General features: G+C 66.0%; 49 protein-coding genes and 9 tRNA genes (2 of these 58 only partly in view). 49 read left to right on the top strand and 9 right to left on the bottom strand.

Annotation, left to right across the window (positions count from 1 at the left end; translation table 11 throughout):
* Nucleotides 1-334 carry the start of an endonuclease III gene (nth, locus tag CZ375_RS07050; protein WP_077598524.1) on the bottom strand. Its footprint begins 368 nt before the window's first position, so the window shows 334 of its 702 coding nt (coding positions 1-334); the start codon lies at nt 332-334; its stop codon lies beyond the left edge, outside the window.
* Nucleotides 335-552: 218 nt separating this feature from the next.
* On the opposite strand from nth, the gene glgB reads away from it, so the two are divergent.
* From glgB to CZ375_RS06995, 11 genes are all read left to right on the top strand, one after another.
* Complete coding sequence (glgB, locus tag CZ375_RS07045) at nt 553-2,571, top strand: 1,4-alpha-glucan branching protein GlgB (protein WP_077598523.1); 2,019 nt, start codon at nt 553-555, stop codon at nt 2,569-2,571.
* Nucleotides 2,572-2,631: 60 nt separating this feature from the next.
* Nucleotides 2,632-5,067: a glycogen/starch/alpha-glucan phosphorylase gene (locus CZ375_RS07040; RefSeq protein ID WP_077598522.1), complete on the top strand. Its 2,436-nt coding sequence runs from the start codon at nt 2,632-2,634 to the stop codon at nt 5,065-5,067.
* A 30-nt stretch (nt 5,068-5,097) separates the two neighbouring features.
* The gene (locus CZ375_RS07035) at nt 5,098-6,246 is read left to right on the top strand and encodes a glucose-1-phosphate adenylyltransferase (protein WP_077598521.1); all 1,149 of its coding nucleotides are present in this window, start codon (nt 5,098-5,100) and stop codon (nt 6,244-6,246) included.
* Nucleotides 6,247-6,248: 2 nt separating this feature from the next.
* Complete coding sequence (gene glgD / locus CZ375_RS07030) at nt 6,249-7,343, top strand: glucose-1-phosphate adenylyltransferase subunit GlgD (protein ID WP_077598520.1); 1,095 nt, start codon at nt 6,249-6,251, stop codon at nt 7,341-7,343.
* 9 nt (nt 7,344-7,352) lie between these two features.
* Nucleotides 7,353-8,843, top strand: a complete 1,491-nt coding sequence (glgA, locus tag CZ375_RS07025; protein ID WP_077598519.1) for a glycogen synthase GlgA — start codon at nt 7,353-7,355, stop codon at nt 8,841-8,843.
* Between the two features lie 65 nt (nt 8,844-8,908).
* A complete protein-coding gene (locus tag CZ375_RS07020) occupies nt 8,909-12,136 on the top strand; it encodes a 4-alpha-glucanotransferase (protein ID WP_234966914.1) in 3,228 nt (1,075 codons plus the stop codon).
* A gap of 106 nt (nt 12,137-12,242) precedes the next feature.
* Nucleotides 12,243-15,707: a transcription-repair coupling factor gene (gene mfd / locus CZ375_RS07015; protein WP_077598517.1), complete on the top strand. Its 3,465-nt coding sequence runs from the start codon at nt 12,243-12,245 to the stop codon at nt 15,705-15,707.
* Between the two features lies 1 nt (nt 15,708).
* Nucleotides 15,709-16,620, top strand: a complete 912-nt coding sequence (gene mazG, locus CZ375_RS07010; protein ID WP_077598516.1) for a nucleoside triphosphate pyrophosphohydrolase — start codon at nt 15,709-15,711, stop codon at nt 16,618-16,620.
* 65 nt (nt 16,621-16,685) lie between these two features.
* Nucleotides 16,686-17,219 (top strand): FtsB family cell division protein, encoded by a 534-nt coding sequence (locus CZ375_RS07005; protein WP_234966913.1) that lies wholly within the window; start codon nt 16,686-16,688, stop codon nt 17,217-17,219.
* Nucleotides 17,207-18,202, top strand: coding sequence for a Ppx/GppA phosphatase family protein (locus CZ375_RS07000; RefSeq protein WP_077598514.1), 996 nt, complete (start codon nt 17,207-17,209; stop codon nt 18,200-18,202). Before CZ375_RS07005 ends, CZ375_RS07000 begins: the two co-directional genes overlap by 13 nt.
* A 39-nt stretch (nt 18,203-18,241) precedes the next feature.
* Nucleotides 18,242-18,326 (top strand) — tRNA-Leu (locus tag CZ375_RS06995).
* Between the two features lie 68 nt (nt 18,327-18,394).
* On the opposite strand, the gene CZ375_RS06990 is transcribed toward CZ375_RS06995, so the two are convergent.
* A tRNA-Glu gene (locus tag CZ375_RS06990) sits at nt 18,395-18,469 on the bottom strand.
* Nucleotides 18,470-18,618: 149 nt separating this feature from the next.
* Between CZ375_RS06990 and CZ375_RS06985 the strand changes: the two genes are divergently transcribed.
* Together CZ375_RS06985 and CZ375_RS06980 are read left to right on the top strand one after the other, a co-directional pair.
* Nucleotides 18,619-20,325 carry a UTRA domain-containing protein gene (locus CZ375_RS06985; protein WP_327196226.1) on the top strand — a complete coding sequence of 569 codons (1,707 nt, stop codon included), beginning with the start codon at nt 18,619-18,621 and terminating at the stop codon, nt 20,323-20,325.
* Nucleotides 20,315-21,304 (top strand): transketolase family protein, encoded by a 990-nt coding sequence (locus CZ375_RS06980; RefSeq protein ID WP_077598512.1) that lies wholly within the window; start codon nt 20,315-20,317, stop codon nt 21,302-21,304. The genes CZ375_RS06985 and CZ375_RS06980 overlap by 11 nt, the downstream gene beginning before the upstream one ends.
* 15 nt (nt 21,305-21,319) lie before the next feature.
* Here CZ375_RS06980 and CZ375_RS06975 read toward each other — a convergent pair whose 3' ends face one another.
* Together CZ375_RS06975 and CZ375_RS06970 are read right to left on the bottom strand one after the other, a co-directional pair.
* Nucleotides 21,320-22,291 (bottom strand): hypothetical protein, encoded by a 972-nt coding sequence (locus CZ375_RS06975; protein WP_077598511.1) that lies wholly within the window; start codon nt 22,289-22,291, stop codon nt 21,320-21,322.
* Nucleotides 22,291-23,367, bottom strand: coding sequence for a response regulator receiver protein (locus CZ375_RS06970; protein WP_077598510.1), 1,077 nt, complete (start codon nt 23,365-23,367; stop codon nt 22,291-22,293). The genes CZ375_RS06975 and CZ375_RS06970 overlap by 1 nt, the downstream gene beginning before the upstream one ends.
* A gap of 419 nt (nt 23,368-23,786) precedes the next feature.
* Here CZ375_RS06970 and CZ375_RS06965 point away from each other — a divergent pair, with 419 nt between their 5' ends.
* Nucleotides 23,787-25,001, top strand: a complete 1,215-nt coding sequence (locus tag CZ375_RS06965) for an iron-containing alcohol dehydrogenase (RefSeq protein WP_077598509.1) — start codon at nt 23,787-23,789, stop codon at nt 24,999-25,001.
* Between the two features lie 265 nt (nt 25,002-25,266).
* On the opposite strand, the gene CZ375_RS06960 is transcribed toward CZ375_RS06965, so the two are convergent.
* A complete protein-coding gene (locus CZ375_RS06960; RefSeq protein ID WP_159438391.1) occupies nt 25,267-26,052 on the bottom strand; it encodes a GntR family transcriptional regulator in 786 nt (261 codons plus the stop codon).
* A 139-nt stretch (nt 26,053-26,191) separates the two neighbouring features.
* Between CZ375_RS06960 and deoC the strand changes: the two genes are divergently transcribed.
* The 4 genes from deoC to CZ375_RS08480 all read left to right on the top strand — a co-directional run bounded on the left by deoC (nt 26,192) and on the right by CZ375_RS08480 (nt 29,151).
* On the top strand, nt 26,192-26,923 hold the full coding sequence (deoC, locus tag CZ375_RS06955) for a deoxyribose-phosphate aldolase (RefSeq protein WP_077598507.1): 732 nt from the start codon (nt 26,192-26,194) through the stop codon (nt 26,921-26,923).
* Nucleotides 26,924-27,021: 98 nt separating this feature from the next.
* Nucleotides 27,022-27,474: a kinase/pyrophosphorylase gene (locus tag CZ375_RS06950; protein ID WP_077598506.1), complete on the top strand. Its 453-nt coding sequence runs from the start codon at nt 27,022-27,024 to the stop codon at nt 27,472-27,474.
* Nucleotides 27,475-27,577: 103 nt separating this feature from the next.
* Nucleotides 27,578-28,285: a transaldolase gene (locus CZ375_RS06945; RefSeq protein ID WP_077598505.1), complete on the top strand. Its 708-nt coding sequence runs from the start codon at nt 27,578-27,580 to the stop codon at nt 28,283-28,285.
* A gap of 32 nt (nt 28,286-28,317) precedes the next feature.
* Nucleotides 28,318-29,151, top strand: coding sequence for a YdcF family protein (locus tag CZ375_RS08480; protein WP_077598504.1), 834 nt, complete (start codon nt 28,318-28,320; stop codon nt 29,149-29,151).
* Between the two features lie 111 nt (nt 29,152-29,262).
* Here CZ375_RS08480 and CZ375_RS06935 read toward each other — a convergent pair whose 3' ends face one another.
* Both CZ375_RS06935 and CZ375_RS06930 read right to left on the bottom strand, forming a co-directional pair.
* Nucleotides 29,263-30,201: an HAD family hydrolase gene (locus CZ375_RS06935; RefSeq protein WP_077598503.1), complete on the bottom strand. Its 939-nt coding sequence runs from the start codon at nt 30,199-30,201 to the stop codon at nt 29,263-29,265.
* Nucleotides 30,202-30,235: 34 nt separating this feature from the next.
* Entirely contained in the window at nt 30,236-31,798 is a 1,563-nt protein-coding gene (locus CZ375_RS06930) for a Mur ligase family protein (RefSeq protein WP_077598502.1), read from the bottom strand.
* Nucleotides 31,799-31,859: 61 nt separating this feature from the next.
* On the opposite strand from CZ375_RS06930, the gene CZ375_RS06925 reads away from it, so the two are divergent.
* The 4 genes from CZ375_RS06925 (at nt 31,860) to nagB (ending at nt 34,225) form a co-directional block, all read left to right on the top strand.
* A tRNA-Val gene (locus tag CZ375_RS06925) sits at nt 31,860-31,935 on the top strand.
* Nucleotides 31,936-31,986: 51 nt separating this feature from the next.
* Entirely contained in the window at nt 31,987-32,736 is a 750-nt protein-coding gene (rph, locus tag CZ375_RS06920; RefSeq protein ID WP_077598501.1) for a ribonuclease PH, read from the top strand.
* A gap of 34 nt (nt 32,737-32,770) precedes the next feature.
* On the top strand, nt 32,771-33,406 hold the full coding sequence (gene rdgB, locus CZ375_RS06915) for an RdgB/HAM1 family non-canonical purine NTP pyrophosphatase (RefSeq protein ID WP_077598500.1): 636 nt from the start codon (nt 32,771-32,773) through the stop codon (nt 33,404-33,406).
* An 81-nt stretch (nt 33,407-33,487) separates the two neighbouring features.
* Nucleotides 33,488-34,225 (top strand): glucosamine-6-phosphate deaminase, encoded by a 738-nt coding sequence (gene nagB / locus CZ375_RS06910; protein ID WP_077598499.1) that lies wholly within the window; start codon nt 33,488-33,490, stop codon nt 34,223-34,225.
* A gap of 94 nt (nt 34,226-34,319) precedes the next feature.
* On the opposite strand, the gene CZ375_RS06905 is transcribed toward nagB, so the two are convergent.
* Nucleotides 34,320-35,408 carry a M24 family metallopeptidase gene (locus CZ375_RS06905; RefSeq protein ID WP_077598498.1) on the bottom strand — a complete coding sequence of 363 codons (1,089 nt, stop codon included), beginning with the start codon at nt 35,406-35,408 and terminating at the stop codon, nt 34,320-34,322.
* 163 nt (nt 35,409-35,571) lie between these two features.
* Here CZ375_RS06905 and CZ375_RS06900 point away from each other — a divergent pair, with 163 nt between their 5' ends.
* The 4 genes from CZ375_RS06900 (at nt 35,572) to CZ375_RS06885 (ending at nt 37,729) form a co-directional block, all read left to right on the top strand.
* On the top strand, nt 35,572-35,862 hold the full coding sequence (locus CZ375_RS06900) for a Veg family protein (RefSeq protein ID WP_077598497.1): 291 nt from the start codon (nt 35,572-35,574) through the stop codon (nt 35,860-35,862).
* 8 nt (nt 35,863-35,870) lie between these two features.
* On the top strand, nt 35,871-36,755 hold the full coding sequence (locus tag CZ375_RS06895) for a 4-(cytidine 5'-diphospho)-2-C-methyl-D-erythritol kinase (protein WP_077598496.1): 885 nt from the start codon (nt 35,871-35,873) through the stop codon (nt 36,753-36,755).
* 13 nt (nt 36,756-36,768) lie between these two features.
* A tRNA-Pro gene (locus CZ375_RS06890) sits at nt 36,769-36,845 on the top strand.
* Between the two features lie 194 nt (nt 36,846-37,039).
* Nucleotides 37,040-37,729: a GntR family transcriptional regulator gene (locus CZ375_RS06885; RefSeq protein ID WP_159438390.1), complete on the top strand. Its 690-nt coding sequence runs from the start codon at nt 37,040-37,042 to the stop codon at nt 37,727-37,729.
* A 144-nt stretch (nt 37,730-37,873) separates the two neighbouring features.
* Here CZ375_RS06885 and CZ375_RS06880 read toward each other — a convergent pair whose 3' ends face one another.
* Nucleotides 37,874-38,749, bottom strand: a complete 876-nt coding sequence (locus tag CZ375_RS06880) for a spermidine synthase (RefSeq protein ID WP_077598494.1) — start codon at nt 38,747-38,749, stop codon at nt 37,874-37,876.
* Nucleotides 38,750-38,911: 162 nt separating this feature from the next.
* On the opposite strand from CZ375_RS06880, the gene tatA reads away from it, so the two are divergent.
* The 23 genes from tatA to rplL form a co-directional block, all read left to right on the top strand.
* Nucleotides 38,912-39,220 carry a Sec-independent protein translocase subunit TatA/TatB gene (tatA, locus tag CZ375_RS06875; protein ID WP_077598493.1) on the top strand — a complete coding sequence of 103 codons (309 nt, stop codon included), beginning with the start codon at nt 38,912-38,914 and terminating at the stop codon, nt 39,218-39,220.
* Between the two features lie 36 nt (nt 39,221-39,256).
* Nucleotides 39,257-39,754, top strand: coding sequence for a GreA/GreB family elongation factor (locus tag CZ375_RS06870; RefSeq protein ID WP_077598492.1), 498 nt, complete (start codon nt 39,257-39,259; stop codon nt 39,752-39,754).
* 134 nt (nt 39,755-39,888) lie between these two features.
* Complete coding sequence (gene lysS, locus CZ375_RS06865) at nt 39,889-42,138, top strand: lysine--tRNA ligase (protein WP_077598491.1); 2,250 nt, start codon at nt 39,889-39,891, stop codon at nt 42,136-42,138.
* 185 nt (nt 42,139-42,323) lie between these two features.
* Complete coding sequence (locus CZ375_RS06860; protein WP_077598490.1) at nt 42,324-44,915, top strand: ATP-dependent Clp protease ATP-binding subunit; 2,592 nt, start codon at nt 42,324-42,326, stop codon at nt 44,913-44,915.
* Between the two features lie 100 nt (nt 44,916-45,015).
* Nucleotides 45,016-46,092: a DNA integrity scanning diadenylate cyclase DisA gene (gene disA, locus CZ375_RS06855; RefSeq protein ID WP_077598797.1), complete on the top strand. Its 1,077-nt coding sequence runs from the start codon at nt 45,016-45,018 to the stop codon at nt 46,090-46,092.
* Nucleotides 46,089-46,892, top strand: a complete 804-nt coding sequence (ispD, locus tag CZ375_RS06850) for a 2-C-methyl-D-erythritol 4-phosphate cytidylyltransferase (protein WP_077598489.1) — start codon at nt 46,089-46,091, stop codon at nt 46,890-46,892. The genes disA and ispD overlap by 4 nt, the downstream gene beginning before the upstream one ends.
* A 1-nt stretch (nt 46,893) precedes the next feature.
* A complete protein-coding gene (gene ispF / locus CZ375_RS06845; RefSeq protein WP_077598488.1) occupies nt 46,894-47,370 on the top strand; it encodes a 2-C-methyl-D-erythritol 2,4-cyclodiphosphate synthase in 477 nt (158 codons plus the stop codon).
* 446 nt (nt 47,371-47,816) lie between these two features.
* Complete coding sequence (cysS, locus tag CZ375_RS06840; protein ID WP_077598487.1) at nt 47,817-49,298, top strand: cysteine--tRNA ligase; 1,482 nt, start codon at nt 47,817-47,819, stop codon at nt 49,296-49,298.
* A 9-nt stretch (nt 49,299-49,307) separates the two neighbouring features.
* The gene (gene rlmB / locus CZ375_RS06835) at nt 49,308-50,252 is read left to right on the top strand and encodes a 23S rRNA (guanosine(2251)-2'-O)-methyltransferase RlmB (protein ID WP_077598796.1); all 945 of its coding nucleotides are present in this window, start codon (nt 49,308-49,310) and stop codon (nt 50,250-50,252) included.
* Nucleotides 50,245-50,787, top strand: a complete 543-nt coding sequence (locus CZ375_RS06830; protein ID WP_077598486.1) for an NYN domain-containing protein — start codon at nt 50,245-50,247, stop codon at nt 50,785-50,787. The genes rlmB and CZ375_RS06830 overlap by 8 nt, the downstream gene beginning before the upstream one ends.
* Before the next feature lie 46 nt (nt 50,788-50,833).
* Nucleotides 50,834-50,909: transfer RNA gene (locus CZ375_RS06825), tRNA-Thr, on the top strand.
* Between the two features lie 234 nt (nt 50,910-51,143).
* A tRNA-Tyr gene (locus CZ375_RS06820) sits at nt 51,144-51,227 on the top strand.
* Between the two features lie 3 nt (nt 51,228-51,230).
* Nucleotides 51,231-51,306, top strand: a tRNA-Thr gene (locus tag CZ375_RS06815).
* Between the two features lie 20 nt (nt 51,307-51,326).
* Nucleotides 51,327-51,403, top strand: a tRNA-Met gene (locus CZ375_RS06810).
* Nucleotides 51,404-51,485: 82 nt separating this feature from the next.
* Entirely contained in the window at nt 51,486-52,691 is a 1,206-nt protein-coding gene (gene tuf / locus CZ375_RS06805) for an elongation factor Tu (RefSeq protein ID WP_077598485.1), read from the top strand.
* Between the two features lie 222 nt (nt 52,692-52,913).
* Complete coding sequence (rpmG, locus tag CZ375_RS06800) at nt 52,914-53,063, top strand: 50S ribosomal protein L33 (protein WP_077598484.1); 150 nt, start codon at nt 52,914-52,916, stop codon at nt 53,061-53,063.
* A 14-nt stretch (nt 53,064-53,077) separates the two neighbouring features.
* Nucleotides 53,078-53,153, top strand: a tRNA-Trp gene (locus tag CZ375_RS06795).
* A gap of 78 nt (nt 53,154-53,231) precedes the next feature.
* Nucleotides 53,232-53,573, top strand: coding sequence for a preprotein translocase subunit SecE (gene secE, locus CZ375_RS06790; protein WP_077598483.1), 342 nt, complete (start codon nt 53,232-53,234; stop codon nt 53,571-53,573).
* A 6-nt stretch (nt 53,574-53,579) separates the two neighbouring features.
* A complete protein-coding gene (gene nusG, locus CZ375_RS06785) occupies nt 53,580-54,122 on the top strand; it encodes a transcription termination/antitermination protein NusG (protein ID WP_077598482.1) in 543 nt (180 codons plus the stop codon).
* 88 nt (nt 54,123-54,210) lie between these two features.
* Entirely contained in the window at nt 54,211-54,639 is a 429-nt protein-coding gene (rplK, locus tag CZ375_RS06780; RefSeq protein ID WP_077598481.1) for a 50S ribosomal protein L11, read from the top strand.
* Nucleotides 54,640-54,739: 100 nt separating this feature from the next.
* The gene (gene rplA, locus CZ375_RS06775; RefSeq protein WP_077598480.1) at nt 54,740-55,447 is read left to right on the top strand and encodes a 50S ribosomal protein L1; all 708 of its coding nucleotides are present in this window, start codon (nt 54,740-54,742) and stop codon (nt 55,445-55,447) included.
* A gap of 361 nt (nt 55,448-55,808) precedes the next feature.
* Complete coding sequence (gene rplJ, locus CZ375_RS06770; RefSeq protein ID WP_077598479.1) at nt 55,809-56,327, top strand: 50S ribosomal protein L10; 519 nt, start codon at nt 55,809-55,811, stop codon at nt 56,325-56,327.
* A gap of 80 nt (nt 56,328-56,407) precedes the next feature.
* Nucleotides 56,408-56,544: the beginning of a 50S ribosomal protein L7/L12 gene (gene rplL / locus CZ375_RS06765; RefSeq protein ID WP_077598478.1), read on the top strand. The gene runs 238 nt beyond the window's last position; 137 of the gene's 375 nt are visible here — the first part of the coding sequence; its start codon is at nt 56,408-56,410; its stop codon lies off the right edge, out of view.

The raw sequence follows: 56,544 nt of genomic DNA, 5'->3' as shown, positions 1-56,544 counted from the left end.
GGACCTGGCCGCCATGCTCGGAGACGATCATCTGCGCGGACTCCACGCAGTGCTGCGCCTTTGACCTCCAAAAACCAATGGAGCGAATCACCTCGCCCAGCTCTGCCGGGTTTGCGCCGGCCATCGCCTCTGGCGTGGGCCAGCGGGAGAACAGCTCCGGCGTCACCTTGTTGACGGCAGCGTCGGTGGTCTGTGCCGAGAGAAGCACGCAGATCACGAGCTCGAACGTGTTGTCAAAATCCAGGGCGCTCTGGACGTCGGCGTATATCTCTCCCATGCGCCGACAGAACTCGACGGCCCGCTCTCGCCTGGCCCTCTTCGACTCCCGAGGCATGCGTCCCCCTTTCCCTTGCACGCTCGGCATATGATACCAGCGCAAAGCCACGCAAGTGCCTTGCACGCCCGCCCATCCATCCACCTCGCCCGCGCCCATTCGCGAGATGTCCTCCCGCTCGGCCCCATATGAAATAGAATGTGTGGGAGTTGTGATGTGTCGCGGAGACCCTTCGCGGCCGCGAGACAGCCAATGACCTCACGTCTGGGAGGGTGCGCATGGGCGTTCTGGCTTCTGACCTTGCCATCACCAACGATGATCTCTACATGATGGCGGAAGGCAACTGGTACCGCAGCTACGAGAAGATGGGTGCCCACCTCTGCGTGCAGGGGGGGACCAAGGGCTGCCACTTTGCCGTTTGGGCCCCCGGCGTGCTGAGCGTGCGCGTCGCCGGAGAGTTCAACGGCTGGGACCAGGAGGCGAACCCCCTCGAGCCCACCGCCACGGGCGGCGTCTGGTGCGGCTTTGTGGCAGGGGCCAAGGAGGGCCAGCTCTACAAGTACGTCATCGAGACCGCACGTGGTGACCTGCTCTACAAGGCGGACCCCTACGCAAGCTACGCGGAGTGCCCCCCGGGCACGGCCTCGCGCATCGCAGGCATCACGGGCTACAGGTGGGGGGATGCCCCTTACCTCAAGTCCCGTGCCAAGCGAGACATGATGAAGTCCCCGCTCAACATCTTCGAGCTGCACCTGGGCAGCTGGAAGCGTCATGATGACGGCCTGGCCGGAAACGGCGATCCGGACGGGGACGACCATAGCGGCAGCTACCTCAGCTACGACGAGCTCTCCGAGGAGCTTGTGGACTACGTCAAGAGCATGGGCTACTCGCACATCGAGGTCCTGCCCGTGATGGAGCATCCCTTCGATGGCTCCTGGGGCTACCAGATCACCGGATACTTTGCCCCCACCAGCCGCTATGGCACTCCCAAGCAGTTCAAGCACTTCGTGGACAGCTGCCACCGGGCGGGCATCGGCATCATCCTGGACTGGGTTCCTGGAGGCTTCTGCAGGGACGAGCACGGCCTCGTCCACTTCAACGGCGAAAAGCTCTACGAGAAGGAGGAGCACCCCAACTGGGGCACCTTCAAGTTCGACCTCTCACGCGGGGAGGTGCGCAGCTTCCTCGTCTCCAACCTGCTCTACTGGGTGGGGGAGTACCACGCGGACGGCATTCGCATGGATGGCGTCACCTCCATGCTCTACCTCAACTTTGGCGTGGACGACCCCGGCCAGAAGAGGTTCAACGAGAGGGGCGGCGAGGAGGACCTGGATTCCATCTCCTTCATCCGCCAGTGCAACGAGAGCATCGGCCGCTACTACCCCGACGTCATGATGATTGCCGAGGAGTCCACGGCCTGGCCCCTGGTCACCTATCCCGCCTCCGACGGCGGCCTGGGCTTCCACTTCAAGTGGGACATGGGCTGGATGAACGACACCCTGCACTACTGCCAGACCGACTTCCCCTTCCGCCCGGGCAACCACCGCCTGCTGACCTTCTCCACCATGTACCAATTCAACGAGAACTTCGTGCTCCCGCTGAGCCATGACGAGGTGGTGCATGGCAAGTGCTCGCTCATCACCCGCCAGCCAGGCGACTACTGGCGCCAGTTCGCCGGCATGCGCGCGCTGGACTTCTACCAGATGACGCACGCGGGCGGAAAGCTCAACTTCATGGGCAACGAGATCGCCCAGTTCATCGAGTGGCGCTACTACGAGGGCATCCAGTACTTCCTGGCCGAACAGTACGAGAGCCATGCGGCCCACCGGCTCTTCGTTGCGGAGATGAACCGCTTCTACGCAAGCCACCCCGCCCTCTGGCAGCGTGGCTACGCAAGCGAGGGGTTCGAGTGGGTGGACGCAGACAACAGCGACCAGTCCGTCATCTCCTTCGTGCGCCATGGGGACGACCCCAAGGATGACCTGCTCGTTCTCATCAACTTCGACGTCAACACCCGCGAGCGCTTTCGTGTTGGCGTCCCCAGGGCCGGATACTGGGTCGAGGCCCTCAACTCTGACGAGGTGCGCTTCGGGGGCTCGGGGGTGACCAACGAGGGCGTTCGCTTTGCCTCCGAGGAGGAGCCCTGGAACATGCGCGAGCAGTCCATCGAGCTGCGCTTGCCCCCCCTGGCAGGTGTGGTGCTGAGCTTCGACGGCGAGCTGCCCAGGAGGCCCGCAGCAAGGAAGCGGCCGGCCCCCAAGAAGGCTGGCCCCAAGGGCAAGGGGACGGCCAGGTAGCACACATCATTGACCGAGGCGCCCCCCTGCGGCGTCTCATGTGAACGGAGGGGCGAGAACATGGCAAAGGAAGCACCCAGCAGCGAGCTGTTCAAGGACAAGGACGACTTCGTCGCCCAGTACCGCGAGGCGTGCGAGATGTCCTTGGGCAAGAAGTACGAGGGACTCACGAAGCAGGAGCGCTTCTACGTTCTTGCGGGCCTCATCGCGCGCAAGGCCAACAACCTCAAGGTAGGCCTCAGGCGTGGTGACAAGGAGGTCTACTACTTCTCGCTGGAGTTCCTTCTGGGGCCGCTGCTGGAGAACTACGTCCTCAACCTGGGCGTCGATGACATGGTGCGCGCCGGCTGCGAGGAGCTGGGGGACTCCCTGGACGAGCTCTCCCGGCATGAGGCAGACCCCGGCCTGGGCAACGGCGGCCTGGGCCGCCTTGCCGCCTGCTTTCTGGACTCCATGGCAGCCCTCGGCATAAACGGCAACGGCAATGGCATGCGCTACCGCTACGGCCTCTTCCGCCAGGAGATCGAGGGGGGTCGCCAGGTCGAGAAGATGGACAACTGGCTCGAGCACGGGTTTCCCTGGGAGACCCGCAAGAACGAGTCGGCCGTCATCGTCCAGTTTGGCGGCCAGGTGGTGCGCCACGAGGAGAACGGCCGGTTCTGGTTCACCCAGGAGGGCGGCGACCTCGTCAAGGCCGTTCCCTATGACGTGCCCATCGTGGGGTACGGCGGCAAGACGGTGAACACCCTGCGCCTGTGGAGCGCCGAGCCCGCCGCCGAGGACTTCGACCTCGACGCCTTCAATGCCGGCGACTACGCGAAGGCCATGAAGTTCCGCTCGGACGTCGAGGCCATCTCGCAGATCCTCTACCCCAACGACTCGGGCGAGCACGGGCGCCTCCTGCGCCTCAAGCAGGAGTACCTCTTCGTGAGCGCCGGCCTGCAGACGGTGCTGCGCAGCTACGAGAAGGACCACGGGCCCGACTGGGAGCACCTGGCAGACCACGTCTCCATCCACACCAACGACACCCACCCCGCCATGTGCGGCCCCGAGCTCATGCGCATCCTGGTGGACGAGCGCGGCGTCGACTTCGACCTCGCCTACAAGATCGCCTTCGACACCATCTCCTACACCAACCACACCGTCATGCCCGAGGCCCTGGAGAAGTGGCCCATCAGTACCTTCCGCGCGCTGCTTCCGCGCACCTACATGTTCATCGAGGAGATCGACCGCCGCTACCGCGAGGGCTTCTCGCACGATGCGCCCAACTGGCAGGAGCTCCTGCAGCAGACCGCCATCCTCTGGGACGGCCAGGTACGCATGGCCAACCTCTCGGTCATCTTCGCCCATTCCGTCAACGGCGTATCGGCGCTGCATACGGACATCCTCAAGGCCACCACGCTGCGCAGCTTCTTTGAGCTGAGTCCCGAGAAGTTCAACAACAAGACCAACGGCATCTCTCACCGCCGCTTCCTGGGCAACGCCAACCCGTCCTACGCAAGGCTGGTCAACGAGGCCATCGGGACGGGCTGGCTCAAGGACGCCCGTGAGCTGGCAAAGCTCGAGGCCTTCGAGGACGACCCCTCCTTCCTCGACGAGTTCGAGAAGGCGAAGGCCTGGGACAAGAGGCGCCTGGCGGACTACGTCAAGCGCACCACGGGCATAGAGCTCGACTGCTCCATGGTCTTTGACGTGCAGGTCAAGCGCTTCCACGCCTACAAACGCCAGCTGCTCAACGTCATGAAGATCATGGACGTCTACAACAGGATTCTCTCGGACCCCAGCTTCGACCCCCGTCCCACCGCCTTCATCTTCTCGGGCAAGGCGGCCCAGAGTTACACCTTTGCCAAGGAGGTCATCCGCCTCATCAACTCCGTGGCCGAGGCCGTCAACGGGGACGCGCGCGTGAACGACAAGATCCGCGTCGCCTTCGTGCCCAACTTCGCGGTCTCAAGCGCCCAGCTCATCTACCCTGCGGCAGAGATCTCGGAGCAGATCTCGTGGGCGGGGTCTGAGGCCTCGGGTACCTCGAACATGAAGCTCATGATGAACGGCGCCATCACGCTGGGCACCTACGACGGCGCCAACGTCGAGATCTGCAAGCTGGTGGGCGAGGAGAACATCAAGGTCTTCGGCCTGCGCACCGAGGAGGTGGACCAGCTCAGGGCATCCGGTGGCTGCTGGGCCTGGGACCTCTACAACCGCGACCGCGAGCGCATGGGCCGCGTCATCGACGAGCTCACGGACGGCACGCTCGCGCACCTCTCGGGCAACTTCGAGAGCATCCGGGACGAGCTCATGGTCAACAACGACCACGACCTCGTGCTTGCGGACTTCTACTCCTACGTGAAGGCGTGGGAGGAGCTCACCCAGGCCTACGGGGACAGGCGCTCCTGGAACCGTTCGGCGATTCACAACACGGCGCGCTCGGGGTATTTCTCCAGCGACCGAACCATAGGCGAGTACGCTGCGGATATTTGGCATATTGGGAAATAGCTGGGGTCAAAGTCGAGAGGGGAGAAGGTCATGAGCAAGAAGGAGTGCATCGCAATGCTTCTTGCCGGCGGTCAGGGAAGCCGTCTCGGTGTCCTGACGAAGGACGTCGCCAAGCCGGCGGTCTCGTTCGGCGGCAAGTACCGCATCATTGATTTTGCGCTTTCCAACTGCGCAAACTCTGGAATCGACACGGTGGGCGTGCTCACCCAGTACAGGCCTTACCTTCTGCACTCCTACTTGGGCACGGGAGGGGCGTGGAACCTCAACGAGAGCGATGGGGGCGTCTCCATCCTTCCCCCCTACGCCACCCAGACCGGCGGCGCCTGGTACGAGGGCACGGCAGACGCCGTCACCCAGAACATCGGCTTCATCGAGCAGAACGACCCCGAGTACGTGCTGATCCTCTCGGGAGACCAGCTCTACAGCATGGACTACCAGGCCATGCTCGAGAGCCACAAGCGCCATGGGGCAGACCTCACCGTGGCCGTCATGCCCGTGCCCTGGGAGGAGGCCTCGCGCTTCGGCATCATCACCCAGGACGAGGACGAGCGCATCGTCAAGTTCACCGAGAAGCCAAACAAGCCGGACAGCAACCTCGCCTCCATGGGCATCTACATCTTCAACGCCCAGCTCCTGGTGGACACCCTCAACGAGGACGCCATCGACCAGACCTCCGAGCACGACTTCGGCAACAACATCATCCCGAAGCTGCTGGCGGACGGCAGGCGCCTCTACACCTACGAGTACAACGGCTTCTGGCGTGACGTGGGCACCATATCGTCCTACCACGAGACGAGCATGGACCTCCTGGGCGCCAAGCCGGCGTTCGACCTGTTTGACATCCAGGCGCCCATCATGAGCAACTCCTCCACCAAGCCGCCCGCGTACATCGGCCCCAACGGGGCCGTGGACGACTGCCTGGTGGGCAACGGCAGCCGCATCTTCGGGCGCGTGGCCCACTCCATCATCTCCACCGACTCCTACGTGGGAGAGCGCGCCATAGTCGAGGACTCCGTGCTCCTGCCCGGCGCCTGTGTGAAGGCGGGTGCCCACGTTGCCCGCGCAATCCTGGGCGAGCACTCCGTCATCGAGGAGAACGTGGTGCTGGGCAGCGTTGACCAGACGCGTGACACCGCCGTGATCGGAAACAACGTCGTCGTAGGGAAGGGGGAGGAGTAGACATGAAGAAGATTGTCGGCCTCATCACGGCAAACTACTCCACCAAGTATCCAACGGCCCTCTCCGAGACACGCCCCGTTGCGTCCATGCCCTACCTGGGACGCTACCGCGTGGTTGACTTCGCGCTCTCCAACATGGTCAACTGCGGCATCCGCACCGTGGGCATGGTCATGCCCTACAACTACCGCTCCCTCATCGACCACGTCGGCTCCGGTCGAGACTGGGACCTCAACCGCAAGAAGGGAGGCCTGTTCATCCTGCCTGGCTCGGCGTTCGGCACCTCGCGCACGGGCTCGCGCTTCCTCCTGCGAGACCTGGTGCACAACAAGGCGTTCCTGGAGCGCGGCGAGGGTGACCTTGCCATCCTCTCCTCCGCGAGCTTCGTCTACAACATGGACTACTCCGATCTGGTTGCCGCGCACCGCGCCTCCGGGGCGGACATCACCGTGCTCACCAAGCGCGCCTCCGAGAAGGACGTTGACGTCACGGGCTTCAACGTGGACGGCAGCAGGGTCAAGAGCCTGAAGCACGGCGTCGAGTTCGCAGACACCGCCTTCCTGGACTGCTTCGTCGTCGGTCGTGAGTTTCTGCTCCAGATGCTGGAGTGGTACCAGCAGACCGACTACCTCGACCTCTTCGAGGCCATGGCGGCAGACTACGCTCGCGTGAACGTCCAGACCTACAACTACGAGGGCTACGCAGCGGCCATCTTCAACAAGGACTCCTACTTCCGCGCCAACATGGACCTGCTCGACCCCATGGTCTCCGACGAGCTCTTCCCCGAGGGTCGCACCATCAGGACCAAGGCCCACGACAACGCCCCGGCAAAGTTCGAGCGCGGCTCCCGCGTGACCAACTCCCGCATCTCGGGCAGCTGCCGCATCTCTGGCGTGGTGTCCAACTCCATCCTCGGCCGCGGCGTGGTCGTGGAGAGCGGCGCGTCGGTCAACAACGCCATCGTGATGCAGTCCTGCGTCATCCAGAGCGGCGCACGCGTCGAGAACGCCATTGTCGACCGCAACAACGTCGTGCCTGCCGGGACCGAGCTCAGGGGCACGCCTGAGGCGCTGTTCATCAAGGAGAAGGCGGCAGAGTAGGGGCTTCGCATGTCAGACAGGGTCAGGAGAAAGATCAGGCTGCTCTTCGCCGCGTCCGAGGCGGTGCCCTTCGTGAAGACGGGCGGGCTGGGAGACGTTGCGGGCTCGCTTCCGCGCTCGCTCAAGCAGGCCGGCGCGAAAGCGGCGGTCATCATGCCCAAGTACGGATCCATCCCCCAGGAGTACCAGGAGAAGATGAGGCACGTGGCGGACTTCTACGTGCCGCTCTCCTGGAGGAGCGTCTACTGCGGCATCGAGAGGCTCAGCTGGCAGGGCGTGGACTTCTACTTCGTGGACAACGAGGCGTACTTCAAGCGCGACGGCATCTATGGCTACTTCGACGACGGGGAGCGCTTCGCGTTCTTCTCGAAGGCCATCTGCGAGGCCATCATGCGCCTGCCCGAGCTGCAGTGCGACGTGCTCCACTGCAACGACTGGCAGACCGCCCTCGCCCCGGTCTTCCTGCGCGAGTTCTACGGCTCCTCCGAGGCCTGCCGTAAGGTGAAGACCATCTTCACCGTGCACAACGTCAAGTTCCAGGGCCAGTACTCCGACCAGGTCCTGGGCGACGTCCTGGGCCTTGCCGACAACCCCACCGCAGCCGGCCAGCTCTACTGTGACGACGGCTCCGTCAACTTCATGAAGGGCGCGCTCTGCTATGCGGACCTCATCACCACGGTGAGCCCAAGCTACGCCTGCGAGCTTCAGATGCCCTTCTACGGAGAGGGCATGGACGGCATCTTCCGTCGCAGGTCATCGGTGCTGCGAGGCATCCTCAACGGCATCGACCAGGACGCCTGGAACCCAAAGACGGACCCCTTCATCGCCAGGCCCTATGGTGTCAGGAACCTTGCGGGCAAGGCCGAGAACAAACGCCAGCTCCAGCGTGAGCTGGGCCTTGCCGAGGACCCCACGCGCCCGCTGGTGGTCATGATCGGCCGCCTTACCAACCAGAAGGGCCTGGGCCTGGTGCGCTATGCCATGGGCAGGCTCATGGAACGTGGCGTTCAGGTGGCGGTCCTGGGCACGGGCGACAAGGACCAGGAGGACGCGTTCAAGTACTTCGACTGGACCTACGGGGACCAGATGTGCGCCCGCATCGCCTTCGACAACGCGCTCAGCCACCGCATGTACGCGGGTGGGGACATCCTGCTCATGCCCTCCGAGTTCGAGCCCTGCGGCCTCTCCCAGATGATCGCCATGCGCTACGGAACCCTTCCCGTGGTGCGCGAGACGGGCGGGCTGCAGGACAGCGTTGTTCCCTACAACAGGTTCACGGGGGAGGGGACGGGCTTCCGCTTCGCCAACATGAATGCGGACGAGATGGCGGACGTGCTGCTCGAGGCCTGCGAGCTGTTCTGGACGGACGCCAAGGCTTGGTCTAAGCTACAGCGGCAGGCCATGGGAGGCGACTTCTCCTGGGACCGAGCCGCCGACGAGTACCTCGACATCTACCACGACCTGCACCCGGAGATCATCAGGTACAACAAGAAGAGGTAGAGCTCTTGAGGGCCAGGCACGTTACTTCCGATAGCCAGTACAGAGATCCATTCGGCGCCATCCAGGTGGGAGGCGCCGTTTTCCTGTCCATAGACGTCTGGGACGAGCCCGATGCCACGGCCCGGCTGCGGCTCTGGACGGATGACAGGGGAGAGCGCCTGCTGGAGATGCGCGGCGAGCCCCAGGGTGACCACCTGCGCTTCTCGCTGAGCCTCGTGCCGGAGGAGGCCGAGCTCGTCTGGTACAGCTTCCAGGTCACGGCGGCGGATGGTGCCGTGTGGCGCTACGGAGCTGCCACGGAGCACGGGCACGGCGAGGGAGCCTTTGCCTTCGGCGAGCCCCCCTCGTTCCAGCTCACCGTGTACGAGCGCAGGCGCACCAAACAACCCGAGTGGTTCAAGGGGGCCGTCGCATACCAGATCTTCCCCGACCGCTTCGCGCGCGGCGAGGGCTGGCAGGGGCTTGTCGAGACGGGGCTCTCGCGTCCCCGCAGGGGGCCTGCGCGCAGGCTGGTGGACGACTGGTCCCTCTCGCCGCGCTATGAGCGCACCGAGGAGGGGCGCATCGCGGCCTGGGACTTCTATGGGGGGACCCTGGGGGGCATCAGGGAGCGGCTGGGTTACCTCGAGGCCCTGGGGATTGGCGTCATCTACCTCAACCCCATCTTCGAGGCGGCCTCCAACCATCGCTATGACACGGCGGACTACCTGCGCATAGACCCCATGCTGGGCAGCGAGGAGGACTTCAGGGCCCTGTGCCTGGAAGCCGCCTCACATGGCATATCCATCATCTTGGACGGCGTCTTCAACCACGTTGGCGCCGATTCCCGCTACTTCAACCGCTATGGCAACTACGGCAGCTCGGGCGCCTGCCAGGACGAGCACTCCCCCTACCGCGAGTGGTTCAGCTTCGAGGAGGACGGCAGCTACGACAGCTGGTGGGGGGTGGACGACCTGCCTGCCGTGCGCGAGGACAGCGCCTCCTTCCGCGAGCTCATCTGCGGGCACGACGGCGTGGTGCGCAAGTGGCTGCGCCTGGGCGCGCGAGGCTGGCGCCTGGACGTCGCTGACGAGCTGAGCGACGAGTTCATAGAGGACATCAAGGCCGCCGCCCTGGCGGAGCGGCCTGACGCCGTGGTCATCGGCGAGGTGTGGGAGGACGCGTCGAACAAGCGCGCCTATGGCAGGCTGAGGCGCTATTTCCAGGGTCTCGAGCTGGACGGCAGTATGAACTACCCCCTGCGCGGCGCAATCCTCGACTACCTCACCAACAAGGCCCCCGCCTCGGCGCTGGCAGGCACCCTCGAATCACTCCAGGAGAACTATCCGCGCGAGAACCTCATGTGCGAGCTCAACATGCTGGGAAGCCACGACCGCGCGCGCCTGCTCACGCTGCTGGGGGACGCCCCTGACCCCGACGGGCTCTCGGAGGAGGGGCGAGCGGCGTTCCGCCTGGGAGACGACCAGCGCAGCCTGGCCGTGAGTCGCCTTTGGATCGCGGCGCTTCTGCAGATGACGCTGCCCGGCGTGCCCTGCGTCTACTACGGCGACGAGGCGGGGCTGGAGGGCTACGCAGACCCCTTCAACCGTGGCAGCTTCCCCTGGGGAGCCGAGGATCACGACTGCCTCGACATCTACCGCAACGCCATCGCCCTGAGGAAGGCCCTTCCCGTCCTGGTCGATGGAGATGCGGTGCCCTTCTCCGTGGGCGAGGACGTCTTCGGCTTCTGGCGCACGGGCGAGGGCGGCAAGGTGTGCGTGCTGGTGAACGCCTCGCTCGAAAGCTCCCATACGGTGCGCATACCCGCAGCCGGCCCCTGCGCGGACGATGTGGTCTCGGGTCGCGCGTGCCCCCTCGAGGGGGGCGAGGCCGAGGTCTTCCTCTGGCCGCTTGGAAGCTCGGTTATCAGCTTCCACGAGGGGCTGCGCCTGCAGGCCCCCCTCGCGCGGGGGATGGGCGTGCTCTGCCACATCAGCTCCCTTCCCAACCCGCACCGGCCTGGGCAGCCGGGCACCCTGGGCGAGCCCGCCTACCGCTTTGTGGACATGCTCGCTGCCGCGGGGCAGCGCTACTGGCAGGTGCTTCCCGTGAACCCCACGGACGCGTTTGGCTCTCCGTATGCGGGCAACTCGGCCTTTGCAGGCAACGCGGGGCTCATGTGGGGCGGGTCCGAGGGGGAGGGCCCCACGGCCTTCTCGGCCGACTTCGAGGGAACGCCGGAGTACCGCCGCTTCCTCGAGGAGAACGAGGACTGGCTTCTGCCCTATGCCTGCTACGCGACCATCAAGGGGCGCCTGGGCGGCTTGCCCTGGCAGGAGTGGCCGCAGGCCTGGCGCAGCTGGGACGAGGCGCTTGCCTCCCAGGAGGAACTTGCCGCCGGCGTGAGGCATGCCTGCGGCGTGCAGTACGCCTTCATGCGCCAGTGGGGGGAGCTGCGCCGCTATGCCAACGAGCGTGGCGTGAGGATCATAGGCGACATGCCCATGTACGTCTCGGCGGACTCCGCCGACGTCTGGGCAAGTCGAGAGCTCTTCGTGCTGGACGAGGCCGGCGCGCCGGCGCTGCAGGCGGGGGCGCCGCCCGATGACTTTGCAAGGGACGGTCAGCTTTGGGGCAACCCCACCTACAACTGGCGCCTCATGCGCGCGCAGGGCTACGCCTGGTGGCTGCGCCGCCTCAGGCGCGCCTTCGAGCTGTATGACTACGTGCGTTTGGACCACTTCCTGGGCTTCTCGTCCTATTACACCATTCCCAAGGGCAAGACGGTGCCTGAGGGATCCTGGAGCTTCGGCCCCGGCCTGGAGCTCTTCGAGCGCGCGAGAGAGGAGCTGGGTCCCCTGCCAGTCGTTGCCGAGGACCTGGGCAGCATCACGCCCGCCGTGCGAGCGTTGGTTTCCGCGACGGGCTTCCCTGGCATGGACGTGATCCAGTTCAGCGACGGAGACGTGCGCGAGGGCTACCGTCCCGCCCCCGGAAAGCTCGTGTACAGCTCCACGCATGACACCAACACGCTTCTGGGCTGGTGCGAGGAGCGCTATGGGCAAGAGGCGGGTCAGGCGCGCGATCTGGCGGGCAAGCTGCTGGAGAGCTGTCTCGCAAGCGAGGCGCAGGTGGTCATGGTGCCGCTGCAGGACGTGCTGTCCCTTGGCGCCGAGGCGCGCATGAACGTGCCGGGGGTGGCAGAGGGCAACTGGAGGTGGCAGGCGGGGCCAGGCTCCCTGGAGGAGGCTGGCGCGAGGCTGGTGGGCCTTGCCCGAAGGAGCGGGAGGCTCGGGGGCGGAAGCGCCGCCTGAGCGCAGGTCCCAGAATCCCGTGCCACCGTCCATGGCGCTACGCCTAGAATCGAGAGGAGCACAGGAACATTTCCTGTTGCAGCCCCGTCGTTAGGACTCTTGCTTCATGTTCATCAACCGCGTTGCCCAGCAGCTCTTTACCGCGCCTGAGCTGCAGCCTCTTCTTCACGAGCTCGACCAGGGCGCAGACGCCAACCTGGCCGTCGCCCAAAGCGCCCGCCCCCTTCTGGCGGCTGCCGTCTGGGCGCGCGACCCCAGGCCCTGCCTGCTGGTGGTGCCCGGCGAGGAGGCCGCAGACCGCATGGCGCGCTCCATCGCCGCGTGGCTGGGAATGGACGTGGTGCGCCGATATCCCGAGCGCCGAGACTGGCCGTGGTCTGACAAGCCAGCGGATGACTCCGTGGTGGGGGCGCGCTGCAACGCCGTCGCGCGCCTCTCGGCAGGGGAGAGGTGCCTGGTCGTTGCCAGCGCCCGCGCGCTGCTGCGCCGCGTCCCCCCTGTGGGCTCCGGCTACTTTGCCGCCTGCACGCTCTCGGTGGGAGACCAGCTCGAGTTCGAGGACGTGGGCCGCCTACTGGTGGGCATGGGCTATGCGGATGCGGGAGACGCCCTCAGCGTGACCGCTCCCGGCAGCTTTCACGTGCACGGGGACGCCGTGGACGTCTTTCCTGCCCAGGCATCCTTCCCCGTGCGCATAGAGTTCTTCGGAGACGAGGTTGACCGCGTCCGCCGCATGGTGCCGTCAACGGGCCAGACCATCGGCGATCTCGAGGGCGTCACCGTGGCTCCCTGCCGCGAGATGGCCCTCACGCCAGAGACCATAGGCCGCGCGGAGGACGCGCTCTTCAACCGTGCGCAGGACTCCTCGAGGCTTGCCGCCGACCTCGAGCTCATCCGCCAGGCCTCCGCAGCGCCCGTGCTGGACAAGTACCTGGCGGAGCTCTATGGGGCAACGGCGAGCCCCATAGAGCACCTTTCGAGGGAGACCCTGGTCATGCTGTCGGAGCCGCGGGCGCTCTTCGACGACTGCCAGCGCGCGAACGACGAGATAGGTGCCGCCGCGCAGGCGGCCCGCGTGCGTCCCGAGGGCCTCTTCACCTCCCCGCGCGAACTTGACTTCGGCAGTCAGCAGCGACTCTCGCTCTCCTCCATCCTGCGCGCGGGAGGCAGCGCGACCGCAGAGCTCGAGGTGCGCCAGCCCGGCATCGCGGGATCGGACGGCAAGCTGCTGGGCCGTGTGCGCCAGCTGCTGGCAGGCAACTCCTCCGTGGTCTTCGCGGTGCCCGACCGCGCCGCCCGCGAGGCCCTCGAGCTCAGCTTCACTGACGAGGGCATAGCGCTGCGCGAGTCCCTGGGAAGCGCGCCCGAGAACAACGTTCCCGTGACTTCGGAGGACGCGGCAAGGGCCCCCGAGCCCCTGGACCGTGGCAAGGTGACCTTCTTCGACGCCCCCGTGCCGGCGGGCATCGTGGTCCCCTCGGCGAGCCTGGCGGTGCTCTCCGTGTCAGACCTCACGGCGCGCATGGCTAAGCATCGCCGCAGCCGCCGCGTGGACCCCACCACGGTCACCTTCCCCTTCAAGCCCGGAGACTACGTGGTCCATGCCACTCATGGCATCGCGCTCTTCTCGCAGATCGTGCGGCAGGAGGTGGCGGGGCGCGAGAGGGACTACTTCCTCCTCGAGTACGCCGGCGCGGACAAGCTCTTCGTGCCCCTGGAGCAGGTGGACCGCGTCACGCGCTACGTGGGGCCGGATGGCAGCAGCCCACGCCTCACCCGCCTTAACACGGCCGACTGGTCGCGCGCGACGGGCAAGGCCCGCAAGAGCGCCAAGAAGCTGGCGTTCGACCTGGTCGACCTCTACACCAGGCGCTCGGCCGTGGCGGGCCACCCCTTCTCCCTGGACGGCCCCGCCCAGCTGGACATGGAGGCGAGCTTCCCCTACGAGATGACGCCCGACCAGGCGAGCGCGCTGGCGGACATCAAGGCGGACATGGAGGCCGCCAAGCCCATGGACCGCCTGCTCTGCGGAGACGTGGGCTTCGGCAAGACCGAGGTGGCGCTGCGCGCGGCGTTCAAGTGCTGCCAGGACGGCTGCCAGGTCATGGTGCTTTGCCCCACCACCATCCTGGCGCAGCAGCACTTCGAGACCTTCTTCTCTCGCTTCGCCCCCTTCGACCTCAAGGTCGCCGTCCTCTCTCGCTTCGTGACGTCCGCCCAGCAGCGCCGGGCGCTGGAGGGGTTCCAGGACGGAAGCGTGAGTGTGCTCATCGGCACGCATCGGCTGCTCTCGGCCGACGTGAACCCCCACAGCCTGGGACTGGTCATCATCGACGAGGAGCAGCGCTTCGGCGTGCAGCACAAGGAGCAGCTCAAGAACATGCGCGAGCAGGTGGACGTGCTGACCCTCTCGGCCACCCCCATCCCGCGCACCATGCAGATGTCCATGAGCGGCGTGCGCGACATGAGCCTCATCCTCACGCCTCCGCCGGGACGACTGCCCGTGAAGGTGACGGTGGGGGAGTGGGACCCGGACGTGGTCTCCGAGGCCATCCGCGCCGAGCTCGAGCGAGGGGGCCAGGTCTACTACGTCTCCAACCGCGTGACCACCATCGACGACGCGGTGGACCGCGTGCACGAGGCGGCGCCCGAGGCCCGCGTGGGCATAGCGCATGGCAAGATGGGCGCCGCCCAGGTGGAGAACGTGATGCTGCAGTTCCAGGAGCACGAGATCGACGTGCTGGTGGCAACCACCATCATCGAGAGCGGCATCGACAACCCACACACCAACACCCTGATTATCGAGGACTCCCAGAGGCTGGGCCTGGCCCAGCTCTATCAGCTCAAGGGTCGCGTGGGCCGAGGGCGCACCCAGGCGTTCGCCTACTTCATGTTCCCAGGCGAGCTGCCGCTCACCCCCGAGGCAACCGACCGTCTCACGGCGATCAACGAGTACCAGGACCTGGGCAGCGGCATGCGCATAGCCATGAGGGACCTGGAGATTCGCGGGGCGGGCTCGCTCATGGGCGGAGAGCAGCACGGCAACCTCTCCAGCGTGGGCTTCGACCTCTTCACCCAGATGCTGGGCCAGGCCGTGGCGGAGGCTCGCGGGGAGACGGGCGAGGTGGAGCTGCCGGAGGCCACCATCAACCTGCCCGCGGACTTCTACCTGGCCGAGGAGTATCTGCCCGAGGTGGACAGGCGCGTCCTGACGTACCGCCGACTGGCCGCGGCCACGGAGCTGATCCAGGTGGACGAGCTGCAGATGGAGCTCGAGGAGTGCTTTGGCGCCCTGCCTTTGGCGGGGAGGAACCTCTTCGACCGCGCCCGCGTGAGGATCCGGGCCCAGCGCCTGGGCGTGACGTCCATCTCGCTGGCAAACGGGCGAATCACCTACCAGGGATTGGAGCTCGCGCGCCAGCTGGCGCTCAAGTTCAAGGAGAGGCGCGGCATCTATCACGCCACCAGCAGGAAGCTCTCTTACCCCTTCCATGCGGGCAGGGAGGAGCTGCTGCCGGCGGCATTGGGCGTGTTGGAGGAAGTGGGCGGAGACGACGAGGGGGACGAGTAGCATGGGCGAGAAGGCCATGGAAGAGCGCGTGGCGGAGCTTGCCGCGCAGGTGGACGCAGAGACCGCCGCGAGGCCGGGCGCCCCTGCGGCCCATCCCGAGTTCGACCGCCTGGCACGCACCATCTGGCGGCTGCGCCAGCCGGACGGATGTCCCTGGGACAGGGATCAGACCCATCGCAGCATCACGCGCAACATGATAGAGGAGGCCTACGAAGCGGTTGACTGCATCGAGGCAAGCGATTCCGTCCACCTGCGCGAGGAGCTGGGAGACGTGCTCGAGCAGGTGCTCCTGCACGCCCAGATCGCCGCGGACTCGGGCGAGTTCACCCTGGACGACGTGTGCCGCGACCTCAACGAGAAGCTTGTCCGCCGCCACCCGCACGTCTTTGGGGACGCGGAGGACGCGTGCGCGGTAGACTCTGCCGGGCAGGTCCTGGACATCTGGGACGCGGTAAAGCGACGGGAGCGCGAGGGTGCGGATGACGAGGGGCCGAAGCAGGGCCTCCTCGACAGCGTGCCCTCCTCCCTGCCCGCGCTCATGCAGTGCCAGAAGATCTCGAGGCGTGCGGCGAAGGTGGGCTTCGAGTGGCCGAGCGTGGCTGACGTGTGGCTGCAGGTGGAGTCCGAGAGGAGGGAGTTCGAGGCCGAGGAGCGCGGGAGCGATTCTGCGGCGGAGGAGTTCGGAGACATCCTCTTCTCCCTGGTGAACGTGGCTCGTCACGAGCACATCGATGCCGAGGAGGCCCTTGCACGCAGCAATCGCAAGTTCCGGCGCCGCTGGTCCCGCATGGAGGCCCTTGCGTGCGAAGAGGGGCTGCGCGTGGACGACCTTTCCCCTGAGCGCCTCGAGGAGCTTTGGAAGCTCGTGAAGCTTGAGGAGCGCGCGGGCTCCGGGACGGACGCTCTGGTATAACTGAGGCAGGAGCCGCGCTTCCTAAGGCGCGGCGCTTGGCCAAGACGAAGATGAGACGAAGCAGCATGAGCCAAGGTTCACCCAAGACATCAGGGGGGGTGCCACGCCCCTCCGCACGCGCCCGCGACAAGCGCGAGACGAATGCCGCCGCGCGGCGCGGAAAAGCCAGGTCAGCCTTGTCCGTCTGTGCGGACGGGCTTTCCGGCATCGCCTCGTGGGCAGGGGCGCACAAGCTGATCTCCGGCTTCGTCGTGATCGTCCTGGCCCTCTTGGCCATGCTCTACGGACCGGTGCGCGAATACTACGCCGCCATGCGCACGGGACAGGACCTGCAGGCCAAGTACGATGACATCTCTCGAGAGAACGCCTCGCTCGCGGGCGACCTCAACCGGCTCCAGTCCCGCGAGGGCATAGAGGACGAGGCCCGCAGGCGGGGATATGTGAGCGAGGGGGAGACCAGCGTGACGGTGAAGGGCCTTCCTGAGGAGCAGAGGCGCGACCCGTCTGCCGCAGACGAGTACCAGGACACGCGAGACGAGCTCACCCGACTGCTCGACGCGCTCTTCCGCTATGACCCGGTGGAGACATGGAACTCGTAGCCTGCATAGACATAGGTACCGTGACCTGCCGTCTTGCGGTGGCAGAGGTGGATGGCGGCCGCGTGGGAAGGCTCGCCAAGCGCTCCGTCATCTGCAACCTGGGCGAGGGGCTGGGCGCCACGGGCGCGATCTCTGGCGCCTCGTGCGGACGCGTGCTGGGGACCGTTGACGCCTATCTGCAGATGGCGCGCCAGCTGGGCGCGACCCACGCCTGCTGCACCCTCACCTCCGCAGCTCGCGATGCCTCTAACGTGCAGGTCATCCTGGATGGCCTGCGCATCCGCGGCCTTGAGCCTCAGGTCATCTCCGGCGAGGTCGAGGGCTCTCTCACCTTCCTGGGCGTGGCGCAAGACTTCAGGGGCCAACGCATCCTGGTGGCGGACAATGGTGGCGGGTCAACCGAGCTTGCCGTGGGAGGCCTGGGCGAGGGGCTCCGGCTTGATCTCGTGCGCTCCACGGACGTGGGCTGCAGGCGCATCACGGAGCGCTTCCTCTCCGTGCAAGACCCCCCTTCCGCCGAGGACGTGGCTGTGGCCCGGGGGTTTGCCGAGGGGCTCTTTGCGCCAGCGCTGGAAGACGCGGGCCTTGCGCGCGCCGCTCGTGGTCTGCGCCCTGACGTCCTCGTGGTGACGGGCGGGACGGCAACCAGCCTCGTTGCCGTCAAGAAGGCGCTCGTGCCCTATGATCCCGCGCAGGTGCATCTGGCGCAGCTCTCCCGCGAGGAGGTGGAGGGGCTCTGCGAGAGGCTCTCCGGCCTTACCATGGCGAAGCGTGCCCAGCTGCCGGGGCTCCAGCCCCAGCGCGCCGAGGTCATCCTGGGAGGGGCCCTCGCCATTGCGGAGCTCATGCGCCTCTCGGGCTTCGGGCGGCTCACGGTGAGCGAGAGCGACCTGCTCTTTGGCCTGGCGCTTTGTGCAGCTGACGCGCTTGCGGGAGCTGCCTCGAGGCTGGGCTGGACGCCCCGGATGCGCCCGCTCTTGTAGCCTAAGGCCGTCGGTAGGTGTGCTAGGCTTTTCTCGCACGGGGGTGTGGCGGAATTGGCATACGCAGCGGACTTAAAATCCGCGGCCGAAAGGATTGTGGGTTCGAGTCCCACCGCCCCTACCACGCACGCGACGCGCCGCGGCAGAGAAAGGCGGCCGTCCAGACCTTGGACAGCCGCCCTGTGCGCTCGATGGTGCCCCCAACGAGACTCGAACTCGTGTCGCCGCCTTGAAAGGGCGGTGTCCTAACCACTAGACGATGGGGACGCGGGAGCAAGTATATATCAAATCGAACGGAAGTTTTTTGTGTCGAATCGCCTGTGCAGGTACTCCTCGGCCGAGGGATTCCTACCATGGGATACTCCTGTACACAGGATGTCCTGTATAGAAGTTATCCATAAGCGAGGTGGTTGCTCGTGTCGCCAGAGGGAGTCTTCTTCCCCACGCCCAATGCCCCTATGGGTGAGGGCGCGTCGGTGCGCCTGGCAATCGTTCCCGACTCAGACAGCCCCCTGCACGTGCAGCTCGCCTCCGTCATTCGCGAGAAGATAGACACGCGCGAGTGGCTGGAGGGGACGGCCATCCCCTCCGAGACCGAGCTCATGAGGAACTTTGGCATCAGCCGTGGGACGGTGCGCCATGCCATCCGCACCCTGGTCGCAGAGGGCTACCTGCGCTCCGTCAAGGGCAGTGGGACCTTTGTGGCAGAAGGCGGCCTGGTGCGCCCCGCCACCCGCCGCCCACTTTCCTTCTCCGCCCTCCTGCGTGAGCGCGGGCTTGACTTCCGCACCAAGGTCCTCGCGCGGAGCAGCCTGCCCGCCACGCGCGAGGTGGCTCGCCAGCTGAGCGTGGCCGAGGGGTCTCCCGTCATGTTCATGCGCCGTGTGCGCTCGGTGGGGGGCTCTCCCGTCGTCTGCCAGGAGAGCTGGTCGAACCTCCTCGCTTGCCCCGGCCTTGACCAAGCGGACTTCGAGAGCGAGTCGCTCTTCGACGCCGTGGAGCGCTGCTCTGCCAGGAGGATCACCTCCTCCACGGTCCACTACCTCTCCGTGAGGGCAGGGGAGGAGCACGCGTCCTATCTGGGTTGTGGCGCAGACGACCCCGTGCTGGCGCTCGAGCAGCGCATCTCCCTGGACGACGGCACGCCCATCGAATGGAGCCTCACCTGGCTGCGCCCCGGCGAGTCCGTGGTGGGCGTCTCCCTGGAGGACCAGCTGGCCCTGGGCAGGGCGGGCCTGCGCCAGGCATCGGAGCCACGCTCCACGCCCGAGAGGCGTGCCCTCGCGCTGAGGCTCGAGCGCGGCGCTCTGGACGTGCGCCGCGGAGTCACTGAGCTCGCGCATCGCTACCTGGGCGTTCCCTTCCACTTCGGGGGAGCCTTCTCCATGGCGGAGCTCGTCTCGGTGCTCTACGGCCACGTCATGCGCACGGGCAAGGACGGAACCCCATGGGAGCAGAGGGACCGTCTGGTCCTCTCGAAGGCGCATGCCTCCATCGCCCTCTATCCAGCGATGCTCCAGGCGGGCCTCCTCTCGCAGGAGGACCTTGACCGGGGGATCTTTGGCCCCGACGCGGTGATAGCCAAACATCCCGACCGCGACCCCTCGCGTGGGCTCGAGGTCTCTGGCGGGAGCCTGGGCATGGGGCTGGGCTATGCGGTGGGGCTTGCCCTGGCCCTCAGGAGACGCAGGTCGGCAGCCCGGGTGTTCTGCATCGTGGGCGATGGCGAGTGCGACGAGGGCTCAATCTGGGAATCCGCCGCGCTGGCGGGGCATCTGGGGCTCTCGGCCCTCACGGTGATCGTGGACGCAAACGGCATGCAGCTGGATGGCCCCACGTCAGAGGTGCTGGACAATGGGCCCATCCAGCGCAAGTTCGCCTCCTTTGGCTTTGACGTGCAGGAGGTCAGCGCCCACGACGTCCTTGCGCTGGCGGATGCGCTGGCCGCCCGGCCCCACGCAGCACGGCCCCTCGCCCTCGTCTCTCGCGGGGTGAAGGGCTACGGCGTCTCCTTCGTCGAGAACGACATCGCCTGGCACGACAAGGCGCTCGACGAGGAGACCTATCGCAAGATCACAGACGAGCTCGACCGGCGTGGAAGGGAGCTCGCTAATGAGCGATGACATGCTCGTGAGCCCAGAGGACGCCCAGCGCCTCTCATGCATGGGCCACAGGCAGATCTTCGGAGAGGTGATGGGTGTCCTCGCCCAGGAGGGCCCCAGCCTCACCGTGGTGGTGTCAGACTACGGACGCCGCCTCAACCTGGGGCGCTTCCGCCAGACGCTGCCCGAGGGCTTCGTGCAGTGCGGCATTGCCGAGCAGAACCAGGTGGAGGTGGCGTCGGCCCTTGCCAACGAGGGCCTCACCACCTTTGCGGTGGGATACGCCTCGTTCCTCTCGGCGCGCGCCCTTGACCAGGTGCGCGTGAGCCTGGGCATCATGGGGTCGCCGGCCATCCTGGTGGGTGTGAGCGGCGGGTGCGACTCCGGTGCCCTGGGACCCAGCCACATGGCCATAGAGGACCGTGGCAACATGCGCCAGATTCCGGGAATGACGGTCATCAGTCCCGCGGACGGCGCGGAGTTCGCAGCAGTGCTGATGGAGCTTGCCCGCAACCCCCGGCCGGCCTACGTCTGCATGAACGACGGCGACGGCCGCAACCTCCACCCTGACGGCATACCCGCTGCAGGCGTCGGCGCCCCACAGGAGCTGTGCGCGCGCGATGGGGCGGGGGTGACCCTGCTCTCCAGCGGAACCATCGGCTCGCGCGCGCTGGATGCCGCCCGCATGCTTGGCAGGAGGGGCGTTCCCTGCCAGCTGGTCGCGCTTCCCACGCTGAAGCCCTTTGGTCTTTGCGACGCCTGCGTTGCCGACGGCTGCAGGCTGTTGGTGAGCGTCGAGGAGCATGCCCGCATGGGCGGCCTGGGAAGCGCCGTGGCGGAGTGGCTGGCGGACGCCGGCCACGGCACGCCGCTCCTGCGCTTGGGCATGCCGGACGCCTACCTCAAGGCAGACACCAGGGACGCCCTGCTTGACCGTGCGGGACTGAGCCCCGAGGGAATCGCGCAAAGCGTCGAGGAGCGTCTGTCCCGCCTGCCCTAGCGCCCGACGCCCGGCCTACCAGTCGAAGCCCGAGCGGTCCGCAAAGGCCTTGGCCCGTGCCAGCATGTCCTGCTGGGACTCGACCCAGGCGGGCAGGTCTGGCACGTCCACGATGATCGGGTCCGCCTCATGCACGGCAAGGGTCGCCTCCTCGAAGCTGTAGGGGGCAAAGAGGGGCCGGTCGGGCATGTAGGTGTCAATGAGAACGGGCCTCAGGAGCGCATAGACGCCACCCTCGCACAGCCTGTCGAAGCCCCTGAGCGCACGTCGCGCCGCCGCCAGGCGCCCCAGCTTGAACAGCAGGATGACGCGGCCCAGCGCCGCCCATGAGTCTCCACGGCGAGAGACCCTCGCGTCCAGGGCGTCGAAGCCCTCCTCGTCCTCCAGGCGCGAGAGCGCGAGCGCACAGCTGTGCCGCGCGCCCAGCTCGTCGGCGGGGGAGAGCCCCAGAAGTTCCGAGCTCACGGCGCTTGCCATGCGGTAGCGCGCGGACTCGAGGCAGCTGCGGGCGATGGCGGCCTTCACGCGCAGGCGCGGGCGCACGAAGACGTCGTCCCATGCGTCATGTGCGGCGTCTGGGGTGAGGGGGCCAAGGGACGCCTCGCAGCCCCTCTCGACGTCGAAGAGGAGGTCAAGCGTGGCATCCGGATGGGTGTCTGCTGCAATGCAGAGGCAGAGCCGTGCCTGGGCGCAGCTGGGGTCCAGCGCCAGGGCCTCGTTGCAGTCTGCGCGCATGCGCCTCATGCGCTGGGCGCGCGTCTCCAGGAACTCGTCGTCGTCCAGCAGGTCGTCATCGCCGCGCGAGCTCTCGTAGCGCTCGAGCGCGCTCACCATGAGGCCAAAGGCCTCCTCGGCGGGGTCGTCCACGAAGTCCTGGGGCTTTTCGCGAACGGCCAGCAGCAGCTCGGAGTGACCGGCGGTGGAAAGCCCCATCTTCTCGCCACGCTTGCGGGCGATCCTTTGGACCCACTCGTCACGTAGGCCCATCAGTGCCTGCCTCCCTGCTCGTCTGCGTCGCCTCCAGGCCCCTGCGCTAGGATCTCCAGGCTCTCGGCACGGTCCTCCTCGGGAACGAGGAGGCTCGCCTCCTTCCTCACCCATGCGCCGAACGCCCCGTGGCCGCTCACGTCCCTCCCCTCCTGCAGCAGCACCGTGCACTCCGACACCGCAAGGATGAGCTCGTCCTCGCTGAAGGGCGGCATTGCCAGGCGGGCGAACACGCCGTCGGGCAGCTCGCGCTGGGCGAGGAGCGTGAGCGCCGCATGGGGGTAGCTCTCGCAGAGGCGCCTTACGATCCGGCGGGCCTCGTCCATGTCGCGGCGCTTGTGCGCGAGGGCGCAGCGCGAGAGGAGCAGCCAGGCGTCCTCCCCGCCCCGCTGCCTCACGCAGTCCATCTGGGAGCAGCGCCGCGCAAGCTCCTCGAGGCCCTGCTCGTCCTCCAGCTTCGCATGGGCGATGGCCATGGTGAAGCGCACGTCGGCGCTGTCCTCCCCGTCAAGCTCGAGAAGCCTCTCGCCCGCGCGCAGCGCCTCGCGGTTGTGGCCGCAGACGATGGCCTTGGAGGCCAGTGCCGCCAGCCAGCGCAGGTAGGGGCGAAGCGCCAGTTCGGAGAGGAGACCGCCCCGCTCGACTGAGGACCTGGGTCCCTCTTTGAGGAGCTGCCCCTCGCATTGCGCGCGCACCTCGTCGGCACCCTGGCGGAGATAGTCGTAGTAGCCCTCGAAGGAGGGGATGTCCGCCGCCCGCTTCATGCGACGGGCGTCCGGGCAGCCCGGGTCCAGCTGCAGGGCCTCGTCCAGCAGGGCGTGCGCCCTGCCGATGATCTTGTCGCCCGTGTCCTCGTTAGCGAAGGGCAGGCGGTAGTCTATGAGCTCTGTTGCAAGGGCAACCAGGTGGAAGGCGCGATCGGCATCGGTCTGCGGGAGGCCGTCGCGCTCCTGGGTGAAGCGTCTGCCGAAGCCGGAAAAGGCACGTGCCGCGGCGATGGGGCCCTCGCCATCGAGCGAGCGGGCGAAGCGGAGCCCCAGGCGCTGGTAGTCCTCTCTGTTTGGATCAAACGCCATGGCCGCCTCCTCTCCCTGTGCCACACCAAAGGGCAACGTGGTTCATATGCAGGTATCGTACCCGATGCAGGAGGGGGCTGGTGGGGCCATGTGCCGCAGCGGCGTCTTTGCGCCCCCGCCGAAGGTGGGCCCCAAGTTGTACAGTAATTACTATTCATTCAATAATGTCAATGCTTTACCTGAGATTATTCAGTCAATACACTCTTTTTGTAGGTAAATGGTTTTGTATATACAGCTTATATTTCCCAACGGTATCCTAGTCGATGGCATGGAAGCTGGCGCGCACCTGCGCCCGACCCCCATGCCAGCTCGAATTCACAGAGCTGAGGGGGCACGGGCCTTGGGCATCAGGCCTTGGGCCAAAACCCCTCTAAAACTTGTGGCCGGCGCTGGGGGCGCAGGCCAGAAAGGGGAGAGACATGGGACGTTTCACCAATCCGCGTGACCTTTACTTTGGCGAGGGCGCTCGTCACGAGGTGAAGAACCTCAAGGGCAAGAGGGCCATGATCGTCTCCGGCGGCAGCTCCATGCGCCGCGGCGGCTTCCTGCAGGAGATCGAGGCCGACCTCAAGGACGCCGGCTTCGAGGTCGCCTTCTTCGAGGGCGTCGAGTCCGACCCCTCCGTCGAGACGGTCATGAAGGGCGCTGCGGCCATGTCCGAGTTCGGCCCCGACTGGATCGTCGCCGTGGGCGGCGGCAGCCCCATCGACGCCGCCAAGGCCATGTGGATCAAGTACGAGTACCCCGAGTGCACCTTCGAGGATATGTGCAAGGTCTTCGGCCTGCCCGAGCTGCGCAAGAAGGCCCACTTCTGCGCCATCTCCTCCACCTCCGGCACCGCCACCGAGGTCACCGCGTTCTCGATCATCACGGACTACGCCAAGGGCATCAAGTATCCCATCGCCGACTTCGAGATTACGCCCGATGTGGCCATCGTCGACCCTGAGCTCACCTACTCCATGCCCGCCAGGCTCTGCACCCACACCGGCATGGACGCCCTGACCCACTGCATGGAGGCCTACGTCTCCACCGTCGCCTCCGCCTACACCGACGGCCCCGCCCTCCACGGCATCCGTGAGATCACCACCTGGCTGCCCACCTCCTACAAGGGGGACAAGGAGGCCCGCCAGCACATGCATGACGCGCAGTGCATCGCCGGCATTGCCTTCTCCTCGGGCCTTCTGGGCATCGTGCACTCCATGGCCCACAAGACCGGCGCCGCCTTCTCCGGCGGCCACATCATCCACGGCTGCGCCAACGCCATGTACCTGGGCAAGGTCATCCAGTACAACGCCAAGGACGAGCGCGCCGCCGAGCGCTACGCCTTCGTGGCCAAGGAGATCCTGCACCTTGAGGGCGAGACCAACGAGGAGCTCGTCGCCGCTCTCGTGCAGTACATCCGCGACCTCAACGACACCCTGGACATCCCCCAGGCCATCAAGTACTACGGCGAGGGCGGCGTGAAGTCCGAGATCTCCATCATCGATGAGGCAGAGTTCCTCGAGAAGCTCCCTGCCGTCGCTGCCAACGCGATTGCCGACGCCTGCACTGGCGCCAACCCACGCCAGCCGTCTCAGGAGGACATGGAGCAGCTCCTCAAGTGCGTCTACTACGACCTCCCCGTGGAGTTCTAAGCCCCGTTTCCCACGGCACGCCTTCTTGCAGGGAGGCCTCTCGGGTTCGCCCGGGGGGCCTCCCTCGCTTTGACGCGCCCCTCGTCTCGCGCCCCACACTTCTCTCTCGTCCCCGTCGCAGCTGAAAGCTTGCGGAAATCCCCTCAGGAAAAAATTTCCTGTGGCGTCTTCACAATTCAACTGGGCTTTTGTAGGAGAGACCTACAGGAGAATATTCTGTGTGGGTTTCTCGGCCATGCCTGACCGTGCAGCAGGCGACAGGGGCCTACTCCCACACGCGGCGGAGCTCGGTCCCCTCGGTGCTTAGGGTCACCACCAGGCGGCTCTTGTCGCCCGGCTCAATGAGCACGGATGCCTCGAAGGGCCGCCCCGCACTGTCAAACGAGGTGCGAAGCACCCTCAGGGCGGCGCTGCCAGGCCTCACGCCCAGCAGCTTTGCCTCGCTCGCGTCCAGGCACACCGCCTCGTACGCCTCCTCCGCCCGCGCGGGCAGCGCGCCCGACGCCTCAGCGACCAGGGCGTAGAGCGACTGCTCCAGGTCCCTCTCGGTGAGGTCGGGACAGAGCGTGCAGGGAATGTATGCCGTGGCGAGCTGCATGGGCACGTCGTCCCCCAGGCGCAGGCGTCGCACCTCCCACACGGGCGTGCCGTCGGGAAGGCCCAGGCGGCGGGAGACGCCCTTGCTGGATTCGCGTTTGCGCAGACCCAGCACGCGCGAGGCGGCCGTGCGCCCGGCGCTCTCCATCTCGGACGAGAAGCTCAGCTCTGCCCCCGACCTCCCATCGCCCTTCGCAGGGTCTTGCACAAAGGTCCCCTGTCCCCTCCTGCGAGTGACCCGCCCCTCGTCCACCAGGTCCTTGAAGCAACGGCGCACGGTGGCGCGCGAGAGGCCAAAGCGCTCGCAGAGCTGCTTCTCGGTGGGAAGCGGCGTGCTTGCGCCGAGCGCCCCCGTGGCGATCAGCTGCAGGATGCGCTGCTTGAGCTGCTGGTAGAGGGGGGTCTGCGATTCGGCTTCGAGCGGCTGGGCCGCTATGGCGGAGAGGCTGTCCATGGGCGTCCTTGACGGTAATGTACGGTACATACGAACTTTTGCGGCCAGCACATGGTAGTCCCATTTGCCAGGATGCTATCTTGCAATCAGCAAAAGTACGGTAAATACCGTACAAAACAGACAAGAGAAAGGACGCGCCATGAACCCCGCCAAGAAGGCAGCAGAGATGACCGTGCGCGAGCTCGCCCGCTACATCGACCAGTCCGTCCTCAAGCCCGAGTTCACCGTGGGGGAGATCAAGAGGTACGCCCAGGAGGGCATCGACTTCGGCTGTGCCACCATCTGCATCAACCCTGCCAGCCTGCCCATCGTCGCCCCCATGGTCGAGGGCACCGAGACGGGCCTCTGCGTGGTCTGCGACTTCCCCTTCGGCCTCGCCACCACCGAGGCGAAGGCCATGCTCGCCGAGGAGTACTGCTCCAAGTGGAAGATCGAGGACCTGGACATCGTGGCCAACTATGGTCGCCTGCGCTCCGGAGACCTGGACTACGTCACCCGCGACATCAAGGCCGTCGTGGACGCGTGCCACAAGTACGGCACGCTCGTGAAGGTCATCATCGAGACCGACTTCCTCACTCCCGAGCAGATCGCCGATGGCACGCGCTGCGCCGTTGCTGCCGGCGCGGACTTCATCAAGAGCTCCACGGGCTTCGTCACGGGCGTGCCCAGCGTGGGCGCCACCACCGAGGTCGTGGCGGCCATGATGGAGGCCGGCGAGGGCAAGATCAAGGTAAAGGGCTCGGGTGCCATCCGCACCAGGGAGCACTTCCTCGAGCTCATCGACATGGGCATCGACCGCATGGGCGTGGGCTACCGCTCCACCCCGGTGGTCCTGGGCATGACCGCCGAGGAGGCCAGGAGGCTGGCCTAGCCCCAGGGCGGCAGCCGGACGGTGGGCCTTGTTGGTCGAAAAGCTGGGGGCGGCCCGCCCGCGCGGGCGGGCCGCCCCCATTCTGGAGGGGAACGACCATGGATGCTAGCGAGCAGGTGATCAACCAGGTTGTCAAGCAGGAGGGCCGAGAGGAGCGTTCGAGCGTCCCTATCGTCGTGCATGTTCTATCGGACGCAACTGGCAACACTGCGGTGCGCCTCGCCGAGGCAGCCGCCGCGCAGTTCAGATGGGGGAGGGTGGGCATCTCTCAGCTCTCCAATGTGGAGAACGCAGGTCAAGTTCGCAGGTACCTTGACCGCTATGTTCCCAAAGGGGAAGAGACCATCGTCTACCACACGATATTGAACCAGCAGCTCCGCACATCCGTGCGTCAGGAGGCAGAGGAGCACGGAATTGCGTCAGTTGACCTTCTTGGCCCTGCCATGGAAATCTTGGAGCGACTTCTGGGCGAGGAGCCTCTGAACGTTCCTGGCCTCGAGGTCAACCACAGGGGCCGGGCCATCCGCAAGCTCGACGCACGCATGCTTTAGACCTTACATATGACCTGGACATATGACCTGGGCTGACGGGCCGTTTCACGAAACGCACCCGAGTGGAGGCCGTGCGCGTCGCACGGCACAAGGAGGAAGAGTCATGGCCATCAAGATCTTTGCCGACGGCGCCAACCTCGAGGGCATGCTCGAGATGAACGAGAGGGGCGTCGATGGCTTCACCACCAACCCCTCGCTCATGAGGAAGGGTGGCGTCGAGAACTACCGTGACTTCGCCTTCAAGGCGCTGGCGGCCATCCCCGACAAGTCCCTCTCCTTCGAGGTTTTTGCCGACGACGAGGCCCAGATGGAGGTCGAGGGAAACGAGATCAAGACCTGGGGCGAGAACGTCTTCGTGAAGATTCCCTGCGTCAGGACCGACGGCACCCCCATCTACGGTCTGATCAAGAAGCTCTCCGACGCCGGCGTGCACGTCAACGTGACGGCCGTCTTCACCGAGGGTCAGGTCAAGGCCGTCGCCGAGGCCCTAAACCCCAACGTCCCCGGCTACATCTCCATCTTTGCCGGACGTCTGTCTGATGCCGGCAACGATCCCATCCCTGTGGTCAAGTACGCCGTCGAGCTCACCAGGGACCGCCCCCAGACCGAGGTCCTATGGGCCTCCACCCGCGAGGTCTACAACATCATCCAGGCCGAGCAGCTGGGCGTTGACATCATCACCGTGCCCAACGACGTGCTGGAGAAGTGGTTCAAGCGCGGTCGTCAGGCGCTTGACCTCTCCGTCGATACCGTCCGCGGCTTTGCTGCCGACATCGCCACACTCAACTTCCACATCCTCCCCGAGGAGTAGGCGACGTCGGCTCTTGTTCCAGGGAGGTTGCGATGCGCGCTGCGGACGTTGCGCATGACATGAACGTGCTGGCGGCATTTCTCGGCAGGAGGGATGTGGCGGAGCTCTCGCAGGAGGCGCTCGAGCTGCGCTTCGGCTTTGCCCGGACGGACGTCATGGCACTTGTGGGCGGAAGCATTCTTGCTGGTGGGGACGTTATGGCCCAGGCCATGCGTGCGGGTGTGGCCCGCGCCTACGCGATCGTGGGCGGGGCGGGCCACACCACCCAGGCCTTCCGCGAGAAGATCCGCGAGCTCTGCCCCGACCTGCGCTTTGCCGACGACGCCTGCGAGGCGGACGTCTTCGCCGCCTACCTGAGGAGCCGCCACGGCCTGGAGGTGGACCTGCTGGAGCGCGGGTCCACCAACTGTGGCAACAACATCACCTGCCTGCGTGACCTTCTCGCCGAGAGGGGTATGCGCTGCCGCTCCCTCATCCTCGTCCACGACGCGAGCATGCAGCTGCGCGTGGAGGCGGTCGCGCGCAAGGAGCTGCCGGATGTCGTGCCCGTGAGCTATGCCTGCCATGCCGCACGCGTGGTGGCGGCGAAGGGGGCTGCGGGCGATCCTCTCGCCCAGCTGCGCTATGAGGACGAGCCATGGGGCATGTGGGCACCTGGCCACTACCTCAGCCTGCTCATGGGCGAGATTCCCCGCCTGCGCGATGACGCGGCGGGCTACGGCCCCAACGGCAGGGACTACCTGGCGCACGTGGACATCCCCGACGACGTGCTTGCGGCCTTCGCGCGCCTCTCGGAGGCCTTCCCCGAAAGCGTGCGAGTGGCAAGGAGGCCTGAGGCGGGGGTGGGGCCGTTACGCCGTCACTGACTGGCAGAGTAACGGCCCAAAACCGAGAAAAACGGTCCGAACGGTCCGTTTGACCGTCACTTACTGACGGTGTAACGGGGCCTGGCCCCGCCAGACCCGGCTCCGCCCCGCCTAGCTCGCCCGCTTGACCGCCAGCAGGGTGCGCATGGCCTGGCACCAGCCGTCAGTCGAGTTGCTCGCCGAGACGAACGCGTTTCCCGCCGTGGCCAGCGCCGCCTGCGTCTTGGGGTTGTCGATGCCGTTGCGCATGAGCAGGAAGGTCCCCACCTCCGCCGCCATCTCGCAGTCTGCGGGAGAGTCCCCGCTGGCCAGCACCTCCGCTGGATCCCAGCCCATGAGCTCCATGTAGCGCCTGGCCGCCGAGCCCTTGTTCAGCCCGCGCGGCGTGATGTGATAGGTGTGCACATCCTCCACCTTGCCGCCCTTGAAGGTGGGCAGGATGGTCTTTCCGGTGATGCGACCTACGAAGCCGTTGTCCGCCAGGTAGAGCGGGAGCCCGGTCTCGTCGAGCATGGCCTGGGCCTCGTCCTCGATCACGGCGCCGCGCAGCGCCACCGTCACCTCGCGGTACTGGTAGCCAATGTTGTTGTCGTTGTAGGTCTCGAGGCAGTCGTACCAACGCTTGAGCATGCGCCGCACCACGCCGGTCTCCACGATCACGTCGTGCGGGGTCTTGCCGCACCCCTCGTCGTAGGGCATCTCGGCGGTGAAGTAGTGCCAGTCGCTCTCGGTGCCCTCGTGCAGGCACAGCACGCCGCCCATCTCGCCGATCCATCCGCCCAGGCCAAGCACGCGCACGTCCTCGCGCGCCATGGCGCGGTTGCGCCCCGTGCAGGGAATGACCTGCACGCCGGCACGGCGCAGGTCAACCAGGGTCTGGGCCAGCTCTATGGAGGGGGTCCCATCGCTTGACGCGAGGGCCTGGCCGTGGCTGACCATGGTGTTGTCCGTGTCGCTGATCACGTACTTGATGCGAGAGAGCCTCTCGGCGAGGAAGTCGGGAAGGGAGGCCGCGTCGACGGGGAAGGTGGGAAGCGAGAGTGCGGGCATTGCCGTCCTTTCGGGGGTTGCGGGGTCGCGGGCGCTAGGCTCCTGAGGGCTTCGGGGCGTCCTCCAGGCCAAGGCGGCCGCGCAGGACGCGCTCGTAGATGCTGCCGTCCGTCTCGCAGGGGACGAAGAGGTCCCCCTCGTGCTGGCGGGTCTCGTCCCCCTTGGCCAAAAGGCACACCACGGCACCTTCGTCGCACGAAAGGGCCAGGTCAACGGCTCGTTTGATTGCTTTGGGACGATCGGGGATGACTTCGAAGTTCTGGCTCGCCGGCGTGGCCGCGGCCATCTGCGCGCAGATCTCACCAACGTCCTCGTGCGCGGGGTCCTCCTCGGTGTAGATCAGCCAGTCCGCCCACCGCGAGGCCTCCGCAGGCAGCTCTTGGCGCCTCTCGTGCGCCTTTCCGCCGGGCGCGCCAAAGACCGCCACGATTCGCCGGCCTGGGAACTCCTTGGTGATGGAAGCGAAGAAGCGCTGGTAGGACAACTTGTTGTGTGCGTAGTCCACGATGCCCACCACCTTGGGGGCAAGTGCGGGCAGAAGCTCCATGCGTCCGGGGACCTTCACCTTCGAGAGCCCCTCGCGTATCTGCTCGGACCTTATGCCCAGCAGCTCGCAGCAGGCAATGGCGCTGAGGGCGTTGTCCACGTTGAAGAGGCCGGGCATCGAGAGGAGCAGCCCGCCCTCCCAGCTGGGGGTGTGTGCCACGAAGCGAATTCCGCCCTCGACGGGCCGCACGTCTGTCGCCCATACGTCGGCGCGTGCGTCGCCGGCCGAGGAGTGCGTTAGGACGCGCCCGCAGCAGCTGGCCCGCTCCAGGACCCTCTCGGCATGCGCTGAGTCAAGATTGACCACGGCGGTGCGGGCCTGGTCGAAGATGCGCAGCTTGCTCTCGAAGTAGTCCTCGAAGTCAGGGTGCTCGGCGGGGGAGATGTGATCGCGGCCGATGTTGAGGAAGCAGGCGACGTCCAGCCCCAGGCCCACCACGCGGTCGTACTTGAGCGCTTGGCTGGACACCTCCATGACCAGGTGCGAGAGCCCCGCCTCGCGCGCGTTGGCAACGTGGCGCCACAGGTCCGGCGCCTCGGGCGTGGTGTTCACGCTCTCCGCGCGCTCCATGCCGTCAAAGGTCTCGATGGAACCCATGATGCCGGCGCGGGGGGCGGCGCTCCCGGCATCCAGGATGTGACGCAGCATGTATGCCACCGTGGACTTGCCCTTGGTGCCCGTGACGCCCACCACGCTCAGGCCTTGGTCGGGATGCCCCCACGCTTCGGCAGAGGCCAAGGCCATGGCACGCCTGAGCTGCCCGTCCTCCACCACCATGCCGCAGGCGCCAGGTGCCGTCTGCGCAAGCTCGCCGGAGCGGGCCTCGTCGCAGAGATAGGCCACGCAGCCCCTCTCCAGGGCGCTTGTGAGGTAGGCGGGCCTGAAGGCCGCCCCCTTGCACACGAACAGGTGTCCTGCGGCGGCAAAGCGGGAGTCGCAGTCGGCCCCGCTCACGCCAACGGCTGCGGGGTCTTTGGGGAGGGCGTGGCAGCGGGGCGTGATGCCAGCGGCCATGAGGAGCTCGATGAGCTGTGCAAGTGTCGTATTCATGCGTACAGTATACGACCCGCCCCTCTCCCCTGGGGCGTACGTGCTACACTCTCTGCACCCTGGGCGATTGGCGCAGTGGCTAGCGCAGGTGCTTTACACGCACAAGGTCGGGGGTTCGAACCCCTCATCGCCCACCATTGTCACCGTGACGGGCCCCACGCGGGGCCCTCTTTTGTATGGAGGGCGCCATGTCTGCTCAGGAGTGTGGCGGCGCGAGGCAACAGCGCTCATTTGGTCGTGCCGCAGACGAGCTCAGGCCCGTCAAGCTTACCAACGACGTTATGAAGAACGCGGACGGCTCCTGCCTCGCGGAGTTTGGAGACACGCGTGTGCTCTGCACCGCCTGCATCGAGGAGGGCGTTCCCTCCTGGCGCAAGGGGCAGCATGCGGGATGGGTCACGGCCGAGTACGCCATGCTCCCCGCCTCCACCAGCACCCGCTCGCGCCGTGAGCAAAAGGGGCGCAAGGGACGCTCGATGGAGATAGAGCGCCTCATTGGCCGCAGCCTGCGCGCCGTGGTCGACCTGAGGCGCCTGGGGGAGCTCACCGTCACCTGCGACTGCGACGTCATCCAGGCGGACGGCGGCACGCGCACTGCCTCCGTCACGGGTGCCTGGGTGGCCCTGCACGACGCCCTCATGTCCTATGTGCGCCAGGACAAGATAAAGCGCCTTCCGCTCACGGACCAGGTGGCGGCCATCAGCATGGGCATGGTCGCCGGCCGACCCCTGCTTGACCTCGACTACCCTGAGGACTCGCATGCCGACGTGGACATGAACCTGGTGGCAACCGGCGGGGGCGGCATAGTTGAGGTGCAGGGCACCGGCGAGCGCTCCACGATCAGCCGCGACCAGCTCAATGCCCTGCTCGACCTAGGCGAGCAGGGCATCCGCCAACTCATCCAGGCCCAGGCCGAACTCACGGGCTTTGGCGTCTAGGGCCTTGCAGCGAAGACGCGAGAAAGGAAACCCCATGTCCCCTGCTGACGCCGGCTCCCTCGACCCCGCCCGCACCGTGGTGGTCGCAACGGGCAACGCCCATAAGCTCATCGAGATAGAGGCCATTCTCTCGCGCTCGCTGGGAGGCATGCGCTTCGTTGCCCTGAGCGAGCTGGGTGACTACCCCGACCCTGTGGAGGACGGCGACACCTTCTTCGACAACGCCCTCATCAAGGCACGCGCGGCGCTGGACGAGACGGGCCTCTCCATGGCCGTTGCAGACGACTCCGGCCTGTGCGTTGACGCCCTGGACGGGGCTCCCGGCATCTTCTCGGCGCGCTGGGCCGGCGAGCACGGTAACGATGACGCCAACAACGACAAGCTCCTCCGGGAGCTGGATGGCGTTCCCGTCGAGCGGCGCGGCGCACGCTTCCACTCGTCTGTGGTGCTTGTGGTGCGCGACGAGGACGGTGAGGAGACGATCGCCGGCGAGGGCGACTGCGAGGGGCGCATCGGCTTCGAGCGCCGCGGCGGCAACGGCTTTGGCTACGACCCCCTCTTCGAGCTCGCGGACGTTCCCGGAAGGACCATGGCGGAGCTCTCGCCCGAGGAGAAGAACGCAATCTCTCACCGATTCCACGCCCTTCAGGACCTTGCGGCAAAATTGTAAATACATATTTGACGTATAATTCTGTGCCGAGGAAATAGCGGAGCACGAGACGATCAACGCCAAAAGGTAGCGGAGGCATTCATGAGGACCATTCGTTGCAAGAACTACGAGGAGATGAGCCGCCGTGCCGCGGACGTCATCGCCGCCCAGCTCATCCTGGACCCCAAGACCGTCTTGGGCCTTGCCACGGGAACCACGCCCGTGGGCTGCTACCAGCGCCTCATCGAGCTGAACCGTGAGGGGGCCATCGACTTCTCCGAGGTCAGCACCTACAACCTGGACGAGTATCGCGGCCTCACGCACGACGACCCCCAGAGCTACCACTACTTCATGGCAGACCAGCTCTTCAACCACGTGAACATCAAGGCCGCCAACACGCACGTGCCCGATGGCTCCAACCCCGACGCCGCATCCGCCTGCGCGGAGTACGACCATATGGTCGAGAACGCCGGCTACGTTGACCTGCAGCTTTTGGGCATTGGCAACAACGGGCACATCGGCTTCAACGAGCCCTGCTCGGACTTCCCCGTGGGAACGCACTGCGTTGACCTCACCGAGAGCACCATCCGGGCGAACAGCCGCCTCTTCGAGCGCGAGGAGGACGTGCCGCGCCAGGCCTACACCATGGGTGTCGGCACCATCATGAAGGCCCGCCGCGTGCTGGTCCTCGCCAGCGGTGAGGCCAAGGCGGATGCCGTGCGCGCCATGTGCTACGGGCCCGTCGAGCCGGGCTGTCCCGCCTCGGCGCTGCGCCTGCACCCGGACTGCATCGTCATCGCGGACGAGGCGGCGCTGTCCAAGTGCCCCGAGGGGCTCTAACTGGCTGCGAGCTCAGCGCATCCCCCGGCAACAAGAGGGGCCGCCCGCACCCGACGATGGTGCGGGCGGCCCCTTGGCGTGCGACCGAGGTGCCCTAGACCTCCAGGACCGTGGGCTCCTTGGGGTAGTGGTTGATGACCTCGCAGCCGTCCTCAGTGACAATGACCAGGTCCTCGATGCGGACGCCCATCTCGCCAGGAAGGTAGATGCCGGGCTCTATCGAGAAGCACTGGCCAGGGCGCACCGCCTCGTGGTGGGTGGCACTCACGTCTCCCGGCTCATGGTCCTGCAGGCCGATCTGATGCCCCAGCCTGTGCGTGAAGTAGGGGCCGAATCCTGCCTCCTCGATCACGCGGCGTGCCGTGAGGTCTATCTCCGAGAAGGTCATTCCCGGGCGCACGACGGCCTCGGCCGCCTCGTTGGCCCGCCGCACCGCCTCGTACACCTCAAGCTGGCGCGCGGTGGGGCTTGCGGTGAAGAAGCAGCGCGTCATGTCCGAGCAGTACCAGTCGCGCTTGCATCCCACGTCAAACAAGACCATGTCGCCCTTGTGGAAGGTGGTCTGGTCAGGCTCGTGGTGCGGGTCCGCTGCCGCCGCGCCAAAGCTCACGATGGGCGAGAAGGAGTGGTCTTGCGCCCCCAGGCTTCGGTAGGCGCCCAGCAGGCCCTCAGCAATGTCCTGCTCCGTCACGCCCTCGCGCAGCTGCTGCACCAGCCAGCCCATCGCCTGGTCGTTCACTGCGCTCGCCTGGCGCATGAGCTCCTGCTCGCGTGCGGACTTGATGGAGCGCACCTCGTCAACCGCGTCGGACGCGATCGCATAGCCAGAGGCCGCCCCCGCCTCCATGAGGGGCAGCAGCCACCGCGCGCTCAGCGCCTTGTCAACGCCCAGCACGCCTTCGCCTTGCGCGTGCGCGAGCACCAGCGCGATGGGATCGTCCGTGTCATCAAACCCCACCAGCTCCTGGGCGGCCCCGCTCGCGTCGGGGAAGAGGCGGTTGGCAAAGAGCACGCTGCGCCTCTCGCCATCCCCCTGCGAGAGATAGAGCGCCAGGAAGCGCTCGTAGGGCTCGGTGTAGTATCCCGTCAGGTACCAGATGGAGAGTGGGTCGGTGATGAGGGCCTGGGTCAGGCCGTGGACATCCAGCTGGTCAAGGACCCTCTGGACCCTATCGTCATGCATGCTCGCTCCTTTCCAACGAGTGCCTAAGGCGGCACATGTTGCCTGCTAAGGGGTGCTATCGTATCTATCTTTCGTGAATGCGCCTTCTCTGCCATACAATATTCGGTTGCATGGAGACAGGCTGCGGAAACCATGCGTCTGCAGCCGTTGCTTGGAGGTTGCAATGGAGACCGAAGTCCCGTCCGTCAACAGGATAGACCAGATTCGCGAGGAGCTCGCCAGCCTGAAGGACAGGCGCATCAAGGTTCGTGCCAACATGGGCCGCTCTCGCATCGTGGAGCGCACGGGCACCCTGGTTGGCACCCATCCCTCCCTCTTCGTGGTCGAGGTCGAGGAGAGGCGCGGGCGCACCGCTCGCCAGTCCTATCAGTACGTCGATGTGCTCACCTCCACCGTCGAGCTCTATGACCTCGATACGGGCGAGCGCCTGCTCGAGTTTCCCGTGGAGGAGTAGCGCCGGCAATGGGCCGCGAGGTCACGCTTGCCGCTCCGGCAAAGCTCAACCTGCACCTGGGGATCCATGACCAATTGGACGAGAGGCGCTACCACCGGGTTGACTCCGTGATGATCGCGGTCGGCCTGGCCGATGTCGTGCGCGTCCGCGAGGGCTGCCCCGGCCTGAGCGTGTCCATGACCCAGGACGTGGGCGCAAGTCCCCAGAAGAACACTGCCCTGGTGGCGGCGCGCCGCCTCTGCTCGGACTTCGGCCGAGAGGAGCGCTACGAGATTCTCGTCGAGAAGCGCGTGCCCGCCCAGGGCGGGCTGGGAGGCTCCTCTACGGATGCCGCCGCGGTCATCCGCGCGCTCTGCTCGCTCTGGGGCGAGGACGTGCGAGACGAGCGCGTGGTGCGCGTCGCGCGCTCGGTGGGTGCCGACGTCCCCTTCTTTCTCGATCCCCGGCCCTCCTACCTTGCGGGCGCGGGCGATGACCTCGTGCGGGCGTTTCCGGACATGAGCGGCCTTCCCGTGGTGCTCGTGATGCCGTCCGTGGGAGTTTCAACGCCCGAGGCCTATGCAGAGTTCGACCGCCATCCCACGGCTCCGCGCTCGCCGGAGGCAATCTGCCGGGCGCTCGCGGCCGGAAGGCGAGAAGAGATACCCAGCCTGCTCTACAGTAACCTTGAACCGGCAGCGTTTCGACTGGTGGGAGAGGGCGCCCGGGTGAAGGAGTGGCTGCTGGGCCAGCGTGGCGTCCGTGGCTGCCAGCTCACTGGGTCCGGAAGCTGCGTCTTTGCCATCTGCGAGGATGGGCATGCGGCGAGGCGAATCGCCAGCGCGGCACGCGCGGTGGGGGATTGGTGGTCAAGTTCCTGCGAGACTGTTGGTTTGGATGCCCTCATCTGCTAGAGTGTTCCCGCTACGGGTTGTGGCTCAGCTTGGTAGAGCGCTCGGTTCGGGACCGAGAGGTCGCTGGTTCAAATCCAGTCAACCCGACCATCTGATTTCGAGAAGGCCGCCGGCGTTACGCCGGCGGCCTTTTACCATCTGGCGTGCGGGACCCGCATATGCCCAAACGACGTCCGTTCGTATGGCATCCGGCCGCGCTGGTCGAGCCGATCGGCCCGCAAAAGGCCCACCCACCTATATTTGATAAGACTACTTTTCTCGTACAAGGATGGGTGCTCTCACAAATGACCAAGCAAGACGCCGTTTACCAGGACCTCAGGGGAAAGATTCTTTCGGGTAGCTATGCCTCCTGGGGCGCCCTTGAGAACGAGTGCGTCCTCTGCGAGCGCTATGGCGTGAGTCGCCCCACCCTCCAGAAGGCCGTTGCCCGCCTCAAGCAGGAGGGGCTGGTGCACAGCCGCCAGGGCTCGGGCGTCTTCGTGAACCCGCCAGAGTTCTTCAGCCAGTACAACATCCAGTCCTTCACGGAGCGCTACGCCGCTGCCGGGAAGACCGTGGAGAGCAAGGTCTTGCGCCTCGAGGAGGTGCCGGCAAACGAGCTGTCCGACATCTTCCGCCTGGGGGAGGGGGAGACCCTCATCCACTACGAGCGACAGCGCCTGGTGGATGGTGAACCCACCATAGTGGACAGCGCATACCTCCCCAGGCGCCTGTTCGAAGACTTCGACAGTGCCTGCCTCACGCGCTCAGTCTTCTCCTACATCGAGCATGAGTGCGGCTATGCGATGAGTCACAGCCTGCGCTCCATCCGCCCCTTTGTGGCCGACGCGCGCATCTCGAAGCTCCTTGACGTGGAGATCGGCCGACCCCTGCTCAAGCAGTGCGAGGTGGTCTACCTGGCCCGCAACGTGGTCCTCTCATACTCCGAAGAGGTGTCGACGGACCCCGAGCTGCGCGTGCTCTCCGTGCGCTAGCGCCCAGCTCCGACCCCCCTGCGGGTGGGTCAACGCGCGCTTTTCGGCCGAGAGGCTCCTCAACCATCGCATTCGCCCACCCGAAAGCCCGCTACAGGTGGGTCAACGCGCGCTTTTCGGTCGAGAAACCCGCCAACCATCACGTTAGTCCACCGAGCCCCCCACCGTCGCCCCTGTCGCCCCCACGCGATAGCGCGCGGCGATTCCCAGGGGGCGCATGGATGCCACCAGCGTGTTGTCGCCGGCCCTCCTTGGCTCCTCGGGACGTTCCGGAATCAGGTACGCATAGGGGAACTCCCGGCCAAATGCGGCAAGCGTCTCGCGCATGACGCGCGACCTGCGGCCCTCCATCGGCGATATCAGGTTTGCCAGGTATATGCCATCATCCGTCAGGTGCTCGCGAATGGCCCGCGCTCCCGTCACGGTCCCCAGCGGTCCCAGCGGCCTCTTTCCCGAGAAGGCGTCGTTCACGACCAGCCCCCATCGCTCACCCGCCGCCGCGAGGCGCGCCCAGCCGTCGCAGCAGCTCACGCGCAGCCGTCCGTCCCTCTCGGCGTGGGTCCGCCGCTCGAGCTCGTCCAGGAAGAAGAACTCCCGGGCAATCTCTATGATCTTGGGGTCGATCTCTGCCACCTCGACTTGGGCTGAGGGGAGACTGCTTACCATCCATTTGGGAAACGAGAAGCCCCCGCCCCCTATGACCAGCGCGCTCAGGCCCTCCCCGCCTCCAGCGCGCAGCCCCGCAACGTCAATGACCTCCGCGAAGTACTGGTGGTATAGGCATGCCAGGTCGCATTGCCGTCCCGCCGCCGTGTAGCTGACGCTCTGAAAGGTTCCGTTGACGTTGAGCATGCGCACCTCATCGCCCTCGACGCTCTCCCCGTCAAAGACGAGGGCCACCCCAAAGCGCGTGCGTCGCGTGGTGACGCCTCGCCTGGTAAGGAGCTTCGGCATCATGAGGAAGGCGGCGTCAATTGCGCAGCCCAGCACCGCCAGCAGAACAACGAGGCGTACCGACATCTTTTTCTCCCTCGCAAGGCCGCGCGCAGGCGTCCCAGCCGCATGTTTTTGCCAATATGCTGGTAGAGATTGTGAGTAAAACCAAGCCTCGGCTATACTAGCGGATGCGAGATTGCGCATTATGGCGAGAGCGTCTGCTCACGACACACTTGGAGGCTATCTATGATCGCCGGACTCGGTCCCTTCGAACTTCTCATCATCCTCGGTCTTGCGCTTCTGGTCTTTGGACCCAAGAACCTCCCCAAGCTGGGCAAGTCCCTCGGCAAGACGGTCAAGAACATCCGAGAGGGAATGGACGGAGACGACGAGTCCGCCTCCGAGCAGCCCGCTGAGGACGTCGAGGAGGAGAAGGTCGCCTCCGACGGGGACTCTGACGCCCCCATGGTCTTCTGCAGCAAGTGCGGCGAGAAGAACGCTCAGGCGGACGAGTTCTGCCACAAGTGCGGCGCCAAGCTTCACGTCTCCGAGTAAGACACGCCAGGCCAGGCACTAGACAGAAGGCACAGCATGGATAACAACGAAATCATCCTCACCCCCGAAGGCCGCAGGCGTCTCGTCGAGGAGCTGGAGTTCCGCGAGGGCGCAAAGAACGACGAGATAGTCGAGCGCCTCAAGGACGCACGCGGCTTCGGCGACCTCTCCGAGAACGCGGAGTTTGACGCCGCCAAGGAGGAGCAGGCCCAGAACGCGTCCCGCATCAACGAGATCCGTCACATCCTCGCCTCCGCCCGCGTGGTCGAGGCAGGGGCAGACCTTGCCGTGGGCGTGGGCGCAACAGCCAAGCTCGAGGACGAGAAGGGCAAGGAGCGCTCCTTCACCATCGTCGGCACCACCGAGACGGACTCCCTGAAGAACGAGATCTCCAACGAGTCACCCCTGGGTGCCGCCCTCATCGGTCGCGTCGTGGGGGACGCCATCTCCTACGTCACCCCCACGGGCAAGACCCGCAAGTACAAGCTCGTGGGCATCTCGCGCGAAGAGCGCGAGGGCAAGTACGAGGCCTAAGCCTCCTCTTGCTCGCAAACAGGAAGGCTCTGCGCCCCGTGTCCGCGCCGCGGACGTGGGGCGCTCTTGTAAGAGGCGCCTGCTCCCGCGCGGGCGCAGGCAAAACCGAGGAAGGGCAGAGAGGGACCAACATCATGGCCGAGCAGAGCAGCACCCCCGAGACCAACATCAATGACGAGCGTGCCGTCCGTCGCGCCAAGCGTCAGGCGCTCATCGATGCGGGCGTCAACCCCTATCCCATCAAGAGCGACGTCGACGCCCACGCCAAGGAGCTCGAGGAGCGCTACGCCTCGCTGGAGGATGGGCAGGACACCGAGGACGTCTACAGCATCGCCGGGCGCATCCGCGCCTACCGCAAGCAGGGGAAGGCCTGCTTCATCGTCCTCGAGGACATCTCCGGCAGCATCCAGCTCTTCTGTCGGGTCAACGCGCTGAGCGAGGCGGACTGGGAGCTTCTCGGCCAGCTCGACCTGGGCGACATCATCCAGGCCCGCGGCACCATCATGCGCACGCGCCGCGGCCAGCTCTCGCTCACGCCCAGCTCGTTGACGCTTCTTTCCAAGTCGGTGCGCCCCCTGCCCGAGAAGTTTCACGGCCTGACCGACCGCGAGGTCCGCTATCGCCAGCGCTACGTCGACCTCATCATGAACCCCGAGGTTCGCGACGTGTTCCGCAAGCGCAGCCAGATCATCTCGCTCATCCGCCGCTTCATGGAGGCCCAGGGCTACCTTGAGGTCGAGACCCCCATGATGCACCAGATTCTGGGCGGCGCGAACGCCAGGCCCTTCGTCACCCACTTCAACGCCCTCGACTCAGACTTCTACCTGCGCATCGCCACCGAGCTGCCCCTCAAGCGACTCATCGTGGGCGGCATGGAGCGCGTCTTCGAGATCGGCCGCCAGTTCCGAAACGAGGGCATGGACCTTACGCACAACCCCGAGTTCACCTCCATGGAGGCCTACTGCGCCTATTCAGACCTCAAGGGCATGAAGGAGCTCACCGAGGGCATGTTCAAGGCCATCGCGCGCGAGGTGTGCGGCTGCGAGGAGGGTCATGAGGTTATCAGCTTCCAGGGCCAGCAGGTGGACATGAGCGGCAGCTGGGCATCCAGGCCCCTCTCCGAGATCGCCTCCGAGGTCGTGGGGGAACACGTCGACATGGACACGCCCATCGAGCGCCTGCGCGAGCTCTGCGAGGCGCACAAGATCGAGTGGGCAGAGAACTGGGGCGCGGGCAAGCTCCTCTTCGAGCTCTACGACGAGCTAGGCGAGGAGACCATCACCAACCCCACCTTCGTCTGCGACTACCCCGAGGAGGTCAGCCCCCTCTCGAAGCGCAAGGACGAGGACCCGCGCCTCACGGACCGCTTCGAGCTGGTCATCTGCGGCCACGAGTACGCCAATGCCTTCTCAGAGCTCAATGACCCCATCGACCAGGCCGTCCGCTTTGCCGAGCAGGTCGCGGCCAAGGACTTCGGCGACGACGAGGCCATGGGCTACGACTACGACTACGTCCGCGCGCTCGAGTACGGCATGCCTCCCGCGGGCGGCATCGGCTACGGCATCGACCGCATGATCATGCTCTTCTGCGACCAGCCCGCCATTCGTGACGTTCTGCTCTTCCCGCAGATGAAGCCCGAGACCGTCAGCAGGGCGGACATAGAGGCTCAGGTGGGCGGAGCGCTCACGGACGATGCCTCCGCATCCGCCGAGGCCATCGTCGCCTCCTCCGCGGTGGGTCCCGCGGCGGGCAAGGACCGGGAGGGTGGTGCCGCGTCAGACGGGCTCGAGAGCGGGCTCACCCGCGAGCAGGCCTTTGACCTGCTGAGCAAATACAACGAGGATCCCTACCACATCGAGCACGCGGAGACCCTGGAGCGCCTCATGCGCCACTACGCCACCCAGTTCGACCCCGAGAACGTGGAGTTCTGGGGCCAGGTTGGGCTGCTCCACGACCTCGACTGGGAGAAGTGGCAGGACGATCAGCTCCACACCGTGAAGGCGGCGGAGCTTCTCGCCGAGGCCGGCGCCAACCCCGCGCTCGCCCACTCCATCCAGACCCACAACTACGACCTCAACAAGGAGCTTCCTGCCCCCGAGCACAAGATGGAGAAGGTCCTCTATGCCATCGACGAGCTCAGCGGCCTGATCAACGCCTGCGTGCGCATGCGTCCGTCTGGCTCGGTCCAGGACTTCGAGACCAAGAGCCTCAAGAAGAAGTTCAAGAACAAGAAGTTCGCCGCCGGCTGCGACCGAGAGGTCATCGCCCATGGCGCCGAGCTCATGGAGATGGAGCTGGACGACCTCTTCGAGGACGTCATCAAGGCCACCCAGCTTACCGACCCCGGCCGCGAGGAGTGGCTCGCCGAGCACCCCGAGGCATAGGCGGCACCCAGACACAAGACCTGCCCCTGGGGCGGAGCGGGGACGTCCCGCTCCGCCCTCCTTGCGCGTCTCCCGCACCAAGAATCGCGGCGGTCGCTTCGGGGTACAAGTGACACCAGCAAACCAGGGTCGCCTTTCGTCGCGCACGGAGGGCGCGCGTACAGGGAAGGGGCGTGGGCTCCCTCATGTTCGAGAAGTTCACAGACAAGGCGCGCAGGGTCATGAGCCTCGCGCAAGACGAGGCCAAGAGCCTCGGCAAGATGTACGTGGGGACCGAGCATCTGCTGCTGGCCCTCATAAAGGAGGGCGAGGGCATCGCCGCCCAGGCCCTCGCCAAGCTGGACGTCACCTACGAGGAGACGCTGCTCACGGTCAAGGAGATCTCTGCCGACGACTCCGACCTCCAGTCTGGTGGCCACATCCCCTTCACGCCTCTCGCCAAGCGCGTGTTGGAGGACGCGTACCGCGAGACCATGGCCCGCGGTCAGACCTACATTGCCACGGAGCACCTGCTCCTCGGCATAGTGACGGAGTCAGACGACAAGGCCATGGTCGCCCTCTCGCGCATGGGCGTCTCAGCGGACGCGGTGCGCAACGCCGTGAGCGAGCTCATGGACCGCAACATCGACAAGGACGGCGGGCAGCAGCAGGCCCCGGCGGGGGTCGGCTTTGGCCCCCAGTTCATGGGGGGCATGGGCCAGCAGTCCTCGCAGGACGAGGGGTCGATGCTCGAGCAGTATGGCCGCAACCTCACCAAGCTCGCCGCCGATGGCGCGCTCGACCCCGTCATCGGGCGCGACCGCGAGGTGGAGCGCGTGATGCAGGTGCTGGCGCGCAGGCAGAAGAACAACCCGCTCATCCTGGGAGACCCCGGTGTGGGAAAGACGGCCATCGTCGAGGGGCTGGCCCAGCTCATCTCCTCTGGCAACGTGCCTGACATCCTGCGTGGCAGGCAGCTCTGGACCCTGGACGTCGCGTCCCTTGTCGCAGGGTCCAAATACCGCGGCGAGTTCGAGGAGCGCCTCAAGAAGGTCATCGCGGAGGTCATGGAGTCCAAGGAGGACATCCTCTTCATCGATGAGATCCACACCATCATCGGCGCAGGGTCGGCGGAGGGCTCAATTGACGCGGCCTCCATCCTCAAGCCGCCCCTCTCGCGCGGAGAGATCCAGGTGATAGGCGCGACCACCGCCGAGGAGTACCGCAAGCACATCGAGAAGGACTCCGCCCTCGAGAGGCGCTTCCAGCCGGTGAACATCGGCGAGCCCACCCCCGAGGACGCACTCCAGATCCTGCACGGCCTGCGCGAGGCCTACGAGCGGCATCACCACGTCAGGTATACCGAGGGGGCCCTGGCTGCCGCCGTGACCCTTTCCACCAGGTACATCCAGGACCGCTTCCTGCCCGACAAGGCCATCGACGTCATAGACGAGACCGGCGCCCGCACGCGCGTCCACAAGATGAGCCTGCCGCCCGAGCTCGCGCAGGCGGACGAGGAGCTGGCGCGCATCAAGGACGAGAAGGCCAAGGCGGCAAGCGCCCAGGAGTTCGAGGAGGCCGCCCGCCTGCGCGACCGCGAGAAGGAGCTTGCTGCCAGGCGTGACGAGCTTGAGGCGGCGTGGCGCAAGAAGGCGGACGAGAACGTCGTTGTGGTGGGCGAGCAGGACATCGCCGACGTCGTCTCGGACATGACGGGCGTCCCCGTCTCCAACCTCACGGAGGCGGAGGCCAGCAAGCTCCTGCGCTGCGAAGACGCCCTGCACCAGCGCGTGGTTGGCCAGGACGAGGCCGTCACCAAGGTGGCCAAGGCCATCCGTCGCAGCCGCTCGCCCCTCAAGGACCCACGCCGCCCCGGCGGCTCCTTCATCTTCCTGGGCCCCTCGGGCGTGGGCAAGACGGAGCTGGCCAAATCGCTGGCGGAGTTCCTCTTTGGCAGCCAGGACGCCCTCATCGGCTTCGACATGTCCGAGTTCATGGAGAAGCACACCGTCTCCAAGCTCGTGGGAGCGCCTCCCGGATACGTTGGCTATGACGAGGGCGGCGAGCTCACCAAGGCCGTCCGCCGCAAGCCATACTCCGTGGTTCTCTTCGACGAGATAGAGAAGGCGCATCCCGACGTCTTCAACGTGCTGCTGCAGATCCTGGACGAGGGCCGTCTCACCGATGGCCAGGGCAGGACGGTGGACTTCTCCAACACGGTCGTCATCATGACCTCCAACGTCGGTGCCCGGGAGATCGCACAGACCAACACCATGGGCTTCTCCTCGCAAGGCACGGGCGGCCTCTCTGACAGGGAGATCAACTCCCGCGTCATGAGTGAGCTCAAAAGGCTCTTCCGCCCAGAGTTCCTCAACCGCGTGGACGAGGTGGTGGTCTTCAAGTCCCTCACGGGCGAGCAGCTCAGGGGCATAGTTGACCTCATGGTCGGGGACCTGCGCCGTCGCATGGTGGCCCAGGGCATGTCGATCGAGCTCACCGACGCCGCCAAGGACTTCCTGGCCAAGGAGGGCACCGACCCCATCTACGGCGCGCGTCCCTTGCGCCGGGCCATTCAGACGCACATAGAGGACCCCCTCTCCGAGGAGCTCCTCCAGGGCAGGTGGCATGCCGGCGACATCGTTCTCGTGGACGTCGCCGGCGAGGCCCTCTCGTTCTCAAGGGGAGAGGGAGAGATCCCTGCCATCGAGGAGCGCGTGCACATGGAGCTTCCGCGTGCCCGAGAGCACTGGAGCCCCGCGCGCCCCGCGCCCCAGGGCGGTGCTGCTTCGGCGGAGTAGGCACCTCCGCGGCGCACGCGCCCGTCCGGGCGTCATATACTTGTTCCATAACATCGGCCGACCCGCGCTGCGGGCCGGCCGCATCATGGGGGAGGGCAACATGGACGCAGCAAACGCGGAGGCCGAGAAGGCGGACAGCGCCAGCCGCCTGTCGTATGCCATCAAGCAGACGGCACCGGGCACGGCCCTGCGCCATGCCCTCGACATGATCATTGCCGGGCATCTCGGCGCGCTCATCTGCATAGGGGACACCGAGTCGGTCATCGGCGCCGGGGACGATGGCTTCAAGCTCGACATCTCGTTCACGGCCAACCGGCTCTTCGAGCTCTCCAAGATGGACGGCGCCATCGTCATCGACAAGGGGCTCACGCAGATCCTGCGCGCCAACTACCACCTCAACCCAGACCCGTCCCTGCCCACCTCCGAGACGGGCATGCGTCACCGGACCGCCGCCCGCATGAGCCTGCTCACCGAGGCGACGGTCATCTCGGTCTCCGAGAGGCGCCAGGTGGTCACCGTCTTCGTGGACGGGCGCGGCCATCAGCTGAAGTCCGTGCCCGACATCATGAGCTCGGTCAACCAGCTGCTGGTCTCCATGCAGAGCACCCGCACCCAGCTTGACCGGAGCCTCCTGCGCCTGACCACGCTGGAGCTGGACAACTACGTGACCCTTGCCGACATCACCGAGACCATCTACCTCTTCGAGGTGCTCACCACCGTCTCCGAGGAGCTCGACAAGCTCATCCTGCAGCTGGGCAGCCAGGGCAAGACCATCGCCATGCAGCGCGACGAGTTCATGGGCGACACCTCTGACGAGTACACCCTGCTGCTGCGCGACTATGCGCTGGACTCCTCCGAGGAGTACGCGCTCAAGGTGCGTGCCAGCCTTCACGAGACCGCCAACGCCCAGCTGCACTCCTCGAAGCGCGTGGCATCCCTTCTGGGGTACGAGGAGCGTGGCGAGGACTCCATCATGACCCCGCTGGGCCTGCGCACGCTCTCCAACGTGTCGGTGGTCCGCAAGGGCATGGCCGACAAGATCGTGGGCGAGTTCGGCTCGCTCCAGCAGCTGCTGGACGACATCGAGCGCAACCCCTCCCGCCTGGACAGCGTTGGCGTGGCCAACCCCGGCATCCTTGCGGACAGCCTCTACCGCATGTGGGGCAAGCGCGCATGAGCGCCGGCGCCCCCAGCGCCTGCGCTGCGCCCCAGCGGCTGAAGGAGGGCGGGACACCCAGGGACTGCTGCGCCATCGTGGTCGCGGGGGGCGCAGGCGAGCGCTTCGGCGCGCCGGAGGGCAAGCAGTACGTCGAGCTCTGTGGGCTCCCGGTGGCCTGCTGGTCCCTCATGGCCCTCGATCGCGCGCCGTCCGTGGCTCGCATCGTGGTGGTCGTGGCGCCAGACCGCCGGGACGTCATGCTCGACGAGGTGTTGAAGAGCATCTCCCTGGGCACCCCCGTGAGCCTCGCCGAGGCGGGCGAGACGCGCCAGGACTCCGTCTGGTCTGGCCTCTCGCAGGTGCCGGCAGGCCTTCCGCTGGTTGCCGTGCACGACGCTGCCCGCCCCCTGATCCAGCCCGAGGTCATCGAGGGCTGCGTTGCCCGGGTGCGCGCGGACAGGGAGCTGGCGGGCGCCATCTGCGCCACGCCTTCCACGGATACCCTCAAGCTGGTCGAGGGCGAGCAGGTCATCGCCACGCCAGACCGCAGCTACTATTGGGCCGCCCAGACGCCCCAGGTGTTCTGGGCGCGCAGGCTGAGGGCGGCCCATGCCGCGGCAAGGCGTGACAACTACCTGGGGACCGATGACGCCTCGCTGGTCGAGCGCTGCGGTGGGCGCGTCGCCTGCTTCAGCTCGCCGCGCGAGAACATCAAGGTGACCGTGCCCGAGGATTACGTCATCGCGCGCGCCCTCCTCGAGAGGCGTCTCATGTGCGAGGGTTGCGGCATGGATGATCGCCAAGGAGAGGGGGTCTAGCATGCTGCGCATAGGGCATGGGTTTGACGTCCACGCGTTCGCCGAGGGGCGACCCCTCGTCCTGGGAGGGGTGCGCATAGAGTCCGCTCGCGGGCTCGCGGGTCACTCTGACGCCGACGTTCTCGCGCACGCGTTGATGGATGCCCTGCTCGGCGCCCTGAGGGAGGGGGACATAGGGAGGCTCTTCCCGGACACGGACCCAGCCTACAGGGATGCTGACTCCTGCCGGCTGCTGAGCCAGGTGTCTGCTCTGGTGCGCCAGAGGGGGTTTGCGATCCTGGACTGCGACTGCACCGTGGCGGCCCAGTCACCGCGCCTGTCTCCCTATCGGGAGGCGATGCGGGAGCGCCTTTCCTCTGCCCTGGGCGTGGACCCCTCGAGCGTGGGCGTGTCCGCCACCACAACTGAGCACCTTGGCTTCGTGGGCAGGGAAGAGGGCATTGCCGCGTGGGCCGTCTGCCTGCTCGAGAGGATCTAGGCCACAGCGCGGCTGCTTGAGCTGCGGCGCCCCTCCTCCGGGCGCCTGCCGGGTGGTCAAACACGCACCTCTCGCCTCAAAAGCCCGAGAACTTCCCTGTTGGCCCACCCCCCCCGCGCCCCGAATCGGTAGGCGAACGCGCGACCCAAGCCCCTTCTCGGAGGAAACCCGCGCATCTACCCACCGCATGGGCTCCCGCAGGCGTGTAGATGCGTGCTTTTTGGTGGCGGAACACCTCAGATGACGCTTTGACCCACCGTCGTCACCCGTGGGGGTGGGCGAGCGCGCGGTCGCGCGGCCCTGCGCGTGTCAGGGAGCTCCTTCGCGCGCCCCAGTCAGCCGAGGGCCTCTGCCTACGCGCCCTCTCGTCTGCCCGCTGCCCTCGTCGGCGCAAAAAACGTGTAAGGTAGCGTCTGACCGCGCATGCGCAAAAAGGAGAACGCCCCATGCTCGTATACAACAGCCAGAGCCATCGCAAGCAGGAGCTCGTGCCCGTGGAGGAGGGGAAGGTTCGCATGTATGTCTGCGGGCCCACCGTCTACGACCAGATACACATCGGCAACGCCCGCACCTTCCTCTCGTTCGACGTGATTCGTCGCTACCTCATCTACAAGGGCTACCAGGTTACCTTTGCCCAGAACCTCACGGACGTGGATGACAAGATCATCAAGCGCGCCAACGAGGAGGGCCGAAGCGCCGCCGAGGTCGCCGAGGAGTACTCCTGCGCGTTCATCGAGCAGATGCATCGCTTCAACATCATGGACCCGGACGTCCGCCCGCGCGCCACGCGCGAGATCGAGGCGATGCAGGAGATGATCTCCTCCCTCATAGAGCAGGGCAACGCCTATGTCGCGGACAACGGGGACGTGTACTTCTCCGTCCGCTCCGACGGCGACTACGGCGTTCTCTCTGGCCGCGACCTCGACCAGCTGCGCGCGGGGGAGCGCGTCGAGGTGAATGAGGACAAGCGCGACCCGTTCGACTTCGCCCTCTGGAAGGCGGCGAAGCCCGGGGAGCCCAGCTGGCCAAGCCCCTGGGGCGACGGTCGCCCCGGCTGGCACACCGAGTGCTGCGCCATGATTCATCACTACCTGGGCACCCCCATCGACATCCACGGGGGAGGCCAGGACCTGGTGTTCCCCCACCACGAGAACGAGTGCGCCCAGGCAAGCTGTGCGTGGCACGCCCCGCTTGCCAACTGCTGGATGCACACGGGGATGCTGCGCGTTGACGGGGAGAAGATGTCCAAGAGCCTGGGCAACTTCTACACGCTCAAGGAGGTCTTGGACAAGTACTCCGCAGACGCGGTGCGCCTGCTCATGCTCCAGACCCACTACCGCTCCTCGCTCGACTTCCGCTTCGAGCTGCTTGATGGCGCGACCAACAACGCCGAGCGCCTTGCGAGCTGCATCAAGAACCTGCGCTGGGCTGCGGAGAACTCCCCGATGGGCTCCGAGCTCACCGAGGCCGACCGCGCCCTCTCGGCGTCGATCCAGGAGGCGCAGGCAGAGTTCGCCCGTCAGATGGACGACGACTTCAACAGCTCCGGCGCCCTTGCCGCCCTCTTCGGCCTGGTGACCTCGGCCAACACCTATCTCGCCCAGGTGGCAGGCGCCGCCGCGGCGGCCGTGACGCTGAGGGCCGCGGACACCCTTCAGGAGCTCTGCGCAGTCCTGGGCCTGGAGCTCAGCGCCGCCAATGAGGAGGACGAGCTCCCTGCCGGTTTGGTCGAGCTGGCGCGCGAGCAGGCGGGATTCGAGGGCGGCTCCGCGAGCGCCGCGGCCGAGGCGCTCCTCGCCGCGCGTCAGGTTGCCCGCACCGAGAAGAACTGGGCCGTTGCCGACGCCATTCGCGACGGCATCGCCGCCCTGGGGCTCATGGTCGAGGACACAGCTGCCGGCGCTCGCCTGCGCAGCAAGAGGGCGTAGGTGAGGGGCATGCCCAAGGGACAGGGAAGGCGCGCCCAGGGCCGTTCCCCCCAACCGCCCAAGCCCGGAAGGAAGGGCGGCTCCCCCCAGCCCGGCCAGCAGGTCAGGGGGCAGCGCCAGGCAGGGTCTCGCGGCCGCAACGCCCACGCCGGCAGGTCCGCACCTGCGGCGCATGGGCGCGCCCCTCGCTCCGAGGGCCACGAGGTCGGCCTGCTCGAGGGCAGGCGCGCCCTCGCCGAGGCGCTCGAGAGCGGCCTCCCCCTGAGGCGCGTGCTGGTCCAGGCGGGATCCGACGGCCAGGACCAGACCCTCGCACGGCTGGTGGAGCGTGCCTCCGCGGCGGGCGTTCCCATCGAATTCGTGCCGAAGCCTCGCCTGGACGCGCTGAGCTCCCATGGGGCCCATCAGGGCCTCGTCGCCCAGACCAGGCCCTTTGCCTACAGCGACCTCTCGGAGGTCATCGCCGCAGCCGGGCCCGGCGACGGCCTCATTGTCCTGCTTGACCATGTGACCGACGAGGGGAACTTTGGCGCCATCGTGCGCTCTGCCGAGGTGGTTGGGGCCGCGGGCGTGGTCATTGCCAAGGCGCGCGCCGCCAGCGTGGGGGTGGGCGCCTACAAGACCTCCGCTGGCGCCGTCATGCACCTGCCCATCGCCCAGGTGCCCAACCTGGCCGGCGCCGTAGACCAGATCAAGCGCGCGGGCTTCTGGGTCGCCGGCGCCACCGAGCACGCCGAGCAGAGCGTGTGGGAGGCCCCCCTGGCAGGCAGGCTCTGCCTGGTTATGGGCTCAGAGGGAGAGGGCATCTCCCGTCTCCTGCGCGAGAGGTGCGATTTCGAGCGCCGGCTGCCGCAGCGCGGGCGCGTGGAGTCGCTCAACGTGGCCCAGGCGGCAACCGTCATGTGCTACGAGTGGCTCAGGCGCCAGGGCCAGGGAGAGGGGAGCCGTGCCTAGCCGCTCCGGAGAGCTGCTGGTCGTGGATGGCTACAACGTCATCTTCAAGTCGCCCAGCTACATGTCCCTCATGGGCGAGGCAGACGGGGCGGACCCCTTCGAGAGCGCGCGCGAGAGGCTCATCGCAGACGTCGCCGCCTACGCCCAGGGCCGCTACGAGGCGGTTGTGGTCTTCGACGCCGCCGGGAACGTCTCCCCCGACAGGCCGAACCTGGGCAAGGCTGGGATCCGCGTAATCTTCTCGGAGGCGGGGCAGAGCGCCGACGAGGTCATCGAGCGCCTGGTGACCGGTGCGCGCCTTCAGCCCCGGGAGGTCACGGTCATCACTTCCGACAACGCGATCAGGGCGACGGTGGGGGGAGTCCCCGTGACACGCATCTCCAGCGACGTGCTGGTGACGGACGTGGCGCAGATGAACGCGGACATCGAGCGCGAGCTCCAGGATCGGACGGCGCGCAAGCTCACGCTGGAGGACCGCCTCGACCCGGGCACGCGCGCAAGGCTCGATGCGCTTCTCGGCAGGTCCCAGCTGTAGCTGGCGCGCCGGTGACGGAGGCGCTATCATGCTGCAATGCGCAGGCGCTGGTGTAGCTCAGTTGGTAGAGCCCTAGTCTTGTAAACTAGTTGTCGCCGGTTCGAGTCCGGCCACCAGCTCCAGAGACCAAGCCGGCCGGGGAACATCCCCGGCTTTTTCTTGCCGGGAATTTTATGGCCAAGAAGCCGACTCTGCCTTCGGCAGGAGCAAAAAAGTGGCGTCTACCTCGCTTTGTGCAGGATTCGTGGGAAAGATACGCCCGGCTGCGTGGATTACGTTGACAATGGGTTTATCGAGTCGTAATATTTCCCCCGCTTGCAAGGGAACTCCCAAGCGAGCAGCTTGAAAGCGTGAATGGGGATATGGCACAGCGGCAACTGCGGCGGACTGTAAATCCGCTCCCTCTGGGTTCCCTGGTTCGAGTCCAGGTATCCCCACCATTCGCCCGTGTAGCTCAGTCGGTAGAGCACTTCGTTGGTAACGAAGAGGTCACCGGTTCGAATCCGGTCGCGGGCTCCATGTTTTCAGGCAGGCACCTTGCCGGTGTAGCTCAGCTGGTTAGAGCACGCGGCTCATACCCGCGATGTCACTGGTTCGAATCCAGTCACCGGTACCAGAATTCTTAAGGCGCTTCGGCGCCTTTTGAAATATAAGTAGAAGCAAGATGGCCCGAGGGTTGTTTCTTAAGGAGGACGGCAATGGCCAAGGAGAAGTTCGATCGTTCCAAGCCGCACGTAAACATTGGTACCATTGGTCACGTTGACCACGGTAAGACCACCCTTACCGCCGCTATCACCAAGGTCCTGTCCGAGACCGAGGGCTGCAAGGCCAACTTCACTGCCTTCGAGAACATCGACAAGGCTCCCGAGGAGCGTCAGCGCGGCATCACCATCTCCGTCTCTCACGTCGAGTACGAGACCTGGGAGCGTCACTACGCTCACGTCGACTGCCCCGGCCACGCCGACTACGTCAAGAACATGATCTCCGGTGCCGCTCAGATGGATGGCGCCATCCTGGTCATCGCCGCCACCGACGGCCCCATGGCCCAGACCCGCGAGCACATCCTGCTCGCCCGTCAGGTCGGCGTGCCCTACATCATCGTCTTCCTGAACAAGTGCGACATGGTTGACGACGACGAGCTCATCGACCTCGTCGAGATGGAGACCCGTGACCTCCTCTCCGAGTACGACTTCCCCGGAGACGACCTCCCCATCGTCCGCGGCTCCGCCCTCGGCGCCCTCAACGGCGAGCAGAAGTGGATCGACTCCGTCGTGGAGCTCATGCACCAGGTCGACTCCTACATCCCCACGCCCGCCCGTGACAACGAGAAGCCCTTCCTGATGGCCATCGAGGACGTCATGACCATCTCCGGCCGCGGCACCGTCGCCACCGGCCGTGTCGAGCGCGGTGAGCTCAAGCTCAACGAGCCCGTCGAGATCGTCGGCATCAAGGACAACCAGAGCACCGTCTGCACCGGCATCGAGATGTTCCGCAAGACCATGGACTTCTGCGAGGCTGGCGACAACGTCGGCCTGCTCCTCCGCGGCATCAAGCGCGAGGACATCCAGCGCGGCCAGGTCATCTGCAAGCCCGGCTCCGTTACCCCGCACAAGAAGTTCACCGGCGAGATCTACGTCCTGACCAAGGACGAGGGCGGCCGTCACACCCCGTTCTTCTCCGGCTACCGCCCCCAGTTCTTCTTCCGCACCACGGACGTCACCGGTGACATCCAGGAGCTCACCGACGCCAACGGCGGCAAGGTCGAGATGGCCATGCCTGGCGACCACATCACGGTCTCCTGCGAGCTCATCCACCCCATCGCCATGGAGCAGGGTCTCCGCTTCGCCATCCGCGAGGGCGGCCACACCGTCGGCGATGGTCGTGTCTCCACGATCATCGAGTAGCTTCCAGCAAGCTCTCTCGTGCTAACGGGCTCGGTGCCCTCTCAGGAGGGCACCGAGCTTTTTGTGTGTTCCATGGCGTGCATGCGGGAATGCATTTGACGTTTTTGTTGAGGCGAACATTCGCTACCCAAGGAAGTTGACAGTTTGGGGTGGTGGGTGATAGCGTATTCCATCGCGTCGCCATCGAGATTATTTCGGCGGCGACTATCAACAGGAGGATTCATGCGTACAATGGTTACCCTCGCATGCACGGAGTGCAAGCGTCGCAACTACACCACCGACAAGAACAAGAGCAACAACCCTGATCGTATGGAGCTGAAGAAGTATTGCCCGTGGTGCCACAAGCACACTCTGCACAAGGAAACCCGCTAAACTAGGTTTCATACACGCCAGTAGTTCAATTGGTAGAGCATCGGTCTCCAAAACCGAGTGTTGAGGGTTCGAGTCCTTCCTGGCGTGCCAGCTTACACCACCGGCTATCCCTTCGGGGTTAGCCGGTTTCTATGAAAAGGGGCTTTGCCCCAGAGGGGTTTGAGAAGGATGGCGAAAAAAGAGCGTCAGAAGCGTAGCGCACGCCAGGCCCGCGCACAGGAGCGAGCTGAGCGTGAGACCCAGCTGACTTCCTCCGAAGAGGGGAAAGAGAAGGCCGCGCTCGTCTCCTCCCAGCCCACCAAGAAGGCCGCCAGGCGTCCTGGACGCCTGCGCAGCTATCTCTCGGCGGTCCGCTCGGAGATGCACCGCGTCGTATGGCCTGACAAGGCGGAGCTGAAGAACTACTCCGTCGCCGTCATCGTCGCCCTGGTCGTCGTGGGCCTTGCCGTGTGGCTCGTTGACACGGGCTTCGTCGCGCTCCTTGTCGGCTTCACCGGACTGAGGGGGTAGCGGGATATGGCGAAGCGCTGGTATGTGGTCCACACCTACTCGGGATACGAGAACAAGGTCAAGACCGACCTCGAGCACCGCATCGAGACCTACGGCATGGAGCGTCAGATCGTTGACATCCAGATTCCCACCGAGGAAGTGACCGAGATCAAGGAGGGCGGCAAGAGGGAGACCAAGGAGAACAAGGTCTTCCCCGGTTACGTCCTCGTTCGCATGGAGCTTGACGACAACAGCTGGGCTGTCGTCCGCAACACGCCTGGCGTCACGGGCTTCGTTGGCGTGGACGGCAAGCCGGCGCCCCTGCGCCGCTCCGAGTTCAACAAGATCATGCGTCGCACCAATCCCCAGAACGTCCCCGTCGCCAAGCACACCACCACGAGCCTGGAGCCGGGCATGTCCGTCAAGGTCGTCTCCGGTCCCCTTGCGGACTTCGACGGCCAGGTGTCCGAGGTCATGCCCGAGGCGGGCAAGGTCAAGGTCATGCTCATGATCTTCGGTCGCGAGACTCCGGTCGAGCTCACTCTCGATCAGGTTGTCACCATAGCCTAGAAACCCCGGCTTGGCCCGTAATCGGTGAGGATTGCTTCTCGGGCCAGGCGCACATAAGCATGTACGCTCAGCACAAGGAGAAGAGATCATGGCCAAGAAGCAGATCACGCACTTCATCAAGCTCCAGATTCCCGCCGGCCAGGCCAACCCCGCGCCTCCCGTTGGACCCGCGCTGGGTGCCGCCCAGGTCAACATCATGCAGTTCTGCCAGGCGTTCAACGCCGCTACGCAGGACAAGATGGGTGACATCATCCCCGTCGAGATCACGGTCTACGAGGACCGCACCTTCGATTTCATCACCAAGACCCCTCCCGCGGCCCAGCTGATCAAGAAGGAGCTCGGCCTCAAGGGTGGCTCCGGCGTTCCCCAGCGCGACAAGGTCGGCGAGCTCTCTCAGGAGCAGCTCACCAAGATCGCGGAGATCAAGATGCCGGACCTCAACGCCAACGACATCGACGCCGCCAAGAAGATCGTTGCCGGCACCGCCCGCTCCATGGGCGTCACCATCGCCGAGTAGCGCCGAGCGTTCCAGCAGTCCCGCGCCCGCAGGGCTGAAGACAATGTGGGAGGGCCTACGGCGCCCGTCAAACCACGTGACTACCACAGGAGGTAGGAACATGCCGAAGCACGGAAAGAACTACAGGGAGGCGTCCTCCAAGCTCGAGGCTGGCAAGCTCTACACCCCGCTTGCGGCCATGAGCCTCGTCAAGGAGCTCGCCAGCGCAAAGTTCGACGAGACCGTCGAGGTCTCCGTCCGCCTGGGCGTTGACACCCGCAAGGCAGACCAGAACGTCCGCGGCTCCATCTCTCTGCCCAACGGCACCGGCAAGGACGTGCGCGTCGCCGTGTTCGCCGAGGGAGAGAAGGCCCGCGAGGCGGAGGCTGCAGGCGCCGACATCGTCGGCTCCGATGACCTGCTCGCAGAGATCCAGGCCGGCAACATCAACTTCGATGCCGTCATCGCCACCCCCAACCTCATGGGCAAGGTCGGCCGCCTCGGCCGCGTCCTCGGCCCCCGCGGCCTCATGCCCAACCCCAAGCTGGGCACGGTGACCATGGACGTCGAGAAGATGGTCAAGGAGCTCAAGGCCGGCCGCGTCGAGTATCGCGCCGACCGCTATGGCATCTGCCACGTCCCCATGGGCAAGGTGTCCTTCGAGGCCGAGAAGCTCGCCGAGAACTACGGTGCCCTCCTCACCGAGCTCCTTCGCGTGAAGCCTTCCAGCGCGAAGGGCCGCTACGTCAAGTCCGTCGTGGTCTCCTCCACCATGGGCCCCGGCGTTAAGATCGACGGCTCCATCACCCGCGGCTTCCTCTCCGAGTAAGCTTTTGCGGCTTGCATCAGGCTGAGTGGGCCCCGCCTTCGGGCGGGGCCTTTTCTTCTCACGCCACCGTGTGTGGCCATGCGATGAAGGGCATGCGTCAGGCTACGACGAATCGCTTGACGCGTGCCGTCCTGGGGGCGATAATCAAAAAGCTCTCAGGAGCAGATTGACAAGCATGCACGTCCGCTGCCAAAGACAGCCGGCGCCCCCAGGGGCTTAAAGGGAAATCCCGCCTGCCGAGGTGGTCTCAAGGAAGAATCTTCCAAGACCTCGCTTTGGCTGCGCCAAGCGGGGTCTTTTGCGTGAAGGCCCGCCCGCGTCGGCGGCTCGTGCCCGAACGTGAACGAGGAGGTGTAACAACATGCCCAACAAGTCCAACGTTGCCATGCTCGACAAGGTCGCCGAGTCCCTGGAGAGCTCCAAGGGTGTCTTCTTCATCGACTACCGCGGTCTTACCGTCAAGGAGACCCAGGAGCTTCGCCGCTCCCTCGCTGAGGTCGGCGCGCACATGAAGGTGTACAAGAACAACATCGTCAAGATCGCGCTGAGGAACGCTGAGCTGCCGGAGGTCGATGGTCTCGTCGGCACCTGCGCCTATGTGTTCTACGACAAGGACCCCGTGGAGGCCGCCAAGGTCATCAAGAAGGTCTCTGAGTCCCTCAAGAAGATCGAGTGGGTCGGTGCCATCGCCGATGGCCAGGCCCTCTCGGCCGACGAGGCCAAGGCCTACGCCGATCTGGCAAGCCGCGACGAGCTCATGGCCCAGCTGGTCTACGTCATCGCAAGCCCCCTTTCGGGCATTGCGCAGGTCTGCGCTGGTCCCGCCAGGGGTCTCGCGACCGTGCTCGACAAGGTTGCCGAGCAGAAGAGCGCCGCGTAGGCGTCCTTCGCACCATCCGCACCACCCAGAACATCTGACAGGGTGCCAAGAAGGGCGCCCGCTATAGAAGGAGAATTGACATGGCTGTCACCAAGGATGAGATCATCGAGGCCCTCAAGGAGATGCCCGCCCTCGAGCTTTCCGAGCTCGTTCACGAGCTGGAGGACGTCTTCGGCGTCTCCGCCGCCGCCCCCGTTGCCGTCGCCGCTGCCGCTCC

It is taken from the genome of Olsenella urininfantis (assembly GCF_900155635.1).
In the GTDB taxonomy this organism is placed as follows: Bacteria; Actinomycetota; Coriobacteriia; order Coriobacteriales; family Atopobiaceae; genus Olsenella_G; species Olsenella_G urininfantis.
The sequence above is the reverse complement of the archived record's forward strand: the minus strand, read 5'-3'. Positions and strand labels throughout refer to the sequence as shown.

Coding starts and splice junctions, on each gene's coding strand:
- glgB (WP_077598523.1), top strand. CDS start 553: ATGGGCGTTCTGGCTTCTGACCTTGCCATCACCAACGATGATCTCTAC.
- CZ375_RS07040 (WP_077598522.1), top strand. CDS start 2,632: ATGGCAAAGGAAGCACCCAGCAGCGAGCTGTTCAAGGACAAGGACGAC.
- CZ375_RS07035 (WP_077598521.1), top strand. CDS start 5,098: ATGAGCAAGAAGGAGTGCATCGCAATGCTTCTTGCCGGCGGTCAGGGA.
- glgD (WP_077598520.1), top strand. CDS start 6,249: ATGAAGAAGATTGTCGGCCTCATCACGGCAAACTACTCCACCAAGTAT.
- glgA (WP_077598519.1), top strand. CDS start 7,353: ATGTCAGACAGGGTCAGGAGAAAGATCAGGCTGCTCTTCGCCGCGTCC.
- mfd (WP_077598517.1), top strand. CDS start 12,243: ATGTTCATCAACCGCGTTGCCCAGCAGCTCTTTACCGCGCCTGAGCTG.
- mazG (WP_077598516.1), top strand. CDS start 15,709: ATGGGCGAGAAGGCCATGGAAGAGCGCGTGGCGGAGCTTGCCGCGCAG.
- CZ375_RS07005 (WP_234966913.1), top strand. CDS start 16,686: ATGAGCCAAGGTTCACCCAAGACATCAGGGGGGGTGCCACGCCCCTCC.
- CZ375_RS07000 (WP_077598514.1), top strand. CDS start 17,207: ATGGAACTCGTAGCCTGCATAGACATAGGTACCGTGACCTGCCGTCTT.
- CZ375_RS06980 (WP_077598512.1), top strand. CDS start 20,315: ATGAGCGATGACATGCTCGTGAGCCCAGAGGACGCCCAGCGCCTCTCA.
- CZ375_RS06975 (WP_077598511.1), bottom strand. CDS start 22,291: ATGGGCCTACGTGACGAGTGGGTCCAAAGGATCGCCCGCAAGCGTGGC.
- CZ375_RS06970 (WP_077598510.1), bottom strand. CDS start 23,367: ATGGCGTTTGATCCAAACAGAGAGGACTACCAGCGCCTGGGGCTCCGC.
- CZ375_RS06965 (WP_077598509.1), top strand. CDS start 23,787: ATGGGACGTTTCACCAATCCGCGTGACCTTTACTTTGGCGAGGGCGCT.
- CZ375_RS06960 (WP_159438391.1), bottom strand. CDS start 26,052: ATGGACAGCCTCTCCGCCATAGCGGCCCAGCCGCTCGAAGCCGAATCG.
- deoC (WP_077598507.1), top strand. CDS start 26,192: ATGAACCCCGCCAAGAAGGCAGCAGAGATGACCGTGCGCGAGCTCGCC.
- CZ375_RS06950 (WP_077598506.1), top strand. CDS start 27,022: ATGGATGCTAGCGAGCAGGTGATCAACCAGGTTGTCAAGCAGGAGGGC.
- CZ375_RS06945 (WP_077598505.1), top strand. CDS start 27,578: ATGGCCATCAAGATCTTTGCCGACGGCGCCAACCTCGAGGGCATGCTC.
- CZ375_RS08480 (WP_077598504.1), top strand. CDS start 28,318: ATGCGCGCTGCGGACGTTGCGCATGACATGAACGTGCTGGCGGCATTT.
- CZ375_RS06935 (WP_077598503.1), bottom strand. CDS start 30,201: ATGCCCGCACTCTCGCTTCCCACCTTCCCCGTCGACGCGGCCTCCCTT.
- CZ375_RS06930 (WP_077598502.1), bottom strand. CDS start 31,798: ATGAATACGACACTTGCACAGCTCATCGAGCTCCTCATGGCCGCTGGC.
- rph (WP_077598501.1), top strand. CDS start 31,987: ATGTCTGCTCAGGAGTGTGGCGGCGCGAGGCAACAGCGCTCATTTGGT.
- rdgB (WP_077598500.1), top strand. CDS start 32,771: ATGTCCCCTGCTGACGCCGGCTCCCTCGACCCCGCCCGCACCGTGGTG.
- nagB (WP_077598499.1), top strand. CDS start 33,488: ATGAGGACCATTCGTTGCAAGAACTACGAGGAGATGAGCCGCCGTGCC.
- CZ375_RS06905 (WP_077598498.1), bottom strand. CDS start 35,408: ATGCATGACGATAGGGTCCAGAGGGTCCTTGACCAGCTGGATGTCCAC.
- CZ375_RS06900 (WP_077598497.1), top strand. CDS start 35,572: ATGGAGACCGAAGTCCCGTCCGTCAACAGGATAGACCAGATTCGCGAG.
- CZ375_RS06895 (WP_077598496.1), top strand. CDS start 35,871: ATGGGCCGCGAGGTCACGCTTGCCGCTCCGGCAAAGCTCAACCTGCAC.
- CZ375_RS06885 (WP_159438390.1), top strand. CDS start 37,040: ATGACCAAGCAAGACGCCGTTTACCAGGACCTCAGGGGAAAGATTCTT.
- CZ375_RS06880 (WP_077598494.1), bottom strand. CDS start 38,749: ATGTCGGTACGCCTCGTTGTTCTGCTGGCGGTGCTGGGCTGCGCAATT.
- tatA (WP_077598493.1), top strand. CDS start 38,912: ATGATCGCCGGACTCGGTCCCTTCGAACTTCTCATCATCCTCGGTCTT.
- CZ375_RS06870 (WP_077598492.1), top strand. CDS start 39,257: ATGGATAACAACGAAATCATCCTCACCCCCGAAGGCCGCAGGCGTCTC.
- lysS (WP_077598491.1), top strand. CDS start 39,889: ATGGCCGAGCAGAGCAGCACCCCCGAGACCAACATCAATGACGAGCGT.
- CZ375_RS06860 (WP_077598490.1), top strand. CDS start 42,324: ATGTTCGAGAAGTTCACAGACAAGGCGCGCAGGGTCATGAGCCTCGCG.
- disA (WP_077598797.1), top strand. CDS start 45,016: ATGGACGCAGCAAACGCGGAGGCCGAGAAGGCGGACAGCGCCAGCCGC.
- ispD (WP_077598489.1), top strand. CDS start 46,089: ATGAGCGCCGGCGCCCCCAGCGCCTGCGCTGCGCCCCAGCGGCTGAAG.
- ispF (WP_077598488.1), top strand. CDS start 46,894: ATGCTGCGCATAGGGCATGGGTTTGACGTCCACGCGTTCGCCGAGGGG.
- cysS (WP_077598487.1), top strand. CDS start 47,817: ATGCTCGTATACAACAGCCAGAGCCATCGCAAGCAGGAGCTCGTGCCC.
- rlmB (WP_077598796.1), top strand. CDS start 49,308: ATGCCCAAGGGACAGGGAAGGCGCGCCCAGGGCCGTTCCCCCCAACCG.
- tuf (WP_077598485.1), top strand. CDS start 51,486: ATGGCCAAGGAGAAGTTCGATCGTTCCAAGCCGCACGTAAACATTGGT.
- rpmG (WP_077598484.1), top strand. CDS start 52,914: ATGCGTACAATGGTTACCCTCGCATGCACGGAGTGCAAGCGTCGCAAC.
- secE (WP_077598483.1), top strand. CDS start 53,232: ATGGCGAAAAAAGAGCGTCAGAAGCGTAGCGCACGCCAGGCCCGCGCA.
- nusG (WP_077598482.1), top strand. CDS start 53,580: ATGGCGAAGCGCTGGTATGTGGTCCACACCTACTCGGGATACGAGAAC.
- rplK (WP_077598481.1), top strand. CDS start 54,211: ATGGCCAAGAAGCAGATCACGCACTTCATCAAGCTCCAGATTCCCGCC.
- rplA (WP_077598480.1), top strand. CDS start 54,740: ATGCCGAAGCACGGAAAGAACTACAGGGAGGCGTCCTCCAAGCTCGAG.
- rplJ (WP_077598479.1), top strand. CDS start 55,809: ATGCCCAACAAGTCCAACGTTGCCATGCTCGACAAGGTCGCCGAGTCC.